Origin of the sequence: Bacillus sp. JJ1532, from assembly GCF_036965085.1 — a bacterium.
GTDB lineage: Bacteria > Bacillota > Bacilli > Bacillales > Cytobacillaceae > Cytobacillus.
This window is the reverse complement of sequence record NZ_JBALOW010000007.1, coordinates 1-57,671: the sequence shown is the minus strand read 5'-3', so window position 1 is coordinate 57,671 and position 57,671 is coordinate 1. Positions and strand designations below refer to the sequence as shown.

General features: G+C 35.9%; 55 protein-coding genes and 1 riboswitch (1 of these 56 running past the window's edge). Of the genes, 13 read left to right on the top strand and 42 right to left on the bottom strand.

Going from position 1 to position 57,671, the window contains the following annotated elements:
- The 3 genes from V7122_RS03570 to V7122_RS03560 form a co-directional block, all read right to left on the bottom strand.
- Positions 1 to 398: the 5' portion of a sigma-70 family RNA polymerase sigma factor gene (locus V7122_RS03570; RefSeq protein ID WP_335344953.1), read on the bottom strand. It extends 130 nt beyond the left edge of the window; the window shows 398 of its 528 coding nt (coding positions 1-398); it begins with the start codon at positions 396 to 398; its stop codon lies off the left edge, out of view.
- A gap of 225 nt (positions 399 to 623) precedes the next feature.
- On the bottom strand, positions 624 to 1,499 hold the full coding sequence (locus tag V7122_RS03565) for a DMT family transporter (protein ID WP_335344954.1): 876 nt from the start codon (positions 1,497 to 1,499) through the stop codon (positions 624 to 626).
- A gap of 157 nt (positions 1,500 to 1,656) precedes the next feature.
- Entirely contained in the window at positions 1,657 to 2,178 is a 522-nt protein-coding gene (locus tag V7122_RS03560) for a CBO0543 family protein (RefSeq protein ID WP_335353889.1), read from the bottom strand.
- 398 nt (positions 2,179 to 2,576) lie between these two features.
- On the opposite strand from V7122_RS03560, the gene V7122_RS03555 reads away from it, so the two are divergent.
- Positions 2,577 to 4,019 (top strand): spore germination protein, encoded by a 1,443-nt coding sequence (locus V7122_RS03555; protein ID WP_335525836.1) that lies wholly within the window; start codon positions 2,577 to 2,579, stop codon positions 4,017 to 4,019.
- An 81-nt stretch (positions 4,020 to 4,100) separates the two neighbouring features.
- On the top strand, positions 4,101 to 5,198 hold the full coding sequence (locus V7122_RS03550; RefSeq protein WP_335525827.1) for a GerAB/ArcD/ProY family transporter: 1,098 nt from the start codon (positions 4,101 to 4,103) through the stop codon (positions 5,196 to 5,198).
- 77 nt (positions 5,199 to 5,275) lie between these two features.
- Here the strand turns inward: V7122_RS03550 and V7122_RS03545 are convergent, their stop codons facing one another.
- The gene (locus V7122_RS03545) at positions 5,276 to 6,370 is read right to left on the bottom strand and encodes a Ger(x)C family spore germination protein (RefSeq protein WP_335525826.1); all 1,095 of its coding nucleotides are present in this window, start codon (positions 6,368 to 6,370) and stop codon (positions 5,276 to 5,278) included.
- A gap of 180 nt (positions 6,371 to 6,550) precedes the next feature.
- Here V7122_RS03545 and V7122_RS03540 point away from each other — a divergent pair, with 180 nt between their 5' ends.
- A complete protein-coding gene (locus V7122_RS03540; RefSeq protein WP_335344957.1) occupies positions 6,551 to 7,585 on the top strand; it encodes a DUF3231 family protein in 1,035 nt (344 codons plus the stop codon).
- Between the two features lie 192 nt (positions 7,586 to 7,777).
- Here V7122_RS03540 and V7122_RS03535 read toward each other — a convergent pair whose 3' ends face one another.
- On the bottom strand, positions 7,778 to 8,434 hold the full coding sequence (locus tag V7122_RS03535) for a nitroreductase family protein (protein ID WP_335344958.1): 657 nt from the start codon (positions 8,432 to 8,434) through the stop codon (positions 7,778 to 7,780).
- A gap of 182 nt (positions 8,435 to 8,616) precedes the next feature.
- On the bottom strand, positions 8,617 to 8,826 hold the full coding sequence (locus V7122_RS03530; protein WP_335344959.1) for a hypothetical protein: 210 nt from the start codon (positions 8,824 to 8,826) through the stop codon (positions 8,617 to 8,619).
- 292 nt (positions 8,827 to 9,118) lie between these two features.
- Between V7122_RS03530 and V7122_RS03525 the strand changes: the two genes are divergently transcribed.
- Entirely contained in the window at positions 9,119 to 9,877 is a 759-nt protein-coding gene (locus V7122_RS03525; RefSeq protein ID WP_335344960.1) for an SDR family NAD(P)-dependent oxidoreductase, read from the top strand.
- A 195-nt stretch (positions 9,878 to 10,072) separates the two neighbouring features.
- Here the strand turns inward: V7122_RS03525 and V7122_RS03520 are convergent, their stop codons facing one another.
- The 5 genes from V7122_RS03520 to V7122_RS03500 all read right to left on the bottom strand — a co-directional run bounded on the left by V7122_RS03520 (position 10,073) and on the right by V7122_RS03500 (position 15,225).
- On the bottom strand, positions 10,073 to 10,717 hold the full coding sequence (locus tag V7122_RS03520; RefSeq protein WP_335344961.1) for a DUF2238 domain-containing protein: 645 nt from the start codon (positions 10,715 to 10,717) through the stop codon (positions 10,073 to 10,075).
- A gap of 243 nt (positions 10,718 to 10,960) precedes the next feature.
- On the bottom strand, positions 10,961 to 12,526 hold the full coding sequence (locus V7122_RS03515; RefSeq protein ID WP_335353864.1) for a Vga family ABC-F type ribosomal protection protein: 1,566 nt from the start codon (positions 12,524 to 12,526) through the stop codon (positions 10,961 to 10,963).
- A gap of 503 nt (positions 12,527 to 13,029) precedes the next feature.
- Complete coding sequence (locus V7122_RS03510) at positions 13,030 to 13,578, bottom strand: PadR family transcriptional regulator (protein WP_335525825.1); 549 nt, start codon at positions 13,576 to 13,578, stop codon at positions 13,030 to 13,032.
- Positions 13,579 to 13,666: 88 nt separating this feature from the next.
- Positions 13,667 to 14,272 carry an L-2-amino-thiazoline-4-carboxylic acid hydrolase gene (locus V7122_RS03505; protein ID WP_335525824.1) on the bottom strand — a complete coding sequence of 202 codons (606 nt, stop codon included), beginning with the start codon at positions 14,270 to 14,272 and terminating at the stop codon, positions 13,667 to 13,669.
- 86 nt (positions 14,273 to 14,358) lie between these two features.
- On the bottom strand, positions 14,359 to 15,225 hold the full coding sequence (locus V7122_RS03500; protein WP_335344965.1) for a LysR family transcriptional regulator: 867 nt from the start codon (positions 15,223 to 15,225) through the stop codon (positions 14,359 to 14,361).
- A gap of 120 nt (positions 15,226 to 15,345) precedes the next feature.
- Here V7122_RS03500 and V7122_RS03495 point away from each other — a divergent pair, with 120 nt between their 5' ends.
- Positions 15,346 to 16,227, top strand: coding sequence for a DMT family transporter (locus tag V7122_RS03495; protein WP_335344966.1), 882 nt, complete (start codon positions 15,346 to 15,348; stop codon positions 16,225 to 16,227).
- Between the two features lie 116 nt (positions 16,228 to 16,343).
- Here the strand turns inward: V7122_RS03495 and V7122_RS03490 are convergent, their stop codons facing one another.
- The 14 genes from V7122_RS03490 to V7122_RS03425 all read right to left on the bottom strand — a co-directional run bounded on the left by V7122_RS03490 (position 16,344) and on the right by V7122_RS03425 (position 30,868).
- Positions 16,344 to 17,549 (bottom strand): DUF418 domain-containing protein, encoded by a 1,206-nt coding sequence (locus V7122_RS03490; RefSeq protein ID WP_438824762.1) that lies wholly within the window; start codon positions 17,547 to 17,549, stop codon positions 16,344 to 16,346.
- Between the two features lie 482 nt (positions 17,550 to 18,031).
- Positions 18,032 to 19,456, bottom strand: coding sequence for a M20 family metallopeptidase (locus tag V7122_RS03485; protein ID WP_335525822.1), 1,425 nt, complete (start codon positions 19,454 to 19,456; stop codon positions 18,032 to 18,034).
- 28 nt (positions 19,457 to 19,484) lie between these two features.
- Complete coding sequence (locus V7122_RS03480; protein WP_335525821.1) at positions 19,485 to 20,714, bottom strand: MFS transporter; 1,230 nt, start codon at positions 20,712 to 20,714, stop codon at positions 19,485 to 19,487.
- Positions 20,715 to 20,916: 202 nt separating this feature from the next.
- On the bottom strand, positions 20,917 to 22,221 hold the full coding sequence (locus V7122_RS03475; protein ID WP_335525820.1) for a sensor domain-containing diguanylate cyclase: 1,305 nt from the start codon (positions 22,219 to 22,221) through the stop codon (positions 20,917 to 20,919).
- A gap of 82 nt (positions 22,222 to 22,303) precedes the next feature.
- Positions 22,304 to 22,906: an alpha/beta hydrolase gene (locus V7122_RS03470; protein WP_335353867.1), complete on the bottom strand. Its 603-nt coding sequence runs from the start codon at positions 22,904 to 22,906 to the stop codon at positions 22,304 to 22,306.
- 14 nt (positions 22,907 to 22,920) lie between these two features.
- A complete protein-coding gene (locus tag V7122_RS03465; protein ID WP_335525819.1) occupies positions 22,921 to 23,529 on the bottom strand; it encodes a flavin reductase family protein in 609 nt (202 codons plus the stop codon).
- A 21-nt stretch (positions 23,530 to 23,550) separates the two neighbouring features.
- The gene (locus tag V7122_RS03460) at positions 23,551 to 24,489 is read right to left on the bottom strand and encodes a ring-cleaving dioxygenase (RefSeq protein ID WP_335525818.1); all 939 of its coding nucleotides are present in this window, start codon (positions 24,487 to 24,489) and stop codon (positions 23,551 to 23,553) included.
- A gap of 85 nt (positions 24,490 to 24,574) precedes the next feature.
- Positions 24,575 to 24,997, bottom strand: coding sequence for a MarR family winged helix-turn-helix transcriptional regulator (locus tag V7122_RS03455; protein WP_335525817.1), 423 nt, complete (start codon positions 24,995 to 24,997; stop codon positions 24,575 to 24,577).
- Between the two features lie 162 nt (positions 24,998 to 25,159).
- Positions 25,160 to 25,714, bottom strand: a complete 555-nt coding sequence (locus tag V7122_RS03450) for an NADPH-dependent FMN reductase (RefSeq protein WP_335525816.1) — start codon at positions 25,712 to 25,714, stop codon at positions 25,160 to 25,162.
- Positions 25,715 to 25,742: 28 nt separating this feature from the next.
- On the bottom strand, positions 25,743 to 26,009 hold the full coding sequence (locus V7122_RS03445; RefSeq protein ID WP_335525815.1) for a hypothetical protein: 267 nt from the start codon (positions 26,007 to 26,009) through the stop codon (positions 25,743 to 25,745).
- 1 nt (position 26,010) lies between these two features.
- Positions 26,011 to 26,718 (bottom strand): pirin family protein, encoded by a 708-nt coding sequence (locus tag V7122_RS03440; RefSeq protein WP_335525814.1) that lies wholly within the window; start codon positions 26,716 to 26,718, stop codon positions 26,011 to 26,013.
- A gap of 77 nt (positions 26,719 to 26,795) precedes the next feature.
- A complete protein-coding gene (gene hemA / locus V7122_RS03435; RefSeq protein ID WP_335525813.1) occupies positions 26,796 to 28,085 on the bottom strand; it encodes a glutamyl-tRNA reductase in 1,290 nt (429 codons plus the stop codon).
- 468 nt (positions 28,086 to 28,553) lie between these two features.
- Positions 28,554 to 29,825, bottom strand: coding sequence for a hypothetical protein (locus V7122_RS03430; RefSeq protein WP_335525812.1), 1,272 nt, complete (start codon positions 29,823 to 29,825; stop codon positions 28,554 to 28,556).
- Positions 29,826 to 29,995: 170 nt separating this feature from the next.
- Positions 29,996 to 30,868, bottom strand: a complete 873-nt coding sequence (locus tag V7122_RS03425) for a YitT family protein (protein WP_335346683.1) — start codon at positions 30,866 to 30,868, stop codon at positions 29,996 to 29,998.
- A gap of 218 nt (positions 30,869 to 31,086) precedes the next feature.
- Here V7122_RS03425 and V7122_RS03420 point away from each other — a divergent pair, with 218 nt between their 5' ends.
- Together V7122_RS03420 and V7122_RS03415 are read left to right on the top strand one after the other, a co-directional pair.
- A complete protein-coding gene (locus V7122_RS03420; protein ID WP_335346682.1) occupies positions 31,087 to 31,818 on the top strand; it encodes a YheC/YheD family protein in 732 nt (243 codons plus the stop codon).
- A 333-nt stretch (positions 31,819 to 32,151) separates the two neighbouring features.
- A complete protein-coding gene (locus V7122_RS03415) occupies positions 32,152 to 35,322 on the top strand; it encodes an ATP-binding cassette domain-containing protein (RefSeq protein WP_335346681.1) in 3,171 nt (1,056 codons plus the stop codon).
- Between the two features lie 240 nt (positions 35,323 to 35,562).
- On the opposite strand, the gene V7122_RS03410 is transcribed toward V7122_RS03415, so the two are convergent.
- Together V7122_RS03410 and V7122_RS03405 are read right to left on the bottom strand one after the other, a co-directional pair.
- Positions 35,563 to 36,081, bottom strand: coding sequence for a GNAT family N-acetyltransferase (locus V7122_RS03410; protein ID WP_335485710.1), 519 nt, complete (start codon positions 36,079 to 36,081; stop codon positions 35,563 to 35,565).
- 23 nt (positions 36,082 to 36,104) lie between these two features.
- Complete coding sequence (locus V7122_RS03405) at positions 36,105 to 36,557, bottom strand: MarR family winged helix-turn-helix transcriptional regulator (RefSeq protein WP_335346679.1); 453 nt, start codon at positions 36,555 to 36,557, stop codon at positions 36,105 to 36,107.
- Positions 36,558 to 36,673: 116 nt separating this feature from the next.
- Here V7122_RS03405 and V7122_RS03400 point away from each other — a divergent pair, with 116 nt between their 5' ends.
- The gene (locus V7122_RS03400) at positions 36,674 to 37,318 is read left to right on the top strand and encodes a YczE/YyaS/YitT family protein (RefSeq protein WP_335346678.1); all 645 of its coding nucleotides are present in this window, start codon (positions 36,674 to 36,676) and stop codon (positions 37,316 to 37,318) included.
- 80 nt (positions 37,319 to 37,398) lie between these two features.
- Here V7122_RS03400 and V7122_RS03395 read toward each other — a convergent pair whose 3' ends face one another.
- Positions 37,399 to 37,938: a flavodoxin family protein gene (locus tag V7122_RS03395; protein ID WP_335346677.1), complete on the bottom strand. Its 540-nt coding sequence runs from the start codon at positions 37,936 to 37,938 to the stop codon at positions 37,399 to 37,401.
- A gap of 130 nt (positions 37,939 to 38,068) precedes the next feature.
- Between V7122_RS03395 and V7122_RS03390 the strand changes: the two genes are divergently transcribed.
- A complete protein-coding gene (locus V7122_RS03390; protein ID WP_335346676.1) occupies positions 38,069 to 38,953 on the top strand; it encodes a LysR family transcriptional regulator in 885 nt (294 codons plus the stop codon).
- Between the two features lie 476 nt (positions 38,954 to 39,429).
- Here the strand turns inward: V7122_RS03390 and V7122_RS03385 are convergent, their stop codons facing one another.
- Positions 39,430 to 40,140 (bottom strand): ankyrin repeat domain-containing protein, encoded by a 711-nt coding sequence (locus V7122_RS03385; RefSeq protein ID WP_335344984.1) that lies wholly within the window; start codon positions 40,138 to 40,140, stop codon positions 39,430 to 39,432.
- Positions 40,141 to 40,327: 187 nt separating this feature from the next.
- Positions 40,328 to 41,635 carry a purine/pyrimidine permease gene (locus tag V7122_RS03380; protein ID WP_335344985.1) on the bottom strand — a complete coding sequence of 436 codons (1,308 nt, stop codon included), beginning with the start codon at positions 41,633 to 41,635 and terminating at the stop codon, positions 40,328 to 40,330.
- Positions 41,636 to 41,923: 288 nt separating this feature from the next.
- Here V7122_RS03380 and V7122_RS03375 point away from each other — a divergent pair, with 288 nt between their 5' ends.
- Positions 41,924 to 42,829: a LysR family transcriptional regulator gene (locus tag V7122_RS03375; protein WP_335344986.1), complete on the top strand. Its 906-nt coding sequence runs from the start codon at positions 41,924 to 41,926 to the stop codon at positions 42,827 to 42,829.
- 183 nt (positions 42,830 to 43,012) lie between these two features.
- Here the strand turns inward: V7122_RS03375 and V7122_RS03370 are convergent, their stop codons facing one another.
- The 11 genes from V7122_RS03370 to V7122_RS03320 form a co-directional block, all read right to left on the bottom strand.
- Positions 43,013 to 43,504, bottom strand: a complete 492-nt coding sequence (locus V7122_RS03370; RefSeq protein ID WP_335525811.1) for a GNAT family N-acetyltransferase — start codon at positions 43,502 to 43,504, stop codon at positions 43,013 to 43,015.
- Between the two features lie 317 nt (positions 43,505 to 43,821).
- Entirely contained in the window at positions 43,822 to 44,223 is a 402-nt protein-coding gene (gene arsC / locus V7122_RS03365; RefSeq protein WP_335525810.1) for an arsenate reductase (thioredoxin), read from the bottom strand.
- Positions 44,224 to 44,238: 15 nt separating this feature from the next.
- Entirely contained in the window at positions 44,239 to 45,534 is a 1,296-nt protein-coding gene (locus V7122_RS03360) for an arsenic transporter (protein ID WP_335525809.1), read from the bottom strand.
- A gap of 44 nt (positions 45,535 to 45,578) precedes the next feature.
- Positions 45,579 to 46,013, bottom strand: coding sequence for an ArsI/CadI family heavy metal resistance metalloenzyme (locus V7122_RS03355; protein WP_335525808.1), 435 nt, complete (start codon positions 46,011 to 46,013; stop codon positions 45,579 to 45,581).
- Between the two features lie 60 nt (positions 46,014 to 46,073).
- Complete coding sequence (gene arsR, locus V7122_RS03350) at positions 46,074 to 46,388, bottom strand: arsenical resistance operon transcriptional regulator ArsR (RefSeq protein WP_335525807.1); 315 nt, start codon at positions 46,386 to 46,388, stop codon at positions 46,074 to 46,076.
- Positions 46,389 to 46,755: 367 nt separating this feature from the next.
- Positions 46,756 to 47,532, bottom strand: coding sequence for a helix-turn-helix domain-containing protein (locus tag V7122_RS03345; protein ID WP_335525806.1), 777 nt, complete (start codon positions 47,530 to 47,532; stop codon positions 46,756 to 46,758).
- A 25-nt stretch (positions 47,533 to 47,557) separates the two neighbouring features.
- Positions 47,558 to 48,136, bottom strand: coding sequence for a LysE family translocator (locus V7122_RS03340; protein WP_335485738.1), 579 nt, complete (start codon positions 48,134 to 48,136; stop codon positions 47,558 to 47,560).
- A gap of 244 nt (positions 48,137 to 48,380) precedes the next feature.
- A complete protein-coding gene (locus tag V7122_RS03335) occupies positions 48,381 to 48,998 on the bottom strand; it encodes a nitrite reductase (protein ID WP_335485742.1) in 618 nt (205 codons plus the stop codon).
- A gap of 105 nt (positions 48,999 to 49,103) precedes the next feature.
- Positions 49,104 to 51,536 (bottom strand): heavy metal translocating P-type ATPase, encoded by a 2,433-nt coding sequence (locus tag V7122_RS03330; protein ID WP_335525805.1) that lies wholly within the window; start codon positions 51,534 to 51,536, stop codon positions 49,104 to 49,106.
- Positions 51,537 to 51,608: 72 nt separating this feature from the next.
- Positions 51,609 to 51,815, bottom strand: coding sequence for a copper chaperone CopZ (copZ, locus tag V7122_RS03325; protein ID WP_335485748.1), 207 nt, complete (start codon positions 51,813 to 51,815; stop codon positions 51,609 to 51,611).
- Positions 51,816 to 51,888: 73 nt separating this feature from the next.
- On the bottom strand, positions 51,889 to 52,221 hold the full coding sequence (locus V7122_RS03320) for a metal-sensitive transcriptional regulator (RefSeq protein ID WP_335525804.1): 333 nt from the start codon (positions 52,219 to 52,221) through the stop codon (positions 51,889 to 51,891).
- Between the two features lie 465 nt (positions 52,222 to 52,686).
- Between V7122_RS03320 and V7122_RS03315 the strand changes: the two genes are divergently transcribed.
- Positions 52,687 to 53,658 (top strand): arsenic resistance protein, encoded by a 972-nt coding sequence (locus V7122_RS03315; protein WP_335525803.1) that lies wholly within the window; start codon positions 52,687 to 52,689, stop codon positions 53,656 to 53,658.
- Positions 53,659 to 53,821: 163 nt separating this feature from the next.
- Positions 53,822 to 54,718 (top strand): aminoglycoside phosphotransferase family protein, encoded by an 897-nt coding sequence (locus V7122_RS03310; protein ID WP_335485753.1) that lies wholly within the window; start codon positions 53,822 to 53,824, stop codon positions 54,716 to 54,718.
- A 281-nt stretch (positions 54,719 to 54,999) separates the two neighbouring features.
- Here V7122_RS03310 and V7122_RS03305 read toward each other — a convergent pair whose 3' ends face one another.
- A complete protein-coding gene (locus V7122_RS03305) occupies positions 55,000 to 55,125 on the bottom strand; it encodes a bacitracin ABC transporter ATP-binding protein (RefSeq protein WP_335346166.1) in 126 nt (41 codons plus the stop codon).
- A gap of 156 nt (positions 55,126 to 55,281) precedes the next feature.
- Positions 55,282 to 55,426: riboswitch (cyclic di-AMP (ydaO/yuaA leader) on the top strand.
- A gap of 161 nt (positions 55,427 to 55,587) precedes the next feature.
- Between V7122_RS03305 and V7122_RS03300 the strand changes: the two genes are divergently transcribed.
- Positions 55,588 to 57,414: an APC family permease gene (locus tag V7122_RS03300; RefSeq protein WP_335346165.1), complete on the top strand. Its 1,827-nt coding sequence runs from the start codon at positions 55,588 to 55,590 to the stop codon at positions 57,412 to 57,414.
- Positions 57,415 to 57,671: the final 257 nt, after the last annotated feature.

Here is a 57,671-nt window from a genome sequence, read left to right as displayed (position 1 = left end):
GAAATAGAATATCCGTAGTAAAAGCGAAGAAGCAACAATGTTTTTTGCTGTGGCTTTAGCATCTCAAAAACTTGTTCAATATCCATCGCCATAATGGCAGCATTCTCCTCATTTAGACCAGTTTCAACCCAGTCTGGTTCAAGCAAAATAACATCCTTAGATTTTCTAATAAAATCAATTGCCGTATTTATTAGTATCCTAGTCATCCATGTTGAAAAATAATGAATATCCTGCAATTTATGAAAGGATTTATATCCCTTAATAATGGCTTCCTGCACAATATCAAGGGCATCCTGTTCATTTTTTACATATGAATAGGCAACTTTATAAAGTTTTTCCTGCTCATGCTTAATTAATTTTTCAAAGGAATGGCTAGAGAATGATTTAAAAATGGACACAATTTCCCTCCTTTTTGTTTCATTATCAATATGACAACAGCGCGCTCAGTTTTAATTAGACGTCCTACCTATTAGACATTGACTTAAACAGAATCGTTCCATTTATTTGTAAAATAATAAAAAGAGCATGTCATATAGAAACACGCTCTTCTCTTTAAAGTGTATTATAAAATTATTTTATTGAGCAGTAGGTATACAGCTCTTAATCCTATTCTGAATAACAGGTTATTTTACCAAAGCCCGCTTTTTACGGAACACTGGCTTCACTTCAGCAAATAATATAGCGAGCATGATTAACACAGCACCGATGATCATACGGCCTGTCAGTATTTCATGTAAAAAGATAACCGATAAGACCATTCCGAAAAAGGATTCAGTCGATAGAATAATAGCCGCCTTTGTCGCCGTAGTATATTGATGGGCGATATTTTGAAAAAGGTAAGCAATCGTTGTTGAGAATATCGCTAAATACACAATTGAATATATAGCTTCATTTTCTAGCGTTGTCGGTATATCCCCATGAATGAACACTGCCACAACACTTAATAAAGATGCTGTTATGAACTGTACAATCGTTAGTGATATAGCATCTTCCTTTTGAACAAAAAGATTCGTATAAAATATATCAAAAGCAAATGCAACTGCACATGCGAGAGATAATGCATCACCAATATTAATGGTCATAGTACCTTGCAATGACAAAAATCCAATACCAACGATGGCTATACAAGAGCCGACCATTTCATAACGATCAATTCTGCGTTTATATAAGAGATAAGCAATAATTGGAACTATGACAACATTAACGGCTGTTAAAAAGGCATTTTTGGATGGGGTGGTATATTCTAAACCAACCGTTTGCAAGGCAAAGCCGATAAATAAAAAAGTTCCTAAAAGGACGCCTTTCCATATGATAGACTTCGTAAACCCTTTGAATTTATATCCAAATAAGATCATTAGAATGAGGGTTGCGATCACAAATCTGCCTGCCATCACCTGATAAGCTGTTAAATATTCTAGTGCAATCGCAGTTACAACAAACCCGCTGCCCCAGACAATCGCTGTAAAGAGCAGCATTCCATCCCCAATATATCGTTTCATCTTCTTTCTCCTCCTGACTAAAAACAATAATACCATGAGAAGAAATATATGAAGCTGATTAATTTTCTAAACTTACGAAATAATTTTTGTACGGGCTCTAAACTACCTATTGAGTCAAAATCATTTTATGTATTAAACATTGCTTGAGGAGCTTTGTTTACCTAAACACTTTACTAGGAACATCAAATACTTGCCATAGAAGGAAAATAAAAAGAAATGAAAAGAACCACGCCAATAGTGGACGGGTATGATGGATTCTAAGTATTAAAAACATAACAATAGTGAACATGGTTGACCAATATAAATTCCAGCCATTAAAGTATGTAAACTGGTTAAGCTTAACATCGATTAATTCATTTATAAAATAAATCAACACCCAGCCTATCACATATAGGAATTGTTTTATCTTATTTCTATCTGGGAATTTAGATAGGTAAATAAGGATCGTGGCTGGATATTTAATTAAAATTGCGGCTAAAGTTATATGGGTACTGGTTAAGCCGAAATATTTATCCAAACCCTGAGGAACATATTTCCACATTGGATAAAAGTCTGATAATAGATAAAGATAAAGAAAGTCACCTAAAGCATAAAATAATATGGTCGGATAATACTTCTTCCAATTCTTCATATCACCCCATTTAACCAATGCCAGAATCCACAATAAGCCATAAAACACATTCAACTCTACACACCCTCTGTACATTCAATTCCCTTTTTTTGTATAAAAAAAGACTGCCCCTAATTTTAGCCACACCCAGATGGAATGTTGCCTTTCTTTTCCTAATAATATGGACAATTTCACTATTTCTATCCTGCTTGGCTTCGTTTAAGAGGGTTTATTTTATTTAATAATGAGAAGCCTTTTTGGATATCCTTAAGCATAGTAAATATTACAAATCATGCAGAAAATTGAAGAAGACTGTCGATATCTTGATAGAAAACCTGATGAAAGCATAAGCAAAATGATGATCTTCTATAATGCGGTTTCATGGGGAGGAGCTTCATAAATTGTTTAATTGGCTAAAATGGTCAAAAAAGAAATCGCCTGATAAGCAGAACGTTAACAGATTTACTATGGAAGATTTAATTAACACCTTAAAACCATCAAAGGATTTCCAAAGGTTTGAGTTTGAAACAAAAGGCGGACGATGCTGGATAAGTTATATTAAGACAATGGTGAATCCGGATTTCATTCATCGTGATGTGTTTCCATATTTAACGGAGAATTCCTTTAATAGCCTGGATGAGATTAAAAAGCTGCTGCCGATCGAACAAATTCTCATAACGGATGATGTAAAGGAAATTCAATCGAAAATCATGAATGGCTCCATCATCATCCAGATGAATGAACATGATGCGCGCTGTCTATCGATTTCTGCTGTTACAGTGGAAAGAAGACAAGTAACAATGCCAGAGGTAGAGTTTACGGTCGTTGGGCCAAAGGAAGCCTTTGTGGAATCTCTTGATACGAATATTAACCTAATAAGAAAAAGGCTTCTGCTCCCGCAATTACAAATACGTGAAATCGAAGTCGGGAAAGTATCAAAAACAAGAGTAGCTATCATATATATTGACGGAATCGCGAATCAGGAAAATATCAATACGATGTTACAGCGTATTTCTGATATTGAATATGACCATATTATTGACAGTTCATATATTACTCAAATGATTTCAGATAATAAGAATTCGCCTTTTCCGCAAATGCTTGATACAGAACGTCCTGATCGTGTGAGTGCAGTCCTGACTGAAGGGAAAATTGCTATTTTGGTTGATGGATCCCCGCATGCCCTTTATTCACCCATTACGATCGTTGAATTTTTTTCTGCATTCGAAGATTATTTTCAAGTTTGGTATATTGCATCGAGCTTTCGTTTAATTCGTTTGTTTGCTGTTACATTTTCGGTATTTTCAACCCCATTTTATGTTGCCATTTGTACGTATCATTATGAAATGATTCCGTTGGATTTATTGGCTACTTTAATTACATCCAGGGCAGACGTTCCTTTTCCGCCTTTTCTGGAAGTGCTTATTTTGGAGTTGGTTATCGAACTATTGCGTGAAGCAGGAGCAAGGCTGCCGAGCAAGGTCGGGCAAACAATCGGTATCGTTGGTGGTATTGTTATTGGAACCGCCTCCGTTGATGCTGGATTAACTAGCAGTGTATTACTGATTATTATCGCACTGGCTGCACTAGCCTCATTTACTACACCTGTTTATCAAATGAGCAACACAATCCGTTTGATTCGCTTTCCATTTCTAGTGTTTGCGCAAATCTGGGGTTTAATCGGAATCGCGGTTTTCTTTGCCTTTATGGTAGGGCACCTGCTCAATTTGACATCTTTAGGAAGGCCTTTTATTGAGCCTATTTTTCCGCCTCGACTTTCAGATTTAAAAGATGCTTTTTTTAGAATGCCTTTCAATCGCCAGGCTAAACGGCCTATGTATCAGCGACCGGAAGATCCTATGCGCGCAAATCCAACTCGTCTTAATGAAAAAAATGATAATGAAAATTAACAATTTAAGAGCGGGCCGCTGCCTTGTTTTATTTGATCGAAAGAATGAATAAGGCCCGCTCCTACAGAAACTGGTGACGTGATGCGAAATCTAATAAAAGAAAATCTTCTAGTTTCCCCCTTTCTTGTCTTCTATATCGTTAATGCAATGCAATTGGGTGTAGGGGTTCTTGACTTAGCCAAACTTAGCCGCCAAGCTGAACAAGATATGTGGATTTCCATTATTCTGTCAGGATTGAGCATCCATGTCCTAATATGGATTTTATATAGAATCTTGATTAATGGGAAAGGCGATATCATCGCTATCCACCGGGAGCTGTTTGGAAAATGGGTTGGGGGAACACTTAGTTTGATATTTACATTGTATATATTAATGCTAGGATTAACCGTCTTACGTGTTTATGTCGAAATCATCCAATTGTGGGTGTTCCCAGAAATATCAATATGGTTTTTTTGCCTAGTTGTTCTTTTGGTTGTAGGCTATTTTGTCATTAATGGGTTCCGAGTTATAACAGGTATTTGCTTTTTAAGTACGCTTTACATGCTCCCTCTGCTATTGTCCTTTCTTTTTCCGCTGAAATTTGCCCATTTCAGCAATTTATTTCCGATTATGGATCATAGTATTTCAGATATTTTGGTTTCAGCAAAAGTTGGGACACTCAGCATGACCGGGTTTGAATTGTTACTAATATTCTATCCCTTTATAAAGCATCCTGAAAAATCACAAAAATGGGCTCATTTTGCTGTCCTATTTACTACTTTTATTTTTGTTTACATCGCCATCATCACTATCGTTTATTATCATCAAGATCAGCTGAAGCATATTGTTTGGAGTACCATTATGTTTTGGAAAATCATTGAATTGCCGGGTATTGAACGGTTTGAACATTTTGGAATAGCAGCTTGGTTATTTATCGTTTTGCCAATTATTTGTTTGACAATATGGAGTGCACACCGAGGCCTTATTCAGATATTTCCAGTCAACAAAAGGTTCCTTTTAGTTGTCATTTTGTTCTTTTTAGTAGTAGCTGTGGGGATGATTGAAAAACGGACAAGCATTGAAAAATTAAGAAGCATAGCTGGTGACGCTGGTTTTTACTTTATTTATGGTTACATTCCTTTCCTATTTATCGCACAGAAAATTATTTATAAGCTGAAAGGGGCAAAACAAAAACAATAATATTATTCCAAGATAAACAAAAAACAAAAGAATCACCGTTCTATCGTGTGGTTCTTTTGTTTTTTTACAATATTTTATTAATGATGATCAGATATACCTGTTTCCAGAAAATCAATTTTAATATTTAATTCAACAGGGGCATCAGAAAATAATTCCTGCCACTTTTTTAATTCCCATCCCCTTGTTTGACTTCTAGCTCTATCTGCTATTCCTAAAGGATCAATCCCCTTTTCTCTAAACTGGTTAATTAATTCTAATCCTTTCTCCTCTAAATCCTTTCCTAACAACCTCTCAAATTTTTTCACGTCCATTTCTGTCAATAACTCAATGTTCGAGTTCACTTCATCTATTAGAGCATTCATTTTTACATTAATCTTAATATTGGGGTGTGTCATTCCATTTGTAATCGTATAATCCACCTTGGATTTTAAGCTTTCCATCGAAATATACATATCCTTATCTGGAAAGGAGGCAGCATAACTTCCTCTATTCATATTCTCGTATAACATTTTAAAAACGAACAGTTTTTCGGCTCCAATTTTATCAACATATTTATCTTTTTGGAAGAAAGCAAGCCCCGATAGCTGGACATTTTCTCCATGTCTTTTTAGCATTGGCATAAAAGCATCTTGCCCTTTTGAATAATAGGCATACATAAATTCATGAAAATTCGATGTTGGTAAATTTCCTTTTTTACTATGTGTAATAAGGTCTTTGATATAACGTGAAGTCGTCTGATCCATTATTTCATATTTTCCGTCTAACAACTTTTTCGCTTCCCCTTCAACTATACAAAAGTCAACCTGCCTCCCAATGGATGGATGTCTTTTTATTCCATCCAAAGACGTGCCAATCCCTCTCTTTGCCAAATCCTCTCCGAATAAACCAATCAGGATTTTTCCGCTTGCGACAGCTTTCGGCAATTCTCTTTCGGCATTCCAAACAGCACCATACCCAGTAAAATTTGCAGCGCTGATAGTTTTACCTGTAAAAGAGCCTTTCTCTTGCGGACTAAACATGATAACGCCTAATGTTAATTCGTATTTTTTGTCATCAGCCGCATCATATCCAATACTTTCAATGATTTGAATTTTTTCAATCGTTTTAGTCTGTATGCATCCTCCGAGAATGAAAACAAAACAGAAAATAGGGATGAAAACTTTTTTTACCATTATGTATCTCCTTATCAAGAGAGTAATTTTACAAGAGGATGGGTACAAGAATATCTTTACTTATATTATATTTTGCCAAATAAATATGAAATTATTTTTTTCCAAGATCAAGTCCACAAAATAGAATAAGGATTTAAAGCGAGAGGGAATGCTAAATAAAAAAATGGATGTGATTATGCGATGGAACCGGTCAAACAATATAAAACAGCCGAAACACCAGCAAATCAAAATGAAAAATTAACATCAGCAGAAATGGGGAAACTATGGGCAGTATATATGGGGAATAGTATGTCAAAATGTGTGATTAGCTACTTTCTTCAACATGTAGAGGATCAAGATATAAAAAAATTATTGGACAATGCATTGAACTTAGTTCATGAATTTTTAAACACGATAGAGGACATTTTTGAAAAGGATAACTTTCCGATTCCAGCTGGGTTTACTGATAAGGATGTAAACCTTGATGCACCGAGGCTTTTCGAAGATGAATTCTACGTACATTATATAAATTATGTAGGGAAAGCTGGAATGAGCATATATAATGTCGCCATTCCTTTAGTGTTCAGAAAGGATGTAAATGACTTTTTTCTCTATTGCATGAATTCTACGATTGAGTTACTCGAACAAGTTAAAAGCATATTATTGAATAAAGGCTTCATTAGGAAACCACCCTATATTCCAATACCTGAGAAAGTAAAATTTATCGATAAAGATTTTCTAAATGGCTTTTTTGGAGATATCAGACCTATGCACGCATTAGAAATTGCCCATCTTTACGATAATATCGAGAATAACGTAACTAGCAAAGCGATACTCTTAAGCTTTTGTCAAACGGCAAAATCAAAAAATGTTCGGGAATTGTTTAAGAGAGGGGAAGATATTACAAATAAAGTAATTGAACACTATATAGAAAAATTGCATAAGGAAAACTTGCCATCACCATCCTATTTGGACCATTTAGTCACTACATCAATCGTTGCTCCTTTTTCAGATAAATTAATGTTATTTCATAAAGTAGATATGTTTTCCATGAAAATTCGAGCAGTAGGAAATTCCTTAGCTGTTAATGGCAGACATGATATCGCACTGATGTACACTAAATCATTAGCAAATATCTCCTTGTTTGTAGAATCAGCCGCCAAACTTATGATTGAAAATGGATGGATGGAGCAGCCTCCAGAAGCAGCAAACAGAGAAGATTTGACCTCTAAATAAGGGCAGCCAGTAGGGGTACAGCCCTTGAAAAAAAAGCTTTTGTTACAAAAAACACCCGTAATCGTTAGTTGTGTCTAACAATTACGGGGCAGTTCATTTTGTTATGGGACATGGGGGCAGGTTTCTTATCAACATCATTTTTAATTGGAAAGTGTTCCCTCTCCACACATTCCCCTGATGATTATGTTTTGCTTATTTCGATGGCATTTCGTTAAAGAACGCAACATCCTCAACAGGAAGACGTGTTGTTGGATGTCCAGGTTTCGCTGCTTTTCCGATCGCAATCAGCATGACCGGCACATACTGTTTGGAAATTCCGAATGCTTCAACGAACTTCGCTTTATCGTATCCACCCATCGGAACCGTATCGTAGCCTTTGGATCGGGCGACAAGCATTAGCTGCATCGAGATGAGGCCGCCATCCGTATATACGATTTGACGCGCCACTTCAGGGGGCAAGGTAGAGTACATTCCGGTCGTACGCTCGATGAATGATTTAGCCGTATCCTCCGGCATATAACCTGCTTCAACAGCCTGTCCATAAATTTTTTCGGATTTCTTGTAGCTTTCCACATCTCCAAGCACAGCAATAACGGCAGAAGCCTCGACTACCTGTTGTTGGTTAAACGCGATTGGCAGAAGCTTTTCCTTTAACTCCGGCTTATCAATGACTAGAAAACGCCATGGCTGCAGGTTTGATGATGATGGAGCCAATGTTGCCAGCTCCAATATCTCCGTCATTTCTTTGCGTGAGATTCGCACTGTTGGATCATATGAACGAACAGAACGGCGTTCCTGAATAACATCGAGGAACATTTGCTGTTCGGGTACATAGATAGTTTGTGACATAATAATTCCTCCTAGTAATGATCAATTACTTCATCTCTACTACGAACGCTTCAAGAAAACTCTTATATCTTAAAGGTTTTTAACCCTTTTATGAACGTGATAAAAGATCGTTCTATTTCTATTGTTCGCATCTTACCAGTTTACATTACTAAAAAGTGAAACGAATTGTCAAAAAAAAGGTTTTAGCCATTTGCATAATCTGAACCTGCGATAAACACCCCTTCTTCTTCCCTCTGAAGTTCAGCCAGATACTCCGTTAATTGCTTCTTTTTCAACATGGCCCATGTTCGTGAGAGTGGATCGGCCATCCAGTCATGGCCTGTGCTCTCCATCACCTCGATGTCCGGAATAAATTTGCGAAGCTCTTTCTCTACCTCTGTTTGATTTTCCATATCCAGTTTCGTTGAGTCGCAGCCGAAACCAACAATGAAGGATGCTCCTTATGGCTGTAATTAATTCATAGAGTGAGGCAGGCGGGCAGATTCTTTTCTACTTAGTTGAAAAAGGGAAAATCAAAAAGACAAATAATTTATCATTTAATGAATGATTGATGACTAGAATAGAATGAAGTTATTGAAATTCTTAAAGATTTTATAAGAAATAATTGAACCCAGTATAAAAAGGTTTAATGAGTAGTGAAATATCAGCATTATTATAAAGAATAGTATTATAGGGGGTGAAAGTATGAAGACATTATTCATAACAGGCGGAAATAATGGCATTGGCTATTTCATGGCTAAACAATGGCTTGAGAATGGAAACTGTGTTGCAGTGCTTGATATTAATTGCGATAACATTGATAAACTTAAAGATACCTTTCCCAAAACCCTGTTAAGTTTTAAATGTGATGTACATGACATTGAGTCAGTAAAAATGGCGGTTTATCAAACAAAATCCCAATTTGGCAGCATAAATTATGCTGTCCATAATGCATGCTTATGTTTATTCAAAAGTTTTGAAGAGCACAATAGAGAAAATTTCGATAGAGTTATGAATGTGAATTTTCATGGTGCTATAAATTTGACAGAGGCGTTATTACCTATTATGAAAGAGCAAAGATGCGGCAGGATATGCTTTACAAGTTCAGTTGTAGGCGTTACCGGATTTTATAATATAAGTTCATACGCATGCAGTAAAGGGGCAATAGAATCCTTAGCTAAATGCTTGAGAATGGAATATGCTGATAGCGGTGTGACATTTCATATCATGCATCCGCCATTAACAAATACAAAATCATCCTCACCACTTCCAATTCCAACAGATTTTAAAGCATCACCTGAAAAAGTTGGAAAAGGTTTTATTAAACACATAGACAGTAAGAAATTCATCATTACCCCCTCCTTGGCCGATGCTGTGTCAGTAAAATTCAGTTACCTTTTTTCATTGTCAATGGGAAGAATGCTTGTAAAATTGACTAAAAAAGCCATAAAAAATGTGAGTTAATGTTATTATTAGTTATAAGAAACAGCATCTAATAAAAATACAACGCTAACAGTTATATTTTGCTTTATCATCTTCACCGTTGACCACCACTTTTCGTAAAGAGCAACTAATTAGTTTTATAGCATATAAAATTAGGATGTATTAAAATCGAGTGGAAAAGCTCGATGACCCCATTTCCACTTGTAAAGAGCACAGTCATCTTTTATTTCCGAAATTCCTTTTTTCTAACAACTTGTTATGGAGTTTTGAAAAAATAAGTAGTGCGAGTATTGAACCAACAAAAGCTAATGACATATCCCACTGCGCGTCCCAAATATCGCCCTGCATTCCCAAAAATTCCTTAGGTTCATTTCCTCTTGTTTTTATTTTTGTAGATAACCATTCGATAATTTCATATAAGGCACCGATTGCAAGTGAGAAACTTAGTACAATAGCAACTAACCACGACCCTCTCGTTAATGGAGTCTTTCTTATTAAAACTTCTCTGATCACAATAGCAAATAAACCCTTTAAGAAATGTCCCAACCGATCATAGTTATTCCGTTTTAAATCAAAGTGATCCTTTATCCAATTAAAAAGAGGAACCTCTGCGTAAGTATAATGACCTCCAATGAACGTCAAAATCGAAAGTATAGCAATAATGATATAGGATAGTGTAGTGAGACGAAACTTATTATAGGCTGCAATTACAACGATTAATACGACAAGTGCAGGTAATACTTCCATTATCCATATCAAATACCCAGCAGGCCGGATAACTGACCAAATAAAAACAGCCGTAACAATCAGCAGCAATATTATATGAATAATTGTACTTTTATCTCTTACCACTTTTACCATTCCTTACTGTCATGTAATATTAAGGCGAAAAACCCTTTCCTCCAACCGCTTATGGATAGTTTTTGCTCTTTTTAACCTTAGTATTAATAACATTTCGATATTAATGCAAAAAACTACTTCCCTATCTCCCTTTTAAAGCGTTCTTCATACTGAAAAAATTCCATTATCGCTCCACTATAGGAAAGAGGGGCAGGCTTCTTGTCCCGATACTATTAGCGAGACGAGGAACCTAACCCCTTTTTCCTAGTTTAAATTCTGTTTTTCTTTTAAAAGTTTTTGAAACTCCATTTCTAATTCTTCCGATGGCTCGATGCTTAAGCGACTTAATACTTCAGAAATTCTCGTTTCGAGCACGAGCCGCTGATCTTCTTCGACATTTCGAAATTTTTGAGGTTCATCATGTAGATACTGTTGATAGGTTCCTTCGAACAATTCAACCTTCTCATCTCGGATCGCTAAAATTCGTGTTGCAAGATTTTCGATAAATCGCCGGTCATGGGAAACGAAAATGATCGTCCCTTCATACTCTTTTAGGAGAGATTCCAATGCTTCTACGGCTTCTGTATCAAGAAAATTAGTTGGTTCATCTAAAATTAACGTATTAATATCACTTAAAAATAACTTGGCCAGCGCAACTTTTACCCGCTCACCGCCACTTAAAACATCTACATGTTTATACACATCGTCTCTAAAGAAATGAATTCTTGCAAGGACCGTTCGAATGAGTGTTTCATCCTGTTTTGAAGTCGACTGGACATTCTCTAAAATTGACCTTTCTGCGTCTATAATATTTAAATTTTGGCTAAAGTACCCTATTTTCACAGATGGAGAAGGAGTAATGCCATTATCTAGATTGATAAGTTTTTTAACTAAGGTTGTTTTTCCACACCCGTTTGGACCAATGATTGCTACTTTTTCGCCTCCACGAACATAAAAACTTGTTTGATTCCAAAGAACACGTTCGCCGATAACGCCTGACACATCTTGTGCTCGTAAGATAATCCGGTCTTTGATCGCTTCTGCATTAGGCAGGTTCATTTTAAGTGGTGGGCGTTCCTTCACTTTTTCTACCTTTTCTAGTTTTTCTAATCTTGTTTCAATGGCTTTCGCTGTTTTTTGCAGCTTCTTTTGTTTTTTCGCAAAGTATGGCTTTGCACCAGTAATTCTTGCTTCTGATTTACTTACCTTTTTCGGAGCCTTTGTTGCTTTATCAGCCTTTTTCTCTTTTAAGAGTAGGGCCTCTTCTAATTGTTTCTTCTTTTTTTCATATTTTTCGTATGCTAATTTCTCCTGTTGTTGCTCTAATTCTTTTTCCGCCACATAATCGCTATAATTACCGCTATATTCTTTTATTTTTCCTCCATCGACTTCCCAAATCTTTGTGCAAAGAGCATCTAGAAATGCGCGGTCATGCGAAACAATGATAAATGCGCCTCGCCATTGAATTAGTTTCTTTTCTACCCATTCAATATGATCTGTATCCAAATTTGTCGTTGGTTCATCCGCAATTAAAAGATCTGGGTCTTTAAGAAAGGCTTCCTTAATATATGCTTGAGTTACTTCCCCGCCGCTTTTCGTTGTATCTGTTCGTTTTAACTGTGGGATCAGTTCACATTGCGAATAATGATGGACAGTCCCTTCCTCCGAAGATATCTTTCCAGCTAGAATTTTCAGTAAGGTCGTTTTACCACTTCCATTCCGGCCAACTAATCCGATTCGATCGTTCTGATGAATTTGCAATTGCTCAATATCTATTAATAAACGATCCTGTACAAAGTACTTTAAATTAAGAGCTTCTAATAAAAGCATATTAACATCTCCTTATGAACAAAGTCTGGAGACACAAAATGCCTCCTATTTCATTCAGAATAGGAGGCATTGGCAAACTTATAGATGCACGTCAAAAAGAGTATACAGAAGCCATTACTCTTCCGGGTCCACTATAGAAATCCAATCCTATTCTGAAAAACGACAATTGAGGGGAACAGAAATAAGCAGATAAGATCCGCTAAAAAAATACCCTTCAATTGTTTGCTTTCGTAAATAGGATTAGAACTTCATTGAGTTGGTTCACCCTTCCGTTGCTTGTAATTTAATTCCACTTTAAATGGTATTTTATGAATTGTCAACCGCTTAGATGTTTGAGTGCCAACTTTACTTGAAATGTCAGATCCTGCATTTCTGCTGGTCAAAGATAAAAAGATTGACGGGATTACCGAATTGCGTGATGAATCCGACCGTAACGGTTAAGAGCAGGAAACTCTGTTCTTGGCGTACCCTTTTCCCAGATTATTGGACAGAGCTCCTTCCTCCTAATCCTTGCTGTTCCTCATTGCCTTCAATATTTTATTTAAAAAGTCTATTTGGAGTTTGTAATGATCTAGCATATTTTGAAAAGTGATCTTCGTTAATTCACTCACTTCAATAAACTGAGACTTTGTCGTTTGCCCTGCTTCAAGTTTATCCATCTTTGAGGAGAGCTCTTCAATTTGTGCTGCTATTGCTTCAGCAATCAAATGGGGTTCTGCCTGGTGATTCGGCATATTTAGCATAGATAATCCAGTATATAATTGGACTGGCAGAAGAACGGAAGTCTCATGAAAAGATTCCACTAAAAGCTTCTTATATTCTTTTTCCCCGTCATCCGTTATTTCATAAATAGCTTTCGAACGATGACCAGTTGTTTCCACTTTAGTTACTTTGACGAGTCCTTCCTTATCCATTTTCTTTAATGCATGATAAATTGAACCTGGAAGAATTCCAGCCCATTCATCCACTGCACTCACTTGTAAAAGTTGTTGCATTTCATATCCTGACATAGGTTTTATCCTTAGTAACCCAAGTACCATTAATCGTGTCATAACCACAACTCCAACATTAAGTATTCAACGTTAAGTATTGTGGTAAAAATATAACACTATTTAATAGTGATGTAAAGAGAACCGCAATTTATTCATCTATTTGATCAAATTTGAAAAAGCAGTACGAGTCTCCTTTAGACAGTAGCTTCGGTCGAGAAAACGTCACACCATGCTTTTTAGGATGGAGAATGTCTCCCCAAATATCATCCATACTGCAAAAAATAGGCATGACTTCAATTGCATTATTTGAGCGGAAAAAGTCAAAGTAGAAGCATTTCTTCACATGCAAATGATAGGACTTTGCTGTATCTTTTTCGATATGGTGTGTAAAATGATGATCTCCATAATGCTTAATTTGTTTAAGTTTAGATATTTTCACAATTCGTTTAAATGGCTTACGATCAAAAAACAAATACAATTTCAAAAAAAATTGCTGCTTATTTTTTGTTCTTTCAATTAAACAATAGCGGATAATTTCTTCCCAATTCTCATAATGATACTTCTTCAATACTCTATACGAAGCAAGCACCGTTGAGGTAAAAATTAAGTTGAGTTCAGTAGGTTTATCCGTTACCCAACTCTTACTTTCTTCAAGAACAGTTAGATACAAATCGTGCGCTTCCTTTGCCTTCCCTTTTCCAATCTTTTCTTGTAATCCCTTAAAAAATCCCTTTTCAATAATTTTATTAATCATGTTATTACCTCCTTGTTAATTAATGTTGAATAGTCAACGTTGAATATAAAATAACATGTTAGTTCTAGTTTGTAAAGCCTAATTAATTACTGCGTAGTGTATTTTCCAATAATAAAGTCAATAAAATATCTGCTTGCTATTGGCAGTACCCTTTTGTCCTTGTATGCCAGACTAATGGTACGAGCAAAAGTGGGGGAGATTGATTTCGTAATAATATTATACGGGCATCTCTCTAAGACAAGCTTCGGTAAAATGGAGATACCTAGGCCTTGTTCAACCATGGACATAATGGAATAATCATCATGTACACGGTATTGTATATTAGGTTCAAAGTTGTTTTGTTTAAAAACAGTTAATGGCTCACTTATTTCTCCCTCATCTAAAAGGATATAAGGTCCATTCGTTAATTCTTTCAATGTTACATTATTGTGAGCAGCTAAAGGGTGTTCTGTTGGCAATACAGCAAGCATTTCATCTTCTTGCAAATCAATAGTAGTTAAATTCGATACTGCCTTCGGATTCACAAAGCCAAAGTCTGCACTTCCATCTTTGATCCAATTAGCGATATCCGTATAATCACCTTGAAGTAATTCGAAATAAACAGCTGGATACTGTTTTTTGAAATCCTTTATCAATCCCGGCAGCCACTGACATGCAACACTAGAAAATGTGCCAATTCGAATAAGCCCGCTTTCCAGCCCTTCCATTTCTTTTTGCTTTTCCTGCAGCTCCCTGTGCGAGTTACAAATATTCCTAATATACGGCAAAAACTCCTCACCATCAGGCGTCAGAGTTATACCCGATCGAGAACGTAAAATTAGAATAGTAGAAAGTTCTTCCTCCAATGAATGTACCATTTGGCTAATAGCGGATTGGGTATAGCCTAGCTCTTCTGCCGCTTTAGTAAAACTGCCTGTTTCTATAGCTTTGATAAAAGCATAATACGTATTCATACTCACTACTCCTTGCATTAGAATCATTAATACTTGTATTATAAACATTCGTTTTACTAATGTAAATGCAGGTGATACGATATAGCCAATCTTAAAATAAATACTTGAAAGGTACTTACGATGATGACACAAAAACAAGCTAACTGGATTTTAGCTACTGTATCAATGGCGTGGGGAACATCTTATATTTTTATGAAAATTAGTGTGGATTCCATATCTGCATTTTCAATTATTGCCTTACGTTTTGGCATTGCATTTATCGTTATGATGGCGATATTTTATAAAAAAATAATTCGTGCAGATATTAAAGTATTGACATACAGTGCAATTGTCGGAGCTCTGCTATGTGGTATTTTCGTAGCTCTTTTGTATGGCATGAAGAGTACGACCGCTTCTTCAGCGGGTTTTTTGACAAGTACAACCGTTATTTTAGTGCCCATTTTGCAGACCTTCATCACACGAAATTTGCCTCGAAAAAAAATTGTCTATGGAGTAATAATCGTTTCTATTGGCTTAGCTCTAGTTACGATTGAAGATGGTTTTACTTTTGCGCTGGGCTCGCTTTATTGTTTGATTGCCGCCTTCCTGTATGCGGTCCACATTATTTTAACAAACCTCTTTGCTCGAGAGGTAGACACCCTTCAGCTCGGCATTTATCAGCTCGGATTTACTTGCCTTTATGCAACCATTGGAGTTTTTATATTCGAAACGCCTATTTTACCGACTGGAATGATCGATTGGTTAGCAATACTTGGCCTGGCGCTCATTTGCTCTGCTTTTGGCTTTGTCATGCAATCCATTGCTCAAAAATACACAACTCCTGAAAGCACTGGTTTTCTCTTTTCGCTTGAACCGATTTTTGCAGCCATATTTGCATTCATCTTCCTGCATGAAAATATGGGGATGCAAGGTTATTTTGGTGCTTTGCTCATTTTGGCTGGCGTTTTGATTGCAAACTCTACGTCTAAAAAACAAGTTTTACTAAAGGAGATGAAAGTATAAAATAACTAGAACACTACTATTCAAACAACTTGCAAATAGCCATATGCGCACATGTTCTCGAAAAAAAACGTTCACATGCACACATATGGCTAAATCAACAATAATCACTGTTTCAGCTAATTACTTACATCCCTCTTAAATTGTTGTGCTTTTCCATACGTCATAACTCGCCACAACCATTCGAAAGGACCAAACCGGAACTTTTTTAACCAAAGATGGCTAAAGATGAGTTGTACACAATAAAAGATAAGTGAATATAGGAGTCCCATCGATAACGATATTTGTCCGAACAAACCAAATCCATAAAATACAATGACACCAAAAAAAGTCTGGAATAAATAATTTGTTAACGCCATTTGGCCGACATAGCGAAACGGATTTAATAGACGCTGCCAGATTTGCTTTTTCAACAGAAGTGCAATCGTTACAATATAGAAGATGGATAAAGTAAATCCGCTAAAATGAAGGTAAAAATAGTTTCCTAGACTGTGCATAAATACTACTTCTTCTAGCTTGGAGTAACTGAAAACAATAGCAGCCAGCGGAGGAATACTGAGCAAAAGCGTAATTAACTGTATAATACGGAGTCTACGCTTCAATTCAGCAACCCTGCGGAATAAGTTGATTTTACCTGCATACAGACCAAGTAAAAACATCCCAAGTATATCAGGAATAACAAAAGGTTCATTCATTATTATTTCTTTTAATTCATTAGGAACACGCCATTTCAACAACTCAGGGTACGATAGACTTGTATAGGCCTCAATCTTCTTTTCTCCCTCTTCCATCCTTTCCATTTGCAGCTGTCCCGAAATATTTAACGATTCGTCAAATTGTTCGCCAATATACGCTAATAATGCTGATGCCCCAGTTATAAATTGGAATAGAAAAATAAGGATGAGTCCCCAAATAAGTACCGTTTTTGCCTTCCGATGATAGAACAATAATAGAAAGAATCCTATTAACGCATAAGAATGCAGAATATCGCCTTCCCAAAGAAATACTAGATGCAAAATACCGAATAATAGCAAAGCAAGCAGCCTTTTAGAAAATAGACGGAATACTTTTTCCCCTCTTGCTTCCGCTCGTGTCATAAAAATATAAAATCCAAGTCCAAATAAAAAAGAAAAGATGATATAGAATTTCGTTTGGATAAACATATCAAACAGCATTCGAATGGTTTTATCCACGCCTGTATAGACCATAAATTCGCTTCCTGTAAAAGACGGCATATTCACTAAAAATATACCTAGTATGGCAAACCCTCTTATAACATCTAAAGTGACAATTCGATCTTTTCCTAATACTGATTCGCTAGACATTGTTTCCCTGCCTCTCTTTATGTACCCTGGCACTCCTCTAAATCGCTGAATCTTCATGATGGCCCAAAGAGTGACAAGAGCCGTTTTTTCTACTTTTATATACGTCCCATGCGATCCAATGGTTCCCAAAATTTCATTTTCCTCACATTATCGTGCTAAAACTTATATTTTCAGTAAAATAAGTCGTCTGCTTACATTTACGGACACTTCGACTCGCATTACCGCTTGAAATGTCCGTCATAACACCAATGACGGACACTTTGGATCTAGTTTTCACTTGAAGTGAATTTTCTTTAATGCTAGCAAGGAAGTTCTTTTTTTTTGCATAAGAGGATTGTTGTTCCATTCTTTTTTTCTAGAGGTTAAAGGACACTGGAATCTCTGTTGCTACAGCCACGTTCCATATTTCCTTTTTTGCAGAAGCAAAATAAATGATGAGAATTAAGTAAATTCTCATCATAAACCAATTTAATAAACTTACTTTATTTGGCTGCCTTTCGGGGCGGCACCATATTTTCAGGAATTAATGAAACATATGATTCCCCTTCCAAACGTTCTTTCCATTCTAACTTTGCTTTTTCAATGATTTCTGGATTTTGAATGGCATCGATCGCCGTGCAAGCGATAACTTTACCTGCTTGCAGCATGCCTTTGTAGCCAATAGGCATGGCACCTTGTGATACGACTTGCCAAGTATGAAAAGGTGTTCCGAGCGCCCAACATGCTGTCATACATTGCATCGTTGGCACTGCCCAACTAACATCGCCAACATCGGTGGACCCAGATAATGCCTCTTCTTTTCCGAGAGGCGGAATAACATCTGCAATATTTTTATCTTTCAATATCTTAAGGGTTTCTTTATCCAAACCTGCAAGGTCAGCATCAAGTTCTTCTTGAGAAAAAGTAGCTCGAATTTCTTGAGCGAGCTGCTGGTCAAATTCATCATAAGAAGGAACACCAACTGCAGTTAAATGTTTATACATCACATTTGCTAATGTAGTATTCGGTATTAAATTCGATGCAGTACCTTCAAACTCGACTTCCATCGTTGTTTCAGTCATCAGGGCTGCACCTTGAGCAATATTGTAAACACGTTCGAATAAATCCTTTACTTGCTGCTTTTTCGGTGCGCGGATTAAATAGATAACTTCCGCATGAGGTTGTACTACATTCGGGGAAGCTCCACCTGTATCCGTAATCGCATAATGCACTCTCGCTTCCGAAACCATATGCTCCCTTAAATAATTGACACCAACGTTCATCAATTCTACTGCGTCTAGTGCACTTCGGCCTAAGTGAGGAGCAGCCGCAGCATGCGCACTCTTTCCATTAAATTTAAAAGTCACTGAGTAATTGGCAAGGCTGCTGACATTCATAATGCTAGGTTTTGTGAATGGATGCCAGGATAGCGCTAGATCAACGCCATCAAACAATCCAGCACGAGTCATAAACGCTTTTCCAGATCCGCTTTCTTCAGCAGGACAACCATAATACCGAACCGTTCCCTGTAAGCCTGTTTGCTCCATATAATCTTTAATGGCAACTGCAGCAGCAAAAGCCCCGGCTCCCAGCAAGTTATGACCGCATCCATGCCCATGACCGCCTGCAATAACAGGTTCATGTTCAGTAAGGCCCCTTTTCTGGCTCAAGCCTGATAAAGCATCAAATTCTCCTAAAATAGCTACGATTGGTTTACCCTCTCCATAGCTTCCAATAAACCCTGTCTGCAGTCCGGCAACCTCTCTCTCAACCCGAAACCCTTCATCTTCCAACGCCTTACATATGTATTCAGATGATTGATGTTCTTCGAAGTAGATTTCCGGGCAATTCCAAATTTTATCGCTTAACTCAATAATTTTCTCACTTTTTTGTTCGATAAGATCAGAAATGAGTGTATGTAATTCCATGAGAAAGACCTCCTTATTGATCACACCTCTATTGCTCGGCCTCGTTTTGTTTGAGCAGTTCCCCTTTTTTATCACTTATCGTTAAAAGTGATACGATACAGACTATGGAGAATCCAATTAACATCCAAAATGCAGCATGAAAAGAACCATTAAATGCATCAACGATAAACCCTATAGCCATTGGTGTGACAAAACCAGCTAGTTGACCACCTGTATTTGCAATTCCCATAGCTGTACCAGTAACTAAAGACGGCAATTGTTTTAGTATAATTGCTGGCAATAGGATAATCACAAAGGCAATAAATAAATTAACAATCGTTTGATACGTAATAAATGATGCAACACTTGAGGCTGTGAACATTAAATACAGCAGTATTCCAATAAAGGCACATGAAAGACTTCCTGCCAATCTTTCTCGGCCTTTTGGGAGCTTATCGATGATATAACCGCCTATATAAATCCCTGCTAACAATGTTACTCCTGGAATCGTCTGAACCCAGCCAAGAGAAATTAAATCAAGACCGCGCGTCTTCACTAAATAAGTCGGGATCCATGCTGCAAGCCCCCAGTTAACTGCATAAATACAAAAATAGGCGATAATCAAATTCCATATCATAGGTGTTTTAAACAGCGATCTAAAAATACCCTTTTGATTCGAGACAGCAGTTTGCTTCATTTTATCTTCTGAATTGCTTTCAGGAAGTTTTATATAGTACCAATAAAGAGCTGCAATAATAGCACCTGCGATTCCAAATATGATAAACGTTGTGCGCCAGCCTATCGTTGTAAGCAGTCCGGCAGATGCGATCGGGATAATAAGGGCAATAATCCCGCTCGAAGACAGCATTACTGACATCGCCCGAGCACGTTCTGCTTTCGGAAACGTAAGGGATATAATTTTTGAGCTAGCAGGCTGGAAGCCACCCTCTCCAATACCAAATAGAAAACGGATTACAACCATAGAGGCTAAGGACCAAGCTGCACCCGTCAATCCAGTAAAGATCGACCACAAAATAACTGCGGTAATGAGAACTTTTCTAGGCCCAAATCGGTCTGCTAGCCATCCCCCAGGCATTTGCATGATCGCATATCCAGCAAAAAAGCTGCTGAGTAAGAGTCCGGTAGAAGATGCGCTCAAATTCAGGTCTTCCGTAATGGACAACACAGCATAATTCATAATATAACGATCCAGGTTGCCTAAAGACCAACCGATAAAAAGTAAAGCTAGAATCCAATTTCTTGTGCGTTTAGAAATCAAATTATTCAACTCCCTTATATGGAAAAACAAATTTTTTAATAAGACACATTTTTGGATTCGATAACCTTTTGTTGAAAAGACTATATATTTTATTTAAATAATGTATTTACACAAGTTAACATTCCCATTTTTACATGAATCAATTTATAACGAAAAAAAAGCGGACACAATTGTGACCGCCCTAAATATAAAACAACACCCATTAATTGGATGTTGTTTTATTGAGAATTCCGGAAGAAATCCTATCAAACATATACTGATTTCTTTTTTCTTTAGAACGATACAAGGCTTTATCTGCACGATAAATTAGTGTCTGGCAATCCCTTCCGTTCTCTGGAAAAACAGCGATGCCTATGCTAGTTGTTACATGAAGCTTTGAACCATTAATTTTGTAAGGTTCTTGAAAAGCTGAAATTATATTCTCTGCAACATTGACAATTTCCATTACCTCTTTGATGCCCTTTAGTAAAACAAGAAATTCATCTCCTCCTACACGACAAAGAACATCAAATTCACGCACACAGGACTTTAATCTTTTAGCAAATTCTTGAAGTAATTGATCTCCAACGTCATGACCATAGGTATCGTTTATTAATTTAAACTTATCAATGTCAATATACATAATAGCGATTTTTTCCTTAGCTATTTTCGCTGATTCAATGGATTCTGTAACTATTTCTGTGAAAATCCTCCGATTTTTTAATCCAGTTAATGGGTCATGATAGGCTAGATATTCTAATTGTGATTCATATCTTTTCTTTTCGGTGACATCACGAAAGACAATTTGAATATCTGGCTGGTCCCTTCTTCCGATTGGTATTACTTTAACTTCTGCCCATATCTCTTTACCATCTTGTCGTACAAAATGATCGACAATCGCTTTTGGACTGTTCCGAATATTGTTATCGTAAACGTCATCAAATAATTTTTGGATTTTTTCTTTTCCTTCGCTTGTCACAAAATCCCAAATGGAATAGCCTAAAATATCTTCTAACCTGATTACACCGAAAAATTCCATCCCCGATGAATTTACAAATCTTATTTTATTATTACATTGTTTTACGATTGCATCGGGTAAATATTCGACAAGCGTTCGATAACAATATTCACTTTCTTCAAGCTTTTTTTGTATTTCCATTTGCTCCGTAAAATTTTTATACATCCCAATTGCAAGAATCCTCTTATTATTAACAGACCAATAGGATGCTAAAATATCCAACATTGCACCATCTTTATCTCTTCTTTTCACAATCATATAAGGGAAGTTCTGACCATCTTTTAATTGGCTTATAAGTGCTTGGTGCTCCTCTTTTGTCATATTGGCTATGAACGGAGGAAACGGATTACCGTTTAGTTCCTCCGTATTCCAGCCAAGCATGTTTTGAAAGGCTGGATTGGCGTCAATTACTGATCCATCATAATTAAGAGCAAAAATAGCATCTGTTGAATTACTCCAAATAAGATCCAATATATTATTAGTCATTAAAGGTTGATATACCGAGTTCATCATGACCACCCAAATTCTAATGCATAGGTTGATTTATATTATTAATTGCAATCTTCTTACTTCCCAAAACCATGAACTGCCATTATAAAGTTAGATACCATTTGCCAGCTGCTCTAACTTCCTCAGCTGTCAATTGATGGCCTCTATTTTCCCAATGAAGTTCAACTTTTGCATTTGCCTTTTCTAATAGTGATTGAAGTTCTTGAGATTCGGCTGGTGAACAAATTGGATCATTTGTTCCAGCTGCAATAAACACAGATTTTCCGGATAAATCAGGAAGATCCACTCCTCTTCTAGGTACCATAGGGTGATGAAGAATGGCAGCCTTCAAAGCATGTTGATAGTGAAATAATAAACTCGCAGCAATATTCGCTCCATTTGAGTAGCCAATGGCAATAATATTGTCTCGGTCAAAACCATATTTTTCTGCTGCTTCATCGAGAAACTCATTTAATTCTTTTGTGCGGAAAATGAGATCTTCTTCATCAAAAACCCCTTCAGCTAATCTTCTGAAAAATCGAGGCATTCCATTTTCTAAAACATTCCCTCTCACACTTAATACAGAGGCTTCATCATCAATCATTTCGGCAAGGGGCAGTAGATCTAATTCATTTCCTCCCGTCCCATGAAGCATTAAAAAAGTTGGTTTATTCGGATCTTTTCCTTTATTAAATATATGTTTCATTCGTTATCCTCCTACTATTTAGGTCTTTCGATTTCAAAAATTTCCCCGATTTTCGCATAATGATTTCCTGCCAATCGGCTTACAGCAGCCAACCCTTTTGAATCGATTCTTCCATTTTCATAAATATCATTTTCTATATGAAACTGAACCACTTTTCCGATGATAAAATCACAGCCAGGCAAATCTTTATCTCCCAATTCCAAGGAGTGCTCGAGTATACATTCCATTCGAATTTTTGCTTGCTTAACACCTGGAACAGAAATTTTCACACTGTCGATTTGTGTAAATTCTGCTAACTCCACTTCACTTTCATAAGGAGGCAGACTGGCAGCCGTTTTATTTACCTTTTCTACATTTTGTTCATCGACAATATGGACGACAAATTCCTTTTTCTCAAGAATGTTTTTGGCAGTATCCTTCTGTCTCCCTGCGGAACGTTGTATCGATAAAGAAATCATTGGGGGATTCGAAGATACAATATTAAAATAACTAAAAGGGGCACCATTTAATATGCCCTCTTCAGACAAAGTTGTAACAAAAGCAATGGGCCTTGGAATAATGCTTCCAATTAGAAATTTATAATTTTCTCTTTCCGTATTTGTATTAGGATCAATGGAAAGCATAGGAATCATTCCTTCACGAAATTAATTTAATTCTCTCACCTTAATCGGTATCAAACTGCGTTCAAGCTGTTCTCTATATTGTTCATACTGTGCAGGCAACATTAACTGCTCTCCCATTGAATCTTGTGATTCATCATGGGCGAAACCTGGAGGATCTGTTGCAATTTCAAATAAGATTTCTCCGTATTCTCTAAAATAAATGGCATTAAAATAATTTCTATCCTGAACTGGAGTGACACCATAACCATTTGCTGCCACATACTTCTGCCATTCTAATTGATCATTGTCATCATTCGCTCTCCATGCGATGTGATGAACTGTTCCAACACCCATTTGGCCCCTTCCAGTAGGAGTTGCCTTCACGTCAATAATATTTCCAATATCAGCTAATGAACGGAAGCGGATAAAGTCTCCTTCTTTCCCGATAAGCTCAAGTCCCATTACTTTCTCTAACAGTTCTGCAGTTTTGTCTGGCTGAGCGGATAATAATATGGCACCTCCGAAGCCTTTGATTGCTACTTCTGGAGTTACCCCTCCAAAGGTCCAAGTATTGACTTCCCCTTCTTCCCGCTCCACAATTTCCAAGCGAAGCCCATGTGGATCATCGAATTCCAGATATTGCTCACCAAACCGTTCTGATTTAGTGAAAGAAATATTAAACTTCTCTAATCTCTCTTCCCAGAAACTCATAGCCCCTTTAGGAACAACATAAGAAGTAACGCCTACCTGACCATCGCCAACCCTTCCTTGATACGCATTAGCCCATGGAAAAAAAGTAATAATGGTGCCTGGCTTCCCGCCTTCATCGCCAAAATATAGATGGTAAGTGCCCGGATCATCAAAATTAACCGTTTGTTTCACTAAACGCAAGCCCAAAACTCCTGCATAGAAATCTATATTCTCTTGGGGATGACCTACGATTGCAGTAATATGATGAATACCCATTGTTTTTTTATTCATTTCATTTCACTCCTATTTTATTAAACGATTTATGCTAAAATTTAGTATCTCAATATCGAGATATATTATCATAAAAAATCTAACTTTATACCCTATTCCTTACCTTTTTCAAAAGATGCACTAATGTCTCTGCCTCTTCAGAATTTAGTGAATCAAAAAGACCATCAACTAACTCATGATATTTAGGCATGATTTCCTTCATTAATTCATTTCCCTCATCAGTTAATAACACATGTATCGCTCGGCGATCGTCTGGACAGGCCGTTCTGCTCAGTAATCCTTTTTGTTCTAACTTGTCTAAACAATAGGTCATTGAGCTGCTTGAGATTAAAATGCGCTTTCCAATTTGCTGAATGGTTTGTTTCCCTTTTTGGTATAGTACCTCTAAAACGGAGAATTCCGTTATACTTAATTTATTTTGCGCCATTTCTTCTTTTATTTGTTCATGAATTTCTTTAGATGTTTGCATTAATATCAGAAAGGGCAAATTCGTGCATGTTCTCTCCATTAGTTTACCCCCAATAATCTCAAATTTATTTATCTTGAATTCAAGATAATAGTAATACTTATTTTTACTTTTGTCAACAACCCTATTATTTTTCACAAAATCGTATTTGATAAAAAAGACCCAACCCTGGAATTGGATTGAGTCCATAAGATTTGATTATCTTTAGCTTTGATATCTCTTAATTAAATCAACAAACGCATCTGCAAACGATTTTAAAAATTTGATTGTTCCTTCATCTTTAACATTTCCATTTTCATCAAATAATGCTGCAACATTCCCAATATATGCTTCAGGTTGTTGAACTAGTGGCATATTCAAGAAAACAAGAGATTGGCGTAAATGGTGATTTGCGCCAAATGCACTTAAATTACCAGGAGATTGGCTGATAATCGCAGCCGGTTTACCATTCCATACGCTTTCTCCATATGGACGAGAACCTACGTCAAGGGCATTCTTTAAAACAGCTGGTACAGAACGGTTATATTCTGGCGTTATAAATAAAACGGCATCAATTTCCTTCATTTTATTACGGAATGAAGTATACTCCGCTGGAACGTTGTTTTCATCATCGAAATCCTGATTATATAAAGCTAAATTCCCAATCTCTATTATTTCAGCTTCATATCCTGCAGAGAATAAAGATGCAACATTTGCTGCTAGTTTTTTTGAAAAAGATTCTTTTCTAAGACTGCCTAGTAAGATAGCGATTTTTGTCATTTTTCATGTTCCTCTCTCTTTGTTATTTCTATACTGGATAGACTGTTTTATGGTCTGCAGTAATAATTATTTGATTCTTGTTATACTCAATATTTGCATCTGAAGAATAGTACCAAGTCTTTTGGTTTTGCTCTACATCAAATAAGTTTAATTCCTCTTTAAATTTGATAATCTCGCTTGCCTCTTCTTCTGAAATGGAAAAATAAATACTCCACTTATCACCAGTTGTCTGTATCTTATAGTCATCTGTTTGATAAAAAAGGCGGCTTCCGATCGAATGACGAATCAATAACATATTACTCACCACCTAAATCAATCAATAAAAAGAAGGTTTCTTTAGTTGACTTTAAGGTAAGTTGGGGTTGTTCGGTAATTCGTGCGCTATCTCTTTTCCCAACAATCACATCATTGTTTAAAAGAAGTTCTCCTTCAATAACAAACACAAACATTTTTCTATCTTGTTCTTGTTGATAGATAATCTCTTTTCCAGCCTCTAATTTGGATAAGTATAAGGTAACATCACTATGAATTTTCGCCGCTCCATTAATGGAGTTTGAAGAAACGATAGGCAACAGCTGATTCTTTATAGAATCAACATTATATTCAATATCTTCATAGGACGGTGTTAATTGTTTTTGAACAGGCTTAAACCATAGCTGTAAAAAGCTAGATTCCTCTTCCAAAGAAGCATTCATTTCAGAATGAAGGACACCTGTTCCAGCGGTCATACGCTGAACATTTCCAAATTGTAGGATCCCCGTATTCCCTAGACTATCCTCATGTTTAAGCTGCCCCTTCAAAACAATGGATACAATCTCTGCTTCCCTGTGCGGATGGATGCCAAACCCCTTTCCAGCTTGTACGGTATCGTCATTAAAAACACGAAGCGGGCCAAACTGGATATTGGATTCATCATAGTATTCACCAAACGAAAAACTCAAGTTGCTCTCTAACCAGTCGTTTTTTACGGAATAGCGGGATGTTGCCGGAAATGTTTGAATCATTTTCTTCACCTCAAATATCTCATATTAAAGATAAAATATATATTATACTTGCCACCATTTAGAGATTCTATATAGCATTAACTTGTGAGGGATGTCTGTTCTTCACGATATTTTTCTATTGATTCCTTAATATTAAACACCTTACTAATTACATTTAGCTCCTGATCTGAATCAGAGTACCCCGCTAATTCTTTAATATAGGATAAAGGCTCTTTTAACATTTGGTTCGCAATACTATTCATGTGCTTTTCTAATACCTTTTTGTCGTGTTCGGATAGATTTGGAAGTTTCCTATACAAGCTTGCCATGGTATCTTTTTTGATCATTGAGACCTTATTATTAAGTGCAGAGATAATAGGGACTACACCTAATAAATTCACCCAATTAAAAAACTCATCCATTTCTCCCTCGATTAGTGACATGATTTTCTTTGCAGCCTTCTTCCGTTCTAATAGGTTAGTACTCATGATGTCATGGAGATCATCAATATTGTAAAGAGTAACATTCTTTATTTCATTGGTATCAGGATTAATACTTCGAGGAACAGATAAGTCTATAAATAATTGAGACTTACTTGTGTTAATCATTTTTGGGTTAATGATAAAACTCTCTGCAGACGCAGCACTAATGATAATATCTGTTCCAATCATTTTAATTGGCAGCTCTTCTATCGGCATTGGTTCAGCACCGTATTGTTCTGCCAATACCTTTGCCTTCTCAAAAGTTCTATTCATGATTGTAATTTTATTTTTTCCATTACTTTTAATATTTTTCAGAAGCAATTCTGCCATTTCACCGGCACCGATAATAAGGATGGATAGGTCTTGAAATCCTACAAAGGACTTTTTTGCTACATCCACAGCTGCATAACCGACTGAAACAGCCCTACTGCCAATCTCTGTTTCTGTGTGAGCCCGTTTTCCTAGGGTGACTGCTTTTTTAAAAGTATGATTAAAGACAGTCCCAGTTGTCCTTTCCTGTTGCGCAAGCAAAAAACTCGTTCGAACTTGTCCTAAGATTTGGGTTTCGCCTAACACCTTTGAAGTTAAACCACATGTAACTTCAAATAAATGTTTAATGGCTAGCTCGTGTATATAGAAAAACAAATAAGGTAAAAATTCTTTTTTTTCGATTTGAAACCATTCTGAAAGGAAATCTTCAAGTTGAGTCTTACCCATCTCAAGCTCATCAACCACTGCATAAATTTCAGTTCGATTACAAGTGGACAAAATAACATTTTCAATAATTCCATTTTTCCTTTTCAGTGCTTTCATTGCATTACCGAGTTGAGAAGAATGAAATGAAAATTTCTCCCTAATTTGCACGGGTGCTGTTTTATGGCTGAGACCGACAGCAACTATATACATGTGAACATACTCCTTTTAGGATTACATTAATCTGTTCAACAATTTCACATTGAACTTTCTTTTTAACATATCTCAAAATAAACTATCTTGAATTAAAGATAATTTATTACAAAATTGTTTATATGTCAAGATATTACTTCTTCGTCTATTATTTTGTACAATCATGTGAAGTTTTTTATTCTTGATTCTATCTAGGTTAAATCAGGCAATATCCTAACCGTAAGAACGTTGACTAGTGTGGCACCGCACCTAAGGTTATTTCTATCTGAGCTTAGCGGACATCAGTTCCTTTATTTGTGTCAAAGTGGGTTAATTCCAAATGTTTATGGACACTGATTCCGCTATTTTGTAAAAATATAGCGATTTCCTGTGTTTTTTCGTAAATAACGTACTCAGTGTCCGGTAAGCCCCTAAATTATAGTCATTTAATAAAAATAGCGGATTTAATGTCCTCCTCAACTAATAAAACTATAAGTCATCTAATGAAATAACTTCACCGCTTCCTGCATTTACTCCATGATGACAATCAATTTTTCCGCATAAAACATATTGTTTTTGCTTAAAGTCATATACATAATAAGGTTTGAGCTCAAACAATTCCTTGATTTTTTCAAATGCTTCATCTTTCGTGATCGTTACTTTATCAGGCGCTTGAAATTGATCATAACTCTCCAACATTGGTTTGTTATCCATGTAATTTGCTGCTTGAAGGCTTCTCGCATCAATCATAATCATCAACTTTCTTTGAAAGACAAGATTATCCTGGTGGTTAGCCCTCAATATTGCATGAATATATCCTTTGTCACGATGTAGAGTTTTAAGCATCCATTTTCCAGTATCTTTCGGATATTCCCGTCTTAATAACTCCTCTACTGCCATCTCACATTTCTCTTGTTCTACCTTTGTGATTGGGAATGAAAAAGGACTTGGCTCGCATGAAAATGCTTGATCAACCGTGACATCTTCAATCCAACTAATCTCTTTTCTTATAAATGGTTCATTAATTGGTTTATTCCAAGAAATAGTTTTACCTATTTTCAAAAACGACCTTACATCCGCTATTATTTCAAATGGAATCGTAGACGTTCCATCATTCGTAACATAAATCTCTTCGACCATATAAACAGAAAATATTTTTTCCTTTTCATAGGAAGGAAATTCAATCAATTTCAATTGTTCCTTCCCCAAATGTTCCACCTTTCCAAGGGAAAGCTTAAAAGTTTCTTCTTTAACTATTTCTTCAGAAGGAAATTGACCATGTACAGAAAACGAAGTGAGTTTTCCTTCCTGATTATATTTAACATCAATAAATCCAGAAGGAGACACTGCTACACCTTCAAAGCATTCTTTAAATTGAAGTTCTCCTTCGCCCTCTTTATGTAATTGAAATTGCTTCCCATATGTTAATCCAGTTTCTCGTTCAATCCATTTTATTATTGTGTTTGTATCTAGGTTGGGAAATGTAATCCCACCCTTTGCAAATGTCTTCCCCATTACGAAAATAGCACTCTCAAACTTACGAGTATTCACATTTATCTCAATAACTGCTGTTCCTTCAGGGTTTGAATCATCATCCTCTTGTTCAGTTACATCATTAGGAAACCATTCCATACAAAGTATATAAACCGTCTCATTGAAGATGTTGACGTTTCGAGAAAGGCTATGGCGTTGTAAGTAGTAATGATCTAAACCAAACTTTATCTTTGTGAAATCAATTAACTCTTGTATTCTTCTATCCACTTACATATCCCCTCTGTTCATTTAATTCCTGAATTATATTAGAAAGAAGTAATAGGAACGTCACTTCTCCGATTAAGTCTTTCTGATTTATAACATCCTTTTTCACTCGCCTAACAAGGTTGTTTTTCTAAAATCAGATAATTAGAACAGTGCCTGTGGATTGCGCTTTTTTAATGAATATCGCGCTTTATGAAGCTGCCACCCTGCACTTCTGATACATCGTATATCGCTACAAAGGATTTTGGGTCAATTTCATTTATGATTTCTTTCATTTTGCTTTCTTCCAAACGGTTAATGATACAAGTGATTTCCTTGAATTGCTCATTTGAATAACTGCCAAGTGTCAGCGTATACGTTGCTCCACGGCCCAATCTCTCACGTATGGTTTTAACCATTAATTCAGGTTCAGTAGTGATAATTTTAAAGGTTTTCGAGCCACTTAAACCTTCCTCAACAATGTGAATGACTTTAGATGCTATAAAGTAGGCAATCGCTGATAATATGGCTCCTTGCAGACCAAATATTGTTGATACGACAATAAAAACAAACATATTTAAAAATAGAATTAGATCACTTGTCCCAAAAGGTAACTTTCGAGAAAGCAATACGGCTAACATATCAATTCCATCTAATGCCCCGCCATTACGTAAGGCTAATCCCATTCCAAAACCGATGATAATCCCACCAACAACGGTTATTAATAATGTGTCCCCTTGAATTATGGTTGTTACATGATGCATAAGGCTGGTGCTAACTGCTAGTGAAGCTATACCGAGAACCGAAAAAGCAGCAAAACTTTTACCAATTTGTTTATATCCTAAATATACGAAGGGAATATTTAATAATGCAATTAGAAGTCCTAGGGGTAATCCAATCAATTGTGAGCCAACGATACTCAGTCCTGTCACACCACCGTCTGATACTTGGTTTGGGATTAATACCGCCTCTAGCCCATATGCAGTTATAAATCCCCCAATAACAACCAATAGTGCCCGTACAACCATCATCAGTTTATTGCGTTTTTGTTTTATCACTGTACTCATTCATTTTCCTACTTTCAACTTTTCAATTATTTATGTAATTATTTTTAACACAATTTTACTTTTTAGCACAAATAAAACAACTTGCCGAAACTAAAGACAAGACAACGTTGATTATCATTTTTTTATTATTCAAAACCCTCTGCTTGTTAAAAGATTGTCCAAGAAAATAATGTTCCTGTGAATACGATGTAATGAAAAATGAAAAGGTGGTGAAACCAATGGGGAGAAATGGGGGGAAATGGATAATACATCGGGTATTGAGAGATGAGAAGCTACTATCGGAACATTTGCCCGAAACCCAATTGCTAACGGAAGAATCGTTATGGGAGTTACTTGACCGCCATAGAGTAGTAATAGTGAAACCATGTATGGGACGTTTCGGATATGGTGTCATACAAGTGTCTAAATTAGGAGAGGACCATTTTCAAATTCACAATCAAGCTAAAAAGATAACCTTCTCCAGTAGAGATCAAACATATCGATACCTAATGGATCAAAAACCGAAAAGGAAGTATTACGTTGTTCAACAGAAAATCCCTTTGGCTCATATCGATGGAAATCCTTTTGACATAAGAGTTATGGTACAGAGAAGAAAAGGTTCAACGGAATGGAACGTAACAGGTAAGGTATGTAAAGTAGCAGCTGAACATTTTATTGTTACAAATGTGGCCAGAGAGGTTTTAACCATAGAGGAGGCTAGCTTTCGTTCTTCATTATTCGAGGTCCCTCTCCAATTTATTTTATCCGAAATTGACAGAGTCTCTCTACTAACTTCCGTTACATTAGGTAACTATTATTCTAGCCAACTTACTTTCGGACTTGATGTAGGATGTGATCAGAAGGGACATATTTGGATTATTGAAGTGAATCTTGCCCCTTCTATTGTCCCTTTCAGACTTTTAAAGGATAAATCAATGCTGAGAAAAATCAAAAGCTTCTATAAACGGTAGAAAAACATTGTTAATGCAATGGTATTAGTTAATTAAGGAAAAAGGACGAGTCCATAATGGATCATTACAAAACATGTAAGATCAACCTTTTAAAAACTTGAAACACGGTTAGCATAAATTGCTCCACGCTGGGTAATCTTTTTTTCTCAAGGTGGGGTAGAGTCAGGAAAAAAACGCGGTTACAAAGTTAAGCCCAATTCCCCCATTTTTAACATCGCTAAGAAATTTGTCTACCATTAGTATAAGGTTGCCGATTCGAAAAAAACGCAACAAATTCATTTGAAGTTGTGCTAACATGGCAATACTAGATTTAGAGAATGGAGATGATATCCAATGAAAATAAATCAATTAATTGCCAACAATATTAACCGTTTAGATGCCGTCTTGCCGGAAGATCAGACGCTCGGAATTGCTGGTTTATCCGGATCTGGTAAAACTACATTTTGTCAAACCATTGGTGAAGAATCCAAGAAGCGTCTCGTTTCCTTATTGCCAAAGGCTGAATATCAGTACTTATTTCCAAATATTATGGAAACTAATTTCAGTGCCATCAAGATGGAAGAGATGCCTTTAGTACTTTTTCTCGGAAGATCATCCATTTCTTCCAATCCGCGTTCAACAATTGGCACGCATACTGGCGTATTTACAGAGATTCGTGGAAGACTTGCCGAAAAATACGATCTTTCCCCAGAAGTCTTTTCATTTAATAATGAATTAGGCTGGTGTCCTAAGTGTAAAGGCCGCGGTACTAATAATAATGTCGAATGTCCAAAGTGTGAGGGAAGGCGCTATAATCAAGAAACCCTGCAATATACGATTGAATTATTGGATCAGCCACATAATATTTCCGATATCAATAACTTGAGCGTTGAAACCATTCTTTCACTAGCAGATGCTCTAAATCTTAGTGAAGGGAAACAAAATATTCTTAAAAACATTATCAATATGAATATTGGTTACTTAACATTAAATCGCATTATGGGTACATTGTCAGGTGGAGAATTAACACGTCTTTACTTGGCAGAGTTTATGGCAGTAAGTGAAAATACCGTTATTATTATTGATGAAATCTCTGTTGGTCTTGATCACCAAACACTATTGAACATTTTAGAACAGATTAAACATTTAGGCTTTAAGAATCAAATTTGGCTCATTGATCATTCAGACACAGTGCTCGATACAACGAATGAGCAATTGTTCTTCGGACCTGGCAGCGGAAAATATGGTGGAAAAATTGTAGAAGTATCTCCTCGTCCCGAGCCAATCGTTCTGGAACGAAATCAAACAACGCCAACAGAATACTATCAATTTCATGATTTATATTGCCGGAATATCCAAATGGCAGAATTTCAGATTCCAAAAAATAGACTGGTAACCGTTACGGGTGAATCAGGATGCGGGAAATCTACACTTATCAATGAATGCATAGCTCAAGATTTTCTGAAGCGATACAAGAAAGATAAACTCGTTATGGTAGGTCAAGATCGAAACCAATCGATTACGAGCCGGTCAACTGTTGCAACTTTTCTTGATATTAAAAAGAAGCTCACAAAATATAGTGAAGATATTGATGATATTTTTCTGCGCTCGATTGAAGATATTATTGATGAACTGCCAAAAGAAGACATCGTACATAAACGCTTAAGCTTATTAATCAAACTTGGACTTGGTTACTTGACATTAGAAAGAAAAACACAGTCTTTATCAACTGGTGAATTTCAATGTGTCCATTTAGTTTCTGAGTTGTTTGCTAACTCAAGAAATCCACATACGCTTTTTATATTTGACGAACCTTCAAAAGGTTTATCACAAAATATTTTAAATCAATTCATTGATAGCATAAGAATCATTCTGCAAGATGAATCCGTCTCTATCATCATGATCGAACATAATTCATATATGCTAGCAAACTCCGATTTTATCGTTGACTTTGGTAAAAGACAGCTTGCACCTGTGGAGCATCTTGATGTTGTCAGTCACGATGATTATTATCGTCTTAAAAAAATCGATGCGACCGCTGCACCATCGCCTATTTCTTCTACACTCAAGCAGCAAAATGGAATTACCTATTTAAAAGAAAATCATATTGCCTACTTTAAAGAGGCAGAAAACGTCTATAAGGGCGGCATCTTAAAAAGCTTATCATCAATGGCCCGCTTAATTTATGGTGAATACGAATCTGACAAAATCGCACCTGTGATCGCAATTGATTTAGAAAGACACTTGTATAGTCAATATAGTTTTCTCTATGAAATGGGTGGATTGATCAACTATATTGTAGCAGCTCATCCGACTAATAAAGATACGAGGAGATTTGATTTCTTTTCTCCGGACAATCATTGCCCATCATGCTCAGGACGTCTTAAGATTGAAATATTTGATAAAGATCTTGTCATTCAAGACAAAAATCTTCCATTCTGGGATGGTCTATTCTATCCAGAAATAATGGAAGTATTAAAATTTTATCAATATCCAAAGTTAGAATTTCTATTTGAAGAAATTAAGAATGAACTTGGTCAAGATTTAACAAAAAGCTATCATGAGATGTCAGATGAAGAAAAGCATACATTTTGGTACGGGTATTTTGAAAAGTCATTTTATGATAAGAAAGGCAAGGCACGTAGAACATGGGTCGGTTTTAATACGATCCTTGGTATGTATATTGTTGTTTCAAAATCAATCATTAAGGAGCAAATGAAAGCTTCTAAAGAAATGATTACATGTCCAATTTGTGAGGGTACTGTTTTAAACCATCATAAACCGCTTAAATTTGGAGATATAGATATTCGTGAAATAATCAATCAGCCGATTGACCAAGTATTGAAAATAACTGGGAACTTACCTGAACTGGAAAAATTGAAGTCTATTGTAGGCGGAGATATGATTTTGACAGAAGACGTCTCTCTGCTGCCTAGGGAAACACAAGTCGCGCTGAAAATGCTTGAACTAGAACTAGCAAGCTTTACGGGTTATGAAATGGTATTACAAAATGTCTTACCATTCTGGGGCAGTATTAGCGGCAATATCGAATCCATCAGCCTTAATAATCGAATCACCATCAGTGATTTTGCCAATATCACTGAGACGAGAGAAACGATCATAGATAAGTATTTCACCAATGGAAAATACAAAAAACTAACTTATGTCTATGAAGCGTTTGGCTACAAAAAATTAATTACCCAAATTAATAAAATTAAAAAAAGCCATCCATGTCCATTCTGTAAAGGGAAGAAAGTGATATCAGAAGATAATCTCCATGATGGCGTGTTTAAATTAACCATTCCATGTGTAAGTTGTTATGCAAGTGGCATCAATGATGATGGCCTAAAGGAGCTTGTTGATGGCATACAAGTAAAAACATGGTTAACTGGAACAGTAAGTGATGTTGTAGATGAAGGCTTATTAACAGAAGCTGTTGCACATATTCCCATTTTCAATCGTATACGTGAGTTGAATAAACGAGATATGATGGCAGTGTATCAATGCCTTGAGCAACATAATTAAATTAGAACACGTTGTTGTTCTAGTCCGAGATAAATTCGCATTTTTACTGTGTCACGGAGGGATAAAAGCCTAGGAGAAAATGTAACAGTTTTCTCTCAGGCTTTTTTTGCTTTTTGGAAAGAATAAAATTGGAGGTGTTTATTAAATGAATACAGATTGGATGAAAGTATTTGTTGCTGCTTTCTTTGAAGCTGTAGGACTAAAACTTGTTTCTTAATAAATATATTGAAGGATTTATTGTTATATAAGTGTTTTGGTCATTATAAGGTCCGTTTGTTCTTCATCACCCATATAAAAGGAGTGAGCCCCAGTTTGAACAAACCCCATTTTCTTATAAAAAGCAATAGCATTTTCATTTTTTTCCCATACGCCTAGCCAGATTTTCTTTTTCTTACGATCCATTGCAATTTCCATAGCTTGATTTAGCAGATATTTACCAAGCCCATGTTTTTGGAATTTGTTCTTTATGTAGATCCTCTCGATTTCAAATGATTCTTTACCCATTTCTTCAGACTGTGCTTCATTGGTATTGACCTTTAAATATCCAGCCATTTCATTATGAAAATAAACAAAAAAGAATTCCGAAGACATATTGGATAATTCTTTTTCTAATTGTTTTAAGTTAAATGCTCTTTCCAAATAGGCATTCATATTTTCGGGTGAATTCTGATCTTTAAATGTATCGTTGAATGTTTCAATACTTATTTCTTGGAGTGTTTGTAAATCTTCATGGGTACACTTTTTTAACTTTATTGTCATTTAGATATGGCTCCTTTATATATTTAGTAATCTCTTTTGTTTCCCTTTTTTATTAATTCCCAGTCTTTTTCAATATTTTTTCTTACTCTCTGAAGGAGGTTGAAAATGGTTTCTGCTTCTCTTTCGGAGAATCCTGTTAATGCGACACTATTCGAATGATCATGTTCTTTTTTTATGAAAGGATAAACATTTTTTCCTTTTTCAGTTGGAAAGAGTTTTTTTATTTTTTTGTTATGTTCATCATCTTTCTTTTCAATAAAGCCATTCATTTCAAGTTTTTTAATAGCACGAGCTGCAGTTGTTCGATCAACTTTTATCATCTCAGCTACCTTTTCTTGAATGATTCCAGGGTTTTCACATATTCGCACAAGGTACAAATACTGCCCTTTTGTAAGGTCATATTCTTTAAATTCGATATTGCTTATTGAATCTAATGCTCTTGCTATCATTCCAATTTCACGAAGAATTTCCTTCATAATTAACTCCTTAGGCACATATTTTTGTTGCATATGCAATAAATTTAGCATATATTAAATTTAACTTAAATTTGTTGTATTTGCAACAAAACACAACGATAAAGAGGTCGAGTGGAGTGAAATATGTTTATTTTGTATTAGGAATTTTAATATTAACCTTTGGTATTTCTTTGACTATACAATCAGATCTTGGAACATCACCTTTTGATGCACTTTTGGTAGGACTGTCCATAAATGTGGGGCTTACCGTGGGAAGCTGGGAAATCATTATCGCTTTCATATTAATCTGTTGTAATTCACTTTTAAAAAGACAAAGGCCTGAAGTTCTGGGGTTATTAACAGCATTTATAACGGGTGTCGGTATTGATATGTGGCTTTTTTTATTACACAATTTGATAACACCTGAACTATGGTTCAACAAAGTTGTTTGTTTTGGAATCGGCTTAGTTGTAATAGGATTTGGAACTGCCATTTATTTACACACAAATTTTGCACCAATACCAGTTGACCGATTAACATTAATCATACAAGAAATAACTAGAACAAATATATTTTTTTCGAGAACATTCATTTATCTCGTATTCTTGATCATGGCATTGATTTTTAATGGGCCGATTGGCGTTGGTACTTTATTAACCGTTTGTTTAGGCGGACTAATACTTAATTACTTTATGCCAGTCACTAAAAAAATATTAGACCGCAAATTAACACATTCTCGTACTTCATCAAATTATGATAAAGAAAAAAGCCATTCAATATAGAATGGTTTTTGTTTTTGTTGCTACCTGCAAGTAGAGTTAAGAATACCGATTTAATAGCGTGAGGAACTCAGCCTGAAGCATTATTGTAATTTTTTTCGAAGTTGTTCCGCTGCATACAGTGCTTTCAAGTCTTGTGCAATATCACCCGGTCTGTTTCCTTCTCCAATAATATATCCTTCAAAAGTTGTCCCTACAAAGTCAAAGATATGTTGAAACTGCTGAATCATTGGTAAACCTTTAATGTATGGCTGATCTCCACCCACTGCAATGACATATGCTCTTTTCTGAGACATTTGCTTTTTAAAATCGGGATACTTGGTGTCTCTTAAAGTCTGGGACCAACGATCAATAAAATTTTTCATTATTCCTGACATGCTATACCAATAAATCGGTGTAGAAAAAAGAAGAATATCATGCGGAAGAATACGATCAATAACGACGTTGTAATCATCATTCACTTCGGGAAATCCCTCCTCTGCATGCCGTTTATCTAATATCGGTTCTATTAAATATTCCTTCAGATATATTTCTTCCACAACTAAGCCTTGAGTCGCTAACTTTGTCAACGTCTCTGTATTCCCGTTTGGACGGCTTCCACCGTAAATAACTGCAATGGTCATCAGTAATTCCTCCATTTTGTAGTTGATTTGTTAGTTAGTATTTACTATTTTATAATGAAACTCAGAAACAATAAAACGGATTATTTCGATTGAATCAATCGATAATTACGATTAAGAGGAGGTGAGCGAATTGGAAATTAAACAGCTGATTACTTTTAAGATCGCCGCAGAAAATTTGAACTTTACCCAAACGGCAAAAATATTGAATTTTGCACAATCAAGTGTAACGGCTCAAATCAAAGCCCTTGAGGATGAGATTGGCAAACCCTTATTTGAGCGTTTAGGAAAAAGATTAATTTTAACAGATGCCGGATATCAATTTAAAACATATGCTGAAAAAATGATTCGTTTAAGTGAAGAAGCGATTACGGCTGCAAACGGAGAAGAAGAACTATCTGGCATTCTAACAATTGGGGCTCAGGAGAGTCAGTGTACCTATCGATTACCTCCAATTCTTAAAGAATTCAAGGCTGCATTTCCAAAAGTTAAACTAGTATTTAAACCTGCACATTCTGACGAAATGGCGAGAAAGCACCTTATGGAGGGATTATTAGATGTTGCTTTTATTATGGATAAAAGGAAGCCTGAAGGATCGTTAAGAGTGGAGCAGCTTATCAAAGAGGAGTTAAAACTAGTTATCACACCAAACCAACCTAAATCAGCTTTTTCAATAGATGATCTGAAGCATGAAACGCTATTACTCACAGAAGCTGGTTGTTCATATAGGAATATGTTCGAAGAATCCCTAAATTCTCTTGGAATCTACCCGTTAGATAAAATAGAATTTGCCAGTATAGAGGCCATCAAACAATGTGTAATTGCAGGTTTGGGCGTGGCATTACTGCCTGAGATGGTTGTAAAAAAAGAACTTGAAGAGGGACGATTAAAGGAATTACCGTGGAATGCTTCTTCATCACCGCTTTATACTCAAATTGCTTGGCATAAGGATAAATGGATGACACCACCTTTAGATGAATTTATTAACTTAACTCGTAAGATGTTTCTGTCTGTATAACATCATTTATTTTTACTCTATGTCGTGAGAATAATGTTTTTCAAGAAGAAATTAAATATTATAGGGCTAGAAAAAAAGGAATGTCTCTAAAATTGAGACATTCCTTCAGATTGATCTAGAGTGCAACCTGCTTTAACAAAACAAAATTGTAATGTGACATTAAAGTTATTTAATTTTAATACAAAAACACATATAGTCCTGTCCTAATATGAGGGCGGGGTAAAAATAAAGTTGTTTAGTTTTGGTGAAGTGAGGCTGGACGGACATTTCAAAAGGATAAGCCTGTGAAAAGTGTACTTCATTGCACTTAAAAGTAAAACAATAAAGTCGTTTAAATCTGAGAGCTTTATTCAAGAACGCGCCTGACTGTTTGAGGTATAATCCCTTACTGATAAATCATCTTTCCTTAATGTGAACAGATAAGGGTTTAAAAAAAGCTATTATTTGGGTTTAGCAAAAATAATAGGTTCAAGTATTTATTTTGCCCCTGCTTTTAACAAAATTTTTTCAATCTCTTTAAAGCCTTTCTCACGTGCATGTTGTAATGGAGTCACCTTATTATTATCTGGAATGTTCACATCCGCCCCATTTTCTATCAGCAATTGCACCGTTTGCTGCTGCTTTTCGTCTCCATCATTTAAAATAATTGCTTCCAATAAAGCTGTCCAACCAAGATTATTGACATGATTCACATCAATATCCGTATGGGTAAGAAGTTCTTTGATTACATCCACAAATCCATGTTCTGAGGCAGGGATTAAAGCTGTTCCCCCATACCGGTTTGTAATCGCCGGATCGGCCCCTGCTTCAATCGTAAGTTTTAGAATATCTATATACCCTTCCGCTCCAGCATACAGGAAGGGATTGTTTTTCATATCATCCTGGATATTCACATCTGCCCCTGCCTTAATAAATACTTTTGCAGTTTCTACATCATTGTTATAGGTTGCAATCATAGTGGCAGTCCGTCCTTTTGAGTCTTGTGCGTTGATATTCGCACCTTCCTTAATGAGTCTGCTTATGGCGTCTGCCTTTCCTTGTTCTGCTGCTTGAAGCAACTCTTTATTTAATCCTTCGCTCATGATTTCTTTCTCCTTTTCTTGTTTTTTCGGTTCTCCGCTATTGTTAGAAATACAACCTTGCAGCAAGAGAATACATCCTATAAATGCGATCATCCACTTCCACATAAATATACGCCTCTATTCTAATATTGTTGCTCCGTTCTTTTTACCTGAGGAGTGAAATTATATTCTTTCTCTTGGAGAACATGTTCCGTTAAAATGCTATTTATTTATTTCCAAAGAACAAAAACTCGATTGCAAATTTCATGAATTTTTCGTGACTCATTTAAAAACACTCCTTGAAAAGTAAATATTAAATATGATTTTTTTCACTAATGTTTTTTGATTTCCATAGCTGTTCTAGCACAATTACGATGATCGTACCAACAATGAGACCATTGCTTAAAAAATATTGGAGAATCGTAGGCAGACTCTGAAATATCCCTTTAGGAAGATACATTATTCCAAAACTGATTAGCAATGTGATTCCTAATATAGTTAACCGGCGTTGATCTAATTCGTCTTTCAAAAGGGACTGAAACGAAATCCCGATCATTTGGACAAAGGATGCTAAACTTACGGCACAAGCAATAGGGGCGGGAAGCATGGCTAAGAAGTGGACGATCGCCGGAACACAGGCTATACCTGATAAGGCTAAACTTGCTACCAGGAAAGGCATCATTCGTTTTTGCCCGGTTAATCGGATAAAGCCTGCCGATACTGGCAATGGCACAATTCCTATCGTAGAAAAAAGAGATGAAAGAACATGTGTAATACCGCCTGCCCAACTGGCGCGGTTAATGGTTTGTTTTTCGGATTCCCCTGATTCCGGAACTGCTTGTTTTACAGCCGTAACGGCCGCTATTGTATTAGAGACTACAATAAACGTAAAGATAATGGAGGTTATAACCATTCCAGCATTTAACTGCGGAGTCCCCCATGCAAAAATTTCTGGTAATTTAATAAAGGAAGCCTGTGTGGAAATCGTATTGGGGGTTTTTCCCAATAAGAAATATAGTACCCACCCAATTAAAATTCCTAACAGCACGGAGTAACTTTTCATCCATCCTTTTCCTTTAATTGATAGCACAATCACTAAAACAAATACGCCAAATGAAATCGCTGCTATTCCATAATCCAGGTTGAACTGTTCTTGTATTCCGAGCATTCCCTCTAAAAATACACCACTTAGTTGAAGAGTCAGAATCAAAAGAAAAGAACCAGTAACTAAAGGAGTGAACAAAAACATCAGCCGATTAACCAGGCCAGTTATACCGAGAATAAATAGTAAAAATCCCGTAACTAGCAAGCCACCTTCTAAAAGTTGTAATGTTTCTGTCGTACTTTCCCCCTGCTGAATCGCCATACCCGCTAAAATGACAAATACACTGACCCATGAACCTGCAGGACCGTCAGCGATCGGATATCGATGTCCGAGCCATCCTTGTATAAAAGAGCTTATTCCCACCACAAAAAAAGTTCGTTGCATCAATTCGGAGATTTCCTCTATCGTTAAATGAAATACTCCTCCGATTACGATCGGTAATGCAATGGAAGTGGCCAGCAAGAAAAAAAACCATTGAAATATGCTTAAACCGCTGTAAAAACGTAGTTGCTTCATATTACCTCACCCTTATACATGATGTTTATTATTGAGACTTCCAAGTGATAATAGAAATGAGTTCTACATGGCTGATAAATAAGGGGCTCCAACAAGAAAAGCTTATATTTAAGTATCTCGATGTTCTATCCAACATTTGGAAAATCTTGAAAAATCATCGCTGTTAAAGCCGTTTCGAGAAATTTCTTTTTATCTAGAATCATGATATCTTAGAATGAAGTATATGAAAAATATAAAAAAAATTAATTTTACTTAAGTTTTTCATATAGGAGGGATGTTTTTCCACTGATGGATATTAGACAACTGCGATATTTCATAGCTATTGTAGAAGAAAGAAAAATTTCCGCTGCCGCTCAAAGACTTCATATCTCCCAGCCTCCGCTAAGTCAGCAGCTGAAAACAATGGAAGATGAATTGGGAACGAAATTAGTAGAGAGAAATGGGAGATTTTTAGAAGTGACGGAAGCAGGAAAATCATTATATAAGTATGCGCTACAAATGACTCAGTTAATGGAAGAAGCTAGAATGGAAGTAAAGGAAGTCGGAAACGGGGTAAGTGGAAGATTGACGATTGGTATCAATACTTTTTCGGTAGTCGAATTACCAGAGTTACTTCACCAATTCCACAAAAAATATCCTAAAGTTACTTATAAAATTCATCAAAATGAGTCAGTTCATCTTTGTCAACTGGTGAGAGACCGAATTGTAGAACTGGCGATTATACGTTTACCGCTCGACTTAGATGATTTTTCAGCAATCCATCTTCATACAGAACCTTTTTACTTCATTACTTCAAATAAAGACGAACCTTTTAATCATCAGGTTATACTTGCAGACATTCAAAATCGCCCTCTGATTTTACCGAGTACAGAAGGACTAGGAGTCCATTATATGATTTTAGAAGCATTTTCGAAAGCTCAACTGCATCCGAACATTATTGCAGAGTGCTCTGACATCTCCCTTTTATTAGATTTAGTCGCTTGTAATTTTGGACAAGCTATTGTTCCGGAAACCGTCATTAAACAATACAAAAACTACAATATCCAAGCTTTCAAAATTAAAGATACAGAGCTATCTGCATCTACGGGCTTAATATGGCTGAAAAATCATTATCTATCAAAAACCGCTCAAAACTTTACAAACCTATTAACTGATTACCTCCAGCAAAACACGGATTACAGTGTTAAGGATTAAAAATCCCAATCTCTCAGTGATATAAATGAGAAATTGGGATTTTATTATTCAACAATTATGTTTATAGCACTTTAAATATCAAGTAAAACAAGTGCTTCAAGATCAACCCTGTTCAAGCTCTTCGAGTGTCTCTGGTGCATAGACAGAAAACCTTACAGCCCGCTCTGGACAACTAAATTCGGTTCACCCTTCTCTTAATTTGACCATGTTATACCAGCTTACTCCACCATGTTTTGATTCAGACATACCATGGTTAACGAATCCAAATTTTTCATAAAAAGAAACTAATTCTTGTTTACATGTTAATGTGATTCCTTCTCTTTCATTTTCTTCTACAAGCTCTTCCATTTTCTCAATTAAAATCTTTGCAATTCCTTGATTTCTAGCCTGTTTGGATACCGCTAACCCTAAAACACTCTGATATCCTCCTCTTTTCGGATTCTCTTTGATTTCTTTAAAAAGATTATCCGTTATGTAAGGTTGATTAATAATAGGGCCATTAATATAACCAAGTATTTCCCCTTCCTTTTCTATCACAATAAAGGTATCAGCTATCAACTGAATTCTTTCGATAAATGCTTCTTTTGTAGCAGCTTCTTCTTGTGAAAAGCCTTCTTTCTCAATAGATAGCAGCTGTTCTAAATCTGTCATTTGAACATTTCTTAAAGTAATCATCTTGTCTATCCCCCTTTACTATTCATTATAAATAAATCTTTAGTATTTCTACTTTATTCTCAATCTGGTCTTAATTTAACATCATCTCTTTTTAGATCCATTGAAAATTTCTTCTTAAACCGGCTACGTTGCATTAAGTATTACAAAATTTCACAATGTCTTCTAAAATTTAACCTAGATATCTAAGTATTGTTCAACAATCTGGGGCTTAATATAAAGAAGGAACGTAATTCTTGCTGTAGAAATGCGCCCTATTGTAAAAGTATCTAGTTTAAGCTAGACCCTTAAAGTTTGTACTGATTTGTACAAGATGTTTCTTATTTCCCTGTTTCACTAAATTGCTTAATCCGTTCACCAATTTCGTCACGAACACGCTGAAATTCAGACCACACTTTTCCAGCCGGATCATCAAATCCCCAATGTTCACGCTTCACATGTGGCGGTGTAATTGGACATTTATCAGCAGCATCCCCACATAATGTAACCACTAAATCAGCATTATTTAAGATTTCAGGATCAATAGTATCTGATGTTTGACTGGAAATATCAACACTAGCTTCCTGCATGGCCTTTATAGCATTCGGGTTTAATCCATGTGCTTCTATTCCAGCACTGTATACCTTCCACTCATCACCTAAATATTTCTTTGCCCAACCTTCAGCCATTTGGCTGCGACAAGAGTTTCCTGTACACAAAAAATAAATAGTTTTTTTAGACATGATCTAATTCCCCCTTTAGTAAAGTAATAATGCTACATACAGACCTAGTAATGTGATAAATAGAATAGGAATTGTTAAGATAATCCCCGTTTTAAAATAGGTTCCCCATGAGATCTTAACTCCTTTTTGAGATAAAACGTGGAGCCATACTAAGGTTGCTAATGAGCCGATTGGGGTAATTTTCGGACCTAAGTCGGAACCAATCACATTGGCATAAATAAGAGCCTCTCGGATTGTGCCGGAAGTATTTGTTTCGGCAATCGCTAATGCATCGATCATGACAGTTGGCATATTATTCATCAAAGATGATAAGAAAGCCGCTATAAAGCCCATACCTATCGTTGCAACAAATAAACCTTGTTCAGCGGTTGCTTGAATGACACTAGCTAACGATTCAGTTAGCCAAGCATTTCCTAAACCGTATACGACCACATACATCCCGATTGAGAAAAAGACAATTGCCCAGGGAGCACCTTTTACAACTGTTCTTGTATTAACCGCATTACTTCTTCTTGCCATCAATAAAAAGAAGATTGCAATGCCCCCTGCAACAAGTGAAACAGGGATTTGAGTGTATTCGCTAGAAAAGTAACCAATCAGCAATATCCCAAGAACATACCAAGACAGTCGAAACATTTTATAGTCCTTAATGGCTTCTACAGGTTTTCTTAATTTAGATAAATCATACGTATTTGGAATACTTTCTCTAAAATAAATTAATAAGACAGTAATCGTTGCTACTATTGAGAAAAGGTTAGGAATAATCATTCTTGAAGCATACTCTACAAATCCAATGTTAAAGAAATCAGCCGATACAATGTTGACTAAGTTACTTACCACAAATGGAAGGGAAGTCGTATCTGCAATAAATCCACTCGCCATAATAAATGGAAAGATCATCTTTTCTTTAAATTCCAAATTACGAACCATCGCTAAAACAATTGGTGTCAAAATTAAGGCAGCTCCATCATTTGCAAATAGTGCAGAAACGATAGCTCCTAAAATGCTAATATAGACAAACATTTTAATTCCATTTCCTTTTGCAACTCTGGCCATATGTAGTGCTGCCCATTCAAATAACCCAATCTCGTCTAAAATTAGTGAAATAAGAATGATTGCTACAAATGATAATGTCGCATTCCATGTAATTCCGATAACTTCAAGTACATCATTAAACCCAACTACACCTAATAATAAAGCTATAATAGCCCCGCCACATGCACTCCAACCAATATTTAATCCTTTTGGCTGCCAGATAACGAGAATAAGTGTTGCTAAAAAAATTATTGTTGCTACTATTGCTGTAATCACTAAATTTAACCTCCATCACTCTACGGTGTACACACTTTCTCTTATTAGCAGCAAGAGCTACTTGTTTCTCCATTAGGAACCACACAACAAGTAGATTCTATTTTATGGACATCACTATCAGCTCTTGTAAAGAAAAACTCCCACTCATTTCCGTCTGGATCGGTTACCCAAAATTTATCTTGTACGGCATAACAACACGTTGTATCCATCTCATCACGTGCGAAAAAACCTTCTTTTTCAAGTCTTTCCTTATGAGCTGTAATTTCTTCGCTCGTTTCAACCTGAAAACCGAAATGGGTTACCTGATTCCCGTACACTTCATCTCGAACATTTAGTGTAAAATTAAGTCCTGGACTCTCTAGTAAGAATTTCGCATAATCAGCCTTTACTTTAACAGGTTCTACTCTGAATACCTTTTGATAAAACTCAATGGATTTCTCTAAATGCATAACGTTAATTCCAACGTGAACATATTTCATAAATTTATTCCTCCTAAGTTTTGATAAATCAAAAAAAATTGATGTATAGCGTAAAAAAAATTAGCAGCAGCTTCCTTTTCCAGTTTTTCTAAATACACAACAAAGTTCCTCAGATAATAAATTGTTTACTTCATCATCATTCAAATCATAAAAACTCCATGTACCCTTTGTTTCCTTTCTTATTAGGTTTGCATCTAATAAAATTTTCAGGTGATAAGAAAGTTTTGATTGGGTCATCCCGAAAGTTTCTGTTAAATCACATACACATGTTTGTCCTTTTTGACAAAGTTCATACATGATTTCTAATCGTTTCTGATCGGCTAAGGCTTTAAATTTTTTTTCATATTGCTCAAATTGATTTATTATTAAAGTCATATACATTTTCTCCTTTCATCAATTTTTTTTAATATTTAAAGTAAGTATAAACAAAATCATTCTGTATATACAAATAATAAATCAATTTTTTTTGATTTATTATTCAAGTGTAAGGGAGATACGTCAGGAAAAAGCGATTTACTATGTTAAAGCCGGAATTCCCAGTATTAATATTGAGAAATTGAGCTCTTTCTGTTCCTCCATAAATGGCCCGATTGTTGAGGAATGTAAAACACCACTCTTAAACAGTTATATTGTATATAACTTTACATAATTTGAGGAGTATTCTGTATTGTTTATTTACAAATTTGGCTTCATTCCTCTTCTACGCCTTTAGATTGAGGCTAGTTATTCCATAATACTAGCCTCAATTCAAATGTAACATATATTCATATGGTGTTATTCCATATACTTTTTTAAAATGTTTGTTTAAATGGGTTAAATCAACAAAATCACATTCAGCTACTGTTTGATAAATATCTCTATTTGTATCTATTAATTGCTTAGCTCGTTCAATCTTACAGTTGAGAAAGTATTGGTATGGTGTAATACCAGTATGGGACTTGAACAATCTAATAAACTGAAATTTTGATAGATGAAGCTCTCTACTAATCTCATCGAGTTTAAGAACATTCCCTAAGTCAGAACGAAGCATATCCTTTGCTTTTCTAATAAACGTATTATCTTTCTTCAAATTAGTTGAAAGACTTGTTTGAATAAGACTATCTGTGAGGGATATGAATAGTTCACTACATAACGCATCATCTTTTTCAATTAATATTGCATTAGTTAGACTTAACACTCTTTGCTCAAGTGTATAATCATACACAACCGGGGCCTCGAAACTTACAATATCCTTTTTTCCTGAAACCTCTAAAAGCAATTGTGGATCAATATATAGCATCACATATTCAAGGCCTGTCTCATCGTGTGCCATTCCGTCATGTGCCTGCTCTGGATTAAAAAGCATCACACCATTCGGATACGATAATTGTAAACTGCCGTCCAAATTATAATGTTGAATACCACGCAATGTTACACCAATTGCATACTCCTTATGAGAGTGCTTTTTATACTTAAAATCAGTGAAACTAGCCGACAGGGCAGTAACACCAGCTGCTTTCTTATAGATAAATTTATCCACTTTACTCACCTCTTAAAACACTACACTACCCTATCCATATCATGATTGTAGCATAAACTAAACCTAGAGCCATGATTACATTGACCATCCTTGTATGCTTTTGTAAAAACTTCTTGAGGATAGCACCGAAAAGAACCCAAGAAATAAATGCTAAAAAGCCAATGATCGTTATGACGATAACACTTATTGTAACGGCAGGCATATCGGTATAGTAGGGCAAAACAAAGCTAGGGATAACTGTCAATGTAAATATAACTACCTTTGGATTTAAAAACTGCATAAGAAAGCCGGCAGTAAAAGTTCCATTGTTGTTTTCCGGTGATTCTGATGTATCCATTTTATAGATTTGATAAGAGAGATATAGCATATATATCGTTCCGATAATCTGCATGCCTATTAAAATTTTTGGAATAACAGTTATCAGCACTGCATTCAACATCGCGGATATACCAAGTAATAAACCAAAAGCAATCGTTGCTCCGTACGTATATTCCATTGCCCTTTTTGGTCCATAATTATGCACAGTGGATAAAATGACAATGTTCGTAGGTCCCGGAGTAAAAGTCACAATAAAACAGTATATGATAAAAGATGTAATATCCATGATGAAAACTCCCTTTCAGCGTTTTCATATTAATATACATCTAAAAATTTAATGGGATATAGTATATTATTGCAGGATTAGATATTTGTTTTATTGAAACCCTTATTGGCAAAATAATAAATATCCTTTAAAAAACGCGATTTAATATTTGCTATAGCGGTTATATAGTATAACTTTTTCAATCCACCTCCTTAATCTAGGGGTAGGGTAAATAAAGTCTTTTTAATAAATACAGAGATTTATATTAACTTATTAAATCATCTCTACCTATCCGTTTTAAAAATTTATAAAACGACTCTCGCTTTTTACCCATTTGCGAATAGATAGCGATAACCTTTTCTACAGTATCGTACAATTCTTCTGGCGTTAAATTCTCCTTCAGCAAAGAACCGACCTCGGCGTCTTTCCCTTTTGCTTTTCCACCAACATATAAATTGTAATGGTCTCTAATTTTCATAACACCTATGTCGCTTAACATGGGTTCACCGCAACCAATGGGACAACCTGTATAGGCAACTTTTAAGGTAAAGGGAACAGCTCTTCCAGCAATACGGCGATTTAATTCTTTTGCTACCGGCATTCCTTCCTCTTCTTCTCCTTTGCAAAAATTGCAGGTTCTTAAGCTTTTTACGAAGTTTCCAACTGGATAACATGCTAATCCAACATTTTGAAATTCTTCTATAATATCTTCTTTTTTGGCTTCCGGGATTTCTATATAGAGTTGTTGGAAGGTGGTTAACTCCAGTTCCTCCTCTTCATTCATATATTTTGATATTGTCACAAGTTGCTTCGCGTTGAGTTTTGCTCCGTACCCTATTCCCCCATTTATGGCGATCTTAATTTTTTTATCATTATCCTCCATATAACTTTTCCTCCTTTCTTAACCATCTACTATACGCTAGTATGGTATAAATTTTACCGATATGAGACCTGCCACTAAATATAGTGACAGGTGATATCGACTATTTTATTTTTCTAATTTCACTCTTTGTAAACGCAGTGCGTTTAACACGACCGACACGGAACTAAATGCCATTGCTGCACCAGCTACCCATGGTGCAAGTAACCCTATTGCTGCAATTGGAATCCCAATGGTATTATAGGCAAATGCCCAGAATAAGTTTTGTTTAATATTACGCATCGTTTTGCGGCTCATTAAAATCGCATCAGCAATACTGTTTAAGTCGCCTCGAATTAGTGTAATATCCGCAGCTTCCATGGCAACATCTGTCCCTGTACCAATGGCCATCCCAATATCAGCTGTAGCTAGTGCTGGTGCGTCATTAATCCCATCGCCGACCATTGCCACTTTTTTGCCCTGTTCTTGTAGTTTTTTCACTTCTTCTGCTTTACCCTCAGGAAGCACTTCTGCAATAACCGCATCAACGCCTACCTCTTTACCAATTGCTTGGGCTGTACGTTCATTATCACCTGTCATCATAATTACTTTGATGTCCATTTCTTGTAATCGGCGTACAGCTTCCTGAGATGTATCTTTAATCGTATCTGCTACGGCAACTAGCCCTGCATATTGCCCATTAATATTGGCTAGCATCGCTGTTTTCCCATTGCGCTCTAATTCTTCCATCGCTGGGAGAACGGATTGTATATCGATCCCATATTGTTGCATAAGTTTACGCGTTCCAATGACAACCCCTTGACCTGAAACAGTCGCCTGCACCCCATAACCTGGGATCGCTTCGAAGAATTGGACATCACCAAGTTCAATGCCTTTATCTTGAATGCCTTGAACGATAGCTTGTGCTAATGGGTGCTCTGATTGCTTTTCCGCTGCACCGATCAACGATAAAAATTTCGTTTCGTCTTGACCATCTGCTACTAAAACATCCGTTAGGACAGGTTTACCATGTGTGACAGTACCTGTTTTATCGACTACTACTGTGTCAATACCTTGAGTTTGTTCTAAGTGTTCGCCACCTTTGAACAAAATACCAAATTCTGCAGCACGACCCGAACCAGCCATAATGGAAGTTGGTGTCGCTAAACCAAGTGCACAAGGGCAAGCAATTACAAGTATGGCAATTAACACTTCAAGTGCTGGTGTAAACTCACCTGGTTGAACAAATATAATCCATACTAGGAAGGCAATGATAGCAATCCCTACTACGATGGGTACAAAAATACCTGAAATTTGATCCGCCATCCGTTGGATTGGTGCTTTTGAACCTTGTGCATCTTCTACTACTTTAATAATTTGGGCTAATGCTGTATCACGTCCAACCTTTGTTGCTGTCATTTTGATGAAACCATTTTTGTTAATGGTTGAGCCGTATAATACGTCACCTGCTTTTTTATCCACTGGTAAACTTTCACCTGTTAACATCGATTCATCAACAGATGTTGTTCCTTCTACTACTTCACCATCAACAGGAATTTTTTCACCTGGCTTCACTAAAATCGTGTCACCTATTACTACCTCTTCTAAAGGTATTTCTTTTTCAACTCCATCACGTATGACGATAGCTGTTTTTGCCTGAAGCCCCATCAATTTTTTGATCGCTTCTGATGAACGGCCTTTTGCTCTTGCTTCAAATAATTTTCCTAAAAGAATAAGTGTAATCAGTACTGCACTGGTTTCAAAATATAAATGTGGACTGTGGTGTGTTCCAGCAGTAACAATCGCTTGATATACACTATAAAAATAGGCCGCTGAAGTACCCATAGCAACGAGTACATCCATGTTTGCACTACCATTGCGAAGTGCTTTATTGGCACCCACATAAAACTGTTTACCGATAATAAATTGTACAGGTGTTGCCAATAACATTTGAAACCATGGATTCATTAAGATGTCTGGTACATATAAAAACGATGTAAAAGAAAAGTGCCCAACCATCGTCCATAATAGCGGTAACGATAAAATCGCTGAAATAATGAATTTACGTTGTTGATCTTTAATGTGCTTTTCACGGTGGTCGACTTGTTCTTTTTCATCTTGCTTTTGATGCGCACCGTAACCTAGCTTTTCTACCTTCGCAATAATATCTGCGATCGCTACCTCTGAAGGATTAAATTCGATTGTTGCTTTTTCAAGTGCTAAATTGACGTTCGCATTTGCAACACCTTCCATCTTATTTAATCCTTTTTCTATGCGCGTTGCACATGCGGCACAGGTCATTCCGGTAATATCAAATTCCGCTTTTTGTTTGACAACACCGTAGCCAAGTGCTTCGATTTTCTTTTCAAAATCAGCTTCACTTAGTTTTGAAGGGTCATATTTAATCGATGACTTTTCAAGGGCTAAGTTAACGGTTGCTTGCTCGACACCCTCCATTTTATTTAGCCCTTTTTCAATACGTGTTGCACACGCTGCGCAAGTCATTCCGGTAATTCCAATACTCGCTTCTTTGGAAGCTGCACTTTTTGCTGCTGAACTCATGAACTTTCCACCTCTCAAATACCCACAAGGGGTATATTTATTTGAAAATGAGAGAGTGCTGCGATAGCACTCTTATTCCACCTCATATCCTTGGTCTTCAATGGTTTCTTTAATTTTATCAAGGGATACTTGCGATTCATTAAATGTCACTTCAACTTGAGCATCATCTAATTTTACATTTACCTGGCTAATACCTTCTAATTGACCAACGCTACCTTCTATTGAATTCACACAATGCCCACATGACATTCCTTGTACTTTTAATGTTACATTTTGCATACCTTTTCTCTCCTTTAACGAAATGTTATTCAGCGTGATATACACCATAGGGGTATATACAAATTAAAAAAATTTACTTTTTCATTAATTTTTGAATGGTTACAACCAATTCATCGAGTACCTCATCATCACCTTCTGAAAGACGATCTACGACACAACCTTTAAGATGACCTTCTAAAAGAATTTTAGCTACACTATTTAATGCAGATTGCGTAGCAGAAATTTGTGTTATCACATCATCACAGTAAACGTCTTTGTCTATCATTCCTTTGATGCCTCGAATTTGCCCTTCGATACGATTTAATCGAGTGGTTAAATCCTTCTTTACTCGTTCTGGATGATGGCTTTTACGGCAAGACGTAACATCCTCAGTATGGCAAGCTACTTCCTTCGCTGTGTTTTCCATTAGCTCAACCTCCAATCTTGATTTTATATTACCATACCCATGCTGGGTATGGAAAGAAATAAACATAAATATTTTTTATCAGTATGCTAAAACCTTTTTTGAACACGATTGTAAAAAGGAAACTACTAGCTGAATGGATTTCTTACGAAAATCGCTGCTGCCCATTTATAAAATTCTCACTATATGTAAGTGGTGAAGCAAACTCTATAAGATAAGAAATAATAGGAAGTAAAGTAGTCAAAAATCTACTAAGAGAAGAATTTCTTTTAGCATAAGCACCTTTACTCTAAATCTTTCCGGTTTGGGGGATTTTTAAATTAAGCTAAATAACAATTATGTTAATATTAAGTAAGAATTCCTGTTCAAATTAAATATTTTCTTAAAAATCACTTATTACATAAGCCTCTTATTTAACAACTTTACAGAAAGTCTTTTTAGGGGGCGGTAAGAAGGGGCATCCAAATAATGATTTCTAGAGAAAAATTAGAAAACAATCAAGTTTGGCTATATGTCATTGTACTACTGATAGCAGCTGGATTTGGATTAATAGTTCCTGATTTCGGAGCACAATTAGATGCAACAATTTCTTTTATCATTGCTATTTTAATGTATAGTATGTTTTCGCAAATTCCTTTTACTTCTTTAAAAGAGTCGTTTGCTAATCGTCGTTTTATTTGGGCTTTATTAACGGTTAACTATATTGCAGTTCCTATTGTGGTGTGGCTTCTATCCAAGTTATTACCCGAATATCCACCGTTATTGCTTGGGGTCTATTTAGTTTTACTTACACCTTGTATTGATTATGTGATTGTTTTTACAGCCCTAGGGCGTGGTAATGAAAAGCTTATTCTTATTTCTACACCTATTCTCATCATTACTCAAATGCTGCTATTACCTTTGTATTTATTATTGTTTATTGGGGATGATGCAGCAGAAATAGTAGACCCTGGTCCATTCCTTGAAGCATTCATTGGTCTTATCGTTATCCCTTTAGGACTTGCTATTGCCCTACAGATATTTGCAAAAAAATCACTTGTTGGGAATAAAATAATAGATATATCGGCATGGCTTCCCGTCCCATTCATGGCTCTTACTCTTTTTGTTGTTGTATCGTCTCAAATAGGCAAATTATCAACATATATTGACCTAATTATCAAAGTAATTCCTATATATATTGCTTTTATGATTATTATGCCTATCATTTCTAGGTTTATTGCAAAATGGTTCAAGCTTGATATTGGTTCAGGTCGTGCACTTATATTTAGTGGAGCTACACGTAATTCGCTTGTAGTTCTTCCTCTTGCTTTAGCCTTACCAGATAATTTAAGCACATTAGTAGCAGCCATAATTGTGACACAAACAATCGTTGAACTTGCAGGTGAACTAATTTATATTCGATTAGTACCCAATCTACTTTTACGTAAAGAGACAACTTGATTCATATGTCTTCTAAAAAGCCCCCCTTGCATCGTATAGTCAATTTAATACGATGCAGGGGGGCTTTGCTTGTCTATTTTATTTAATGGAAAAATTTAAAATTCTATTGTCAAATAAAAATGCCCTTCATAATAACAGAGGGCATTATAAGGAGTAGTAATAAATGAAAGAGGATGAGATGTTAAATTTTTTGATGAATACCTTTCCTAATTTAGAAATTAGAGAAGTACAAGCAAACACTAATGGTTGGGATAATAACATTTATATATTAAATAATGAGATAGTCTTTAGATTCCCAAAATCTGAAGATCTTTTATCTAAAATATTGAATGAAGGCAAAATACTAAATTTGTTAAAATATAAAAAACCTATTTTATGCATACCAGACTATGAATATGTTTACAGTGGGAGTGATTTAAAAGGCGTTAAATATTCTTTCTTGAAAGGTAAGTCTTTAGGTGAATATCCCATTAACAATCTTAGAGATAATCCAAACAACGCCAAGTTGATTGGTGATTTTCTAACGAAGTTGCATAGCATTGATGTTTCAAACCCTAATCTAATTAACTTAGAGACAATCCATACACTTAAATACTGGGAAAATTTATATTCCTCAGTCAAAAATGATATATTTCCTTTTTTAAATGACCAGCGACAGAATGAAATTAATGAAGTATTCACTAATTTTATTGACCTCTTTCCAAGTTTAACTTTTAAAAAATCAATAATACACGGTGACTTGACTGCCTCAAACATTATTTATAATAAGGGTAAAAACTGTATTGATGGCATTATTGACTTTACAGATGCCCAAATAGGAGATCCTGCTTTCGATTTTGCAGGTTTATATTGGTCTTTTGGTTCAGAATTTACAAAGGACGTATTATCTTGGTATAGCGCTCCTGAATCGTCTGAGAATTTATTTAATAGAGTAAAAAACTTTTATGGATTACAACCAGTTTTTCATGAAATATTATTTGCAGTGAAAAATAATCAACAAATCAATTGGGATACTGCCTTTGAAAAATTTTCTTACCTAAAAAATTTATATGAAACATAATTAGTAGCCTGTTATTAAATTAAAGGTGATTATCTTAATAAGGTATAAGCATTTGATCTCTAACTTTAGCTAACCAGTTAAGCTCTTATGTTTTTCCGTTAAAGGGCGCTTTTCTGAAATAAAGAAAGCGTCTTTCTACATGAAAAGGGCCATTTAATGGAATAAGGCTTATTAAGCTAAAGGTTTGGTTAGTTGAATTTGTAGGCCAGAAAAAAAAACCGCACACAATGCGGTCTGATGTTCAATAATTATGGGATACCTTTTTAGGGAAGACTTGTATTTTACTCATCATTACTAATGGGTTCCACATTTTGTTCATTTGTTTGACCCCCATATTGCTGGTTAATTTCTTTAGCTAACTCATCTAAAAATTCATCAGATAAAAAGGGACTATTGTCTTTGAACATATAAATCCTCCTTTGACGTTGCATCTCTTAAATATTTTTCTAAAGCATGAATTAATATCTACGTTACTAACATTTCCGTTTTTCTGTTTTTTTATCTTTTTACATAAAATTTATTTACTTTTGCAGAACACAGGAGTATTATAATCACTGTTTCAAATTTCTAAATCGCTGAAACCATTAGGTACGGGGGAACCATTTTTGTGGGTTGTTACTTAACCCAAGGGGTGAATCCTTTCAAGGTAGGGCTACTCAAAGGCCCGAATCCGACAGCTAACCTCGTAAGCGTTAAATGAGAAGGAAGGTGGAGCTTGTGACACAAAAAAGTGATGTGTCTACAGGTCTGTTTAACTCTGACTTGTAGGCACTTTTTTTTATTCATGTAAAAATTTTGTTCTTTTAGAGAAATTACTGTTTATAAGGGAATATATAACCTATTGACACTATTTAGGCGGTGAGTAATTAATGATTTCATTCATAAAAAGGCTTTTAATTGGACGACCTTTAAAATCCAATGAATTAGGAGAACAGAAACTTAACAAAACGAAAGCATTAGCGATCCTTTCTTCTGATGCTTTATCATCAGTGGCATATGGTCCTGAACAAATTTTGATAGTATTGGTCACAGTAGGTGCTGTAGCATTTTGGTATTCAATTCCTATCGCAGTTGGTGTATTAATTCTTTTAACAGCTCTTATATTGTCTTACAGGCAAATCATCTTTTCTTATCCTCATGGCGGTGGAGCGTATGTGGTTTCAAAGAGCAATCTAGGTGTAAATCCAGGCTTAATAGCTGGAGGTTCGCTATTGGTAGACTACATACTTACTGTTGCTGTAAGTGTGTCTGCTGGCACAGATGCTCTAACATCTGCTTTTCCCACCTTACATAACTTTAATGTGGAAATTGCTATTGCATTTGTGATTTTTATTACAATTTTGAATTTAAGAGGAGTAACGGAGTCTGCATCAATTTTAGCTTACCCCGTTTACTTATTCGTTGTAGCGATGTTCATATTAATTGGTGTGGGTATTTATAATATTCTAACAGGAGGAGTTTCACCTGAAATACACACCCCGATTGGTACACCTGTAGCGGGAATCAGTTTATTTATTCTTTTAAGGGCGTTTGCTTCGGGAAGTTCCGCCTTAACAGGGGTTGAAGCTATATCCAATGCCATTCCCAATTTTAAAGATCCAGCTCCTAAAAATGCTGCTAAAACATTAATGGCAATGGGAGCCTTGCTTGCGATACTGTTTTCAGGAATCATATTTTTAGCCTATTATTATGGCATTGCTCCAAGTAGAGAGGTAACCGTTGTTTCCCAAATTGCAGAAGAAACTTTCGGTCGAAATTTCATGTACTTCTTTATTCAAGGAACTACAGCATTGATATTAATCCTTGCTGCAAATACTGGTTATTCTGCTTTCCCATTGCTGGCGGTTAATCTCGCAAAAGATAAGTTTATACCAAGGATGTTTCTGATTAGGGGAGACCGATTAGGATATTCTAATGGGATCCTCATACTTGGAATTGCTTCTATCATTTTAATTCTTGCTTTTCGGGCAGAAACAGAGCATCTTATTCCACTTTATGCAGTTGGAGTATTTCTCCCATTTACTTTGTCTCAATCGGGAATGATGGTTAAATGGCTGCGAGAAAAGCCCAAAGGGTGGATTCCAAAATTCATAATTAATACAACGGGTGCTGTTATTAGCTTTACGGTCACAATGATTTTCTTTTTAACAAAATTTTCACAGGTTTGGTCAATCTTAATTTTTCTACCTATCATTGTCTTGCTCTTTCATCGAATTAGAAAGCATTATGAAGCTGTTGGAGACCAGCTTAGGCTTACAACTTGTGAATCTCCTGTGAAAATTGAGGGTAATGTTATGATAGTGCCTGTTGCCGGCATGACTCACGTTGTAGAGAATTCCTTAAATTATGCTAAATCGCTTTCTCCTGAACAAATTATTGCTGTATATGTTGCATTTGAAAGAGAAGACGAGAAGAAGTTTGGAGAAAAATGGAGGAAATGGCAACCTGATGTAAGACTAGTAACACTGCACTCTCATTATAGAAGTATCATCAACCCACTAACCAAATTTGTTGATACTGTGGAGCATAAAGCGAGGGAAGGAAATTATAATGTGACAGTTGTCATTCCACAATTTATACCTAAAAAAGGTTGGCACAATATTCTTCACAACCAATCAAGCTTACTAATTCGTGCCTTCTTATTGTATCGGAGAGATGTGGTCGTTACAACTGTACCTTATCATTTAAAAAAATAAAGAGCAGGACTTTCATGTACTTCCTTACTTTGATATTAACGGAGCTGCTTTAAGCAGCTCTTTCTTATTTGAACTATCATGTAAAAACAGCACTTTATTGCGTATTCTGTGGTGAACGCTGGGTTCATGGTTGGGTAACGGTGCTAAAGTTCAATATAAGCGAACTGTTTCAATAGCCTTTGATCTTCCACAAAAGGGCGCTTTTCTGAAACAAGGAAAGCGTCTTTCTTCATGAAAAGGGCCATTTTCTTGAATAA

What these genes read in the sequence shown, in the direction of transcription:
- V7122_RS03565 (WP_335344954.1), bottom strand. Translation starts at nt 1,499, where the DNA reads ATGAAACGATATATTGGGGATGGAATGCTGCTCTTTACAGCGATTGTC.
- V7122_RS03555 (WP_335525836.1), top strand. Translation starts at nt 2,577, where the DNA reads ATGGAAGATTTAATTAACACCTTAAAACCATCAAAGGATTTCCAAAGG.
- V7122_RS03550 (WP_335525827.1), top strand. Translation starts at nt 4,101, where the DNA reads ATGCGAAATCTAATAAAAGAAAATCTTCTAGTTTCCCCCTTTCTTGTC.
- V7122_RS03545 (WP_335525826.1), bottom strand. Translation starts at nt 6,370, where the DNA reads ATGGTAAAAAAAGTTTTCATCCCTATTTTCTGTTTTGTTTTCATTCTC.
- V7122_RS03540 (WP_335344957.1), top strand. Translation starts at nt 6,551, where the DNA reads ATGGAACCGGTCAAACAATATAAAACAGCCGAAACACCAGCAAATCAA.
- V7122_RS03535 (WP_335344958.1), bottom strand. Translation starts at nt 8,434, where the DNA reads ATGTCACAAACTATCTATGTACCCGAACAGCAAATGTTCCTCGATGTT.
- V7122_RS03530 (WP_335344959.1), bottom strand. Translation starts at nt 8,826, where the DNA reads ATGGAAAATCAAACAGAGGTAGAGAAAGAGCTTCGCAAATTTATTCCG.
- V7122_RS03525 (WP_335344960.1), top strand. Translation starts at nt 9,119, where the DNA reads ATGAAGACATTATTCATAACAGGCGGAAATAATGGCATTGGCTATTTC.
- V7122_RS03520 (WP_335344961.1), bottom strand. Translation starts at nt 10,717, where the DNA reads ATGGTAAAAGTGGTAAGAGATAAAAGTACAATTATTCATATAATATTG.
- V7122_RS03515 (WP_335353864.1), bottom strand. Translation starts at nt 12,526, where the DNA reads ATGCTTTTATTAGAAGCTCTTAATTTAAAGTACTTTGTACAGGATCGT.
- V7122_RS03510 (WP_335525825.1), bottom strand. Translation starts at nt 13,578, where the DNA reads ATGACACGATTAATGGTACTTGGGTTACTAAGGATAAAACCTATGTCA.
- V7122_RS03505 (WP_335525824.1), bottom strand. Translation starts at nt 14,272, where the DNA reads ATGATTAATAAAATTATTGAAAAGGGATTTTTTAAGGGATTACAAGAA.
- V7122_RS03500 (WP_335344965.1), bottom strand. Translation starts at nt 15,225, where the DNA reads ATGAATACGTATTATGCTTTTATCAAAGCTATAGAAACAGGCAGTTTT.
- V7122_RS03495 (WP_335344966.1), top strand. Translation starts at nt 15,346, where the DNA reads ATGATGACACAAAAACAAGCTAACTGGATTTTAGCTACTGTATCAATG.
- V7122_RS03490 (WP_438824762.1), bottom strand. Translation starts at nt 17,549, where the DNA reads ATGTCTAGCGAATCAGTATTAGGAAAAGATCGAATTGTCACTTTAGAT.
- V7122_RS03485 (WP_335525822.1), bottom strand. Translation starts at nt 19,456, where the DNA reads ATGGAATTACATACACTCATTTCTGATCTTATCGAACAAAAAAGTGAG.
- V7122_RS03475 (WP_335525820.1), bottom strand. Translation starts at nt 22,221, where the DNA reads ATGAACTCGGTATATCAACCTTTAATGACTAATAATATATTGGATCTT.
- V7122_RS03470 (WP_335353867.1), bottom strand. Translation starts at nt 22,906, where the DNA reads ATGAAACATATATTTAATAAAGGAAAAGATCCGAATAAACCAACTTTT.
- V7122_RS03465 (WP_335525819.1), bottom strand. Translation starts at nt 23,529, where the DNA reads ATGCTTTCCATTGATCCTAATACAAATACGGAAAGAGAAAATTATAAA.
- V7122_RS03460 (WP_335525818.1), bottom strand. Translation starts at nt 24,489, where the DNA reads ATGAATAAAAAAACAATGGGTATTCATCATATTACTGCAATCGTAGGT.
- V7122_RS03455 (WP_335525817.1), bottom strand. Translation starts at nt 24,997, where the DNA reads ATGGAGAGAACATGCACGAATTTGCCCTTTCTGATATTAATGCAAACA.
- V7122_RS03450 (WP_335525816.1), bottom strand. Translation starts at nt 25,714, where the DNA reads ATGACAAAAATCGCTATCTTACTAGGCAGTCTTAGAAAAGAATCTTTT.
- V7122_RS03445 (WP_335525815.1), bottom strand. Translation starts at nt 26,009, where the DNA reads ATGTTATTGATTCGTCATTCGATCGGAAGCCGCCTTTTTTATCAAACA.
- V7122_RS03440 (WP_335525814.1), bottom strand. Translation starts at nt 26,718, where the DNA reads ATGATTCAAACATTTCCGGCAACATCCCGCTATTCCGTAAAAAACGAC.
- hemA (WP_335525813.1), bottom strand. Translation starts at nt 28,085, where the DNA reads ATGTATATAGTTGCTGTCGGTCTCAGCCATAAAACAGCACCCGTGCAA.
- V7122_RS03425 (WP_335346683.1), bottom strand. Translation starts at nt 30,868, where the DNA reads ATGAGTACAGTGATAAAACAAAAACGCAATAAACTGATGATGGTTGTA.
- V7122_RS03420 (WP_335346682.1), top strand. Translation starts at nt 31,087, where the DNA reads ATGGGGAGAAATGGGGGGAAATGGATAATACATCGGGTATTGAGAGAT.
- V7122_RS03415 (WP_335346681.1), top strand. Translation starts at nt 32,152, where the DNA reads ATGAAAATAAATCAATTAATTGCCAACAATATTAACCGTTTAGATGCC.
- V7122_RS03410 (WP_335485710.1), bottom strand. Translation starts at nt 36,081, where the DNA reads ATGACAATAAAGTTAAAAAAGTGTACCCATGAAGATTTACAAACACTC.
- V7122_RS03405 (WP_335346679.1), bottom strand. Translation starts at nt 36,557, where the DNA reads ATGAAGGAAATTCTTCGTGAAATTGGAATGATAGCAAGAGCATTAGAT.
- V7122_RS03395 (WP_335346677.1), bottom strand. Translation starts at nt 37,938, where the DNA reads ATGACCATTGCAGTTATTTACGGTGGAAGCCGTCCAAACGGGAATACA.
- V7122_RS03385 (WP_335344984.1), bottom strand. Translation starts at nt 40,140, where the DNA reads ATGTGGAAGTGGATGATCGCATTTATAGGATGTATTCTCTTGCTGCAA.
- V7122_RS03380 (WP_335344985.1), bottom strand. Translation starts at nt 41,635, where the DNA reads ATGAAGCAACTACGTTTTTACAGCGGTTTAAGCATATTTCAATGGTTT.
- V7122_RS03375 (WP_335344986.1), top strand. Translation starts at nt 41,924, where the DNA reads ATGGATATTAGACAACTGCGATATTTCATAGCTATTGTAGAAGAAAGA.
- V7122_RS03370 (WP_335525811.1), bottom strand. Translation starts at nt 43,504, where the DNA reads ATGATTACTTTAAGAAATGTTCAAATGACAGATTTAGAACAGCTGCTA.
- arsC (WP_335525810.1), bottom strand. Translation starts at nt 44,223, where the DNA reads ATGTCTAAAAAAACTATTTATTTTTTGTGTACAGGAAACTCTTGTCGC.
- V7122_RS03355 (WP_335525808.1), bottom strand. Translation starts at nt 46,013, where the DNA reads ATGAAATATGTTCACGTTGGAATTAACGTTATGCATTTAGAGAAATCC.
- arsR (WP_335525807.1), bottom strand. Translation starts at nt 46,388, where the DNA reads ATGACTTTAATAATAAATCAATTTGAGCAATATGAAAAAAAATTTAAA.
- V7122_RS03340 (WP_335485738.1), bottom strand. Translation starts at nt 48,136, where the DNA reads ATGGATATTACATCTTTTATCATATACTGTTTTATTGTGACTTTTACT.
- V7122_RS03335 (WP_335485742.1), bottom strand. Translation starts at nt 48,998, where the DNA reads ATGGAGGATAATGATAAAAAAATTAAGATCGCCATAAATGGGGGAATA.
- V7122_RS03330 (WP_335525805.1), bottom strand. Translation starts at nt 51,536, where the DNA reads ATGAGTTCAGCAGCAAAAAGTGCAGCTTCCAAAGAAGCGAGTATTGGA.
- copZ (WP_335485748.1), bottom strand. Translation starts at nt 51,815, where the DNA reads ATGCAAAATGTAACATTAAAAGTACAAGGAATGTCATGTGGGCATTGT.
- V7122_RS03320 (WP_335525804.1), bottom strand. Translation starts at nt 52,221, where the DNA reads ATGGAAAACACAGCGAAGGAAGTAGCTTGCCATACTGAGGATGTTACG.
- V7122_RS03315 (WP_335525803.1), top strand. Translation starts at nt 52,687, where the DNA reads ATGATTTCTAGAGAAAAATTAGAAAACAATCAAGTTTGGCTATATGTC.
- V7122_RS03310 (WP_335485753.1), top strand. Translation starts at nt 53,822, where the DNA reads ATGAAAGAGGATGAGATGTTAAATTTTTTGATGAATACCTTTCCTAAT.
- V7122_RS03305 (WP_335346166.1), bottom strand. Translation starts at nt 55,125, where the DNA reads ATGTTCAAAGACAATAGTCCCTTTTTATCTGATGAATTTTTAGATGAG.
- V7122_RS03300 (WP_335346165.1), top strand. Translation starts at nt 55,588, where the DNA reads ATGATTTCATTCATAAAAAGGCTTTTAATTGGACGACCTTTAAAATCC.